This window comes from Scytonema millei VB511283 (assembly GCF_000817735.3).
GTDB lineage: Bacteria > Cyanobacteriota > Cyanobacteriia > Cyanobacteriales > Chroococcidiopsidaceae > Chroococcidiopsis > Chroococcidiopsis millei_B.
This window is the reverse complement of record NZ_JTJC03000005.1, coordinates 114,537-172,207: the sequence shown is the minus strand read 5'-3', so window position 1 is coordinate 172,207 and position 57,671 is coordinate 114,537. Positions and strand designations below refer to the sequence as shown.

The following is a 57,671-nucleotide window of genomic DNA, read 5'->3' as shown; positions in this document are numbered from 1 at the left end:
ACTCGTCATTTGCGTTACAGCCGCTTCGATCTGGGAACAGGACAATTGACCGTAGCCGCAGGGGAACCTTTACCTCGTATAGCGTGGCAAGTAGCAGAATTAGGCTGGCAAGGGCTGGAGTGGGCTGTTGGAATTCCTGGTAGTGTCGGCGGTGCTGTGGTGATGAATGCAGGAGCGCACAAAAGCTGCGTTGCCGATATTTTAGTCAGCGCCCAAGTTTTATCTCCCTCTGGGCAGCTAGAAACCCTCACCCCAGACCAACTAAGTTACAGCTATCGCACCTCAATTTTGCAAGGCAGTCAGCGTCTCGTCACTCAAGCTATCTTTCAGCTGCAACCAGGCGCAGATCCACAACAAGTGCTAGCAACCACCACCGAACACCTAGAGCAAAGGCGGCGTACCCAGCCCTATCATTTACCTAGCTGTGGTAGCGTGTTCCGTAACCCCCTACCCTACACCGCTGGTTGGTTGATCGAGCAGTCAGGCTTGAAGGGCTATCAAATTGGTGCAGCCCAGGTCGCACAGCGCCATGCTAACTTCATTCTCAACTGTGGTGGTGCAAAAGCTAACGATATCTGGCAGCTAATTCGTTACGTCCAGCATCAAGTAGAACAACGTTGGTCGCTACTGCTAGAACCAGAAGTGAAAACAATTGGAGAATTTTAATCTGTATAGAAATGGATAGTGGATCTTGGTGGTTGACAGTTGACAGTTGACAGTTAACTGTCAACTGTCAACATTAATTGCGAATTGCGAATTGTGAATGCAAATTACCTTTGCCCTTTATCGATTCTCGGCGCATCTATAATTTAATGGAACTTCGATTAAATCGACTCAACTAGCTATGACACAAGGACAAGGAAAAGGATTTGGCTTCGGTCTGGGCAAAATGAAGGAACTCGCAGATGCCTTCAAGAAAGCGCAGCAGGTGCAAGAAGGTGCGAAAAAGCTCCAAGAAGAATTGGAGATGATGGAGATCCAGGGCGAAGCTGGCGGAGGTATGGTCAAAGTGTCTCTCAGCGGTAACCAAGAACCCCGACGGGTAGAAGTGGCTCCAGAAGCATTGCAAGAAGGTGCAGATGTCCTCTCCGATCTCGTACTGGCAGCAATGAAAGATGCTTATAACAAATCTACTGCTACCATGCGGGAACGGATGGAAGAGTTAACTAGTGGCTTGGAATTGCCAGGAATGTAAAAAATAGGAGACAGGAGACAGGAGACAGGAGACAGAAGTAAATTCGGATTTGTCATTAGACCTCCCTACTCCCTACTCCCTACTCCCTACTCCCTACTCCCTACTCCCTTGTTATGGTTTACAAGTTACTTTTTGTCTGCCTGGGTAATATCTGCCGTTCTCCAGCGGCGGAAAATATTATGAACCATTCGATCGATCGCCATCAGTTGAGCGATCGCGTCGTTTGTGATTCTGCTGGTACGGGTGGCTATCATGTTGGCAGTCCGCCAGACCGTCGCATGACGTTTGCAGCAGCTAATCGGCTGGGAATTCACTTATGCGGTCGAGCGCGCCAGTTGCAAAAATCGGATTTGGCGGAATTCGATCTGATTTTGGCAATGGATCGAGAAAATTACTACGACATTCTGGCACTGGATTTCAGTGGCAAATACCGCGATAAAGTGCATTTGATCTGTGACTTTTGCACCGAGCATACCATGAAAGAAGTGCCTGACCCCTACTACGGTGGTGCAGAGGGATTTAACCAGGTGATTGACCTCCTTCTCGATGCTTGTAACGGACTGCTCGATCGCGTCAAACAGGAAATTGCAGACAGTGAGTAGAAGAAGTCGTAAGTCGTAAGTCGTAAGTCGTAAGTTAAAACACTAGGCGTTCACAAATGACAAATGACTATTCAACCAATCGATGTTTCATCGCATAACCGACGAGTTCGGCTCGGTTGTTGGTTTCTGTTTTGCGCAGGAGATTGCTGACGTATTTTTCTACCGTGCGGGGGCTAAGGTGGAGCTGGCTGCCAATTTGAGCGTTGGAAAGACCGTGAGTTAACATGACTAACACCTCCTGCTCGCGTTGGGTGAGGTGGAAGGGAAAATCAAGTTTTTCGACGATCGCCGTTGCGGTTGTCTGGGGACGCAAGCCTTCTTCCTGGGATAGGCGATACTCTGATTGGATCATTTGCGATCGCTCCAACAAATTGCGAATTGCCGCTCCTAGTTCTTGTAACTCAAACGGTTTAGGTAGGTAAAGATCTGCTCCTGACTGATAGCCTTGAATTCGTTCTTCAGTTTTGTTACGTTCTGTTAAGAAAATGACTGGCAGCAGTCGAAATGAAGGGTGTTGTCTGACACTTCGTACCAACTGATATCCATTCATGCGGGGCATCACAATATCTGTCACCATCAAATGAGGGCGATAAGTCTCGACCATATCCAAGCCTTGTTGCCCATCAGCAGCCGTAATGACTGAGTAACCAGCCATCTCAAGATAATCACTGATAGCCAGACGAGTCCCAGGATCGTCATCAACAACAAGAATAGTCAGAGGCATGAATAATATGGAGTTACTACGCTGAGTAAAGATTTTGCAGTTTCTGGCTCTACTTTGACAGTATTAACCGAGGATTTATTTATCCTACCGAAACATATCCATGCAAGTAATTCCAACTCTTGATAGAAAATTGTCATCGCGATCGCCACAGTAGGAGATAGGAGGCAGGGATTTTAGAAGTATGTCTGACGGGTTAAAGTCCCTAAAATAATCTAGCGATTTAGCATGGCAAGATAGCGAGAAACGTGATAAGTTCGCAATAGCCAGCATACCTTAACTTTTAGCAAGGTAGATGTAAATCTTTTAGCAAATAGTCGATAATCTATTTTCCCCTTACTTTAGTACTTTAGAGCAGCACGAGAATACTGCAAGAAAACTTCAATGAGCGACAACGACGGTTATAAGGTATTGAGCGACAATCGCAAAGCCCGCTTTTTGTACGATATCCTCGAAACCTATGAGGCAGGACTGCAACTCATGGGTACAGAAGTCAAGTCAATCCGTGCAGGTAAAGTCAACCTGCAAGATGGCTATGCTCTTATTCGTAACGGAGAGGCATGGCTAATTAACGTTCATATCTCACCCTATACTAGCAGCAGTCAATATTTTAATCACGACCCTCGCCGCACTCGTAAACTCCTACTGCATCGGCAGGAAATTCGCAAGCTGATTGGTAAGGTAGAACAACAGGGCTTGACATTAGTGCCGCTAAAACTGTATCTCAAACGCGGCTTAGTCAAAATTAGTATTGGACTTGCTAAAGGGAAAAAACTCCATGACAAGCGGGAAGATTTAAAGCGTCGTCAAGACCAAAGAGAGATACAAAGGGCGATGAAAAACTACTAATAAGAAGTTAATTTAACTACAAGCCAAAAGTTAAATTTGGTTAAGAGAAGTATTTTTTCTATTTCTCTAGCTAGATCTACCAACAAATGAGTTTTCTGGCTTAAGAGCGATTTAGTTTAGATTGCTACTGAATAGATTAGTAGGCAGCATAACAATTCAACCAGAAAACTTAACCATGAAAATTGCTGCTCTTTCTAAAATAATTGGTGCTGGAGTTCTCGCCTTCAGCTTGACAGCACTACCTGTATCTGCACAAACCACTACCACCCCAGACGCTGGAACAACAACGACTCAACCTACAGTTGTTGACGATGACGTAGACGATCGCAATGATGATAGTAACTGGGGTTGGCTTGGCTTACTCGGTCTAGCTGGATTACTCGGTCTAGCTGGAAGAAAGAGAAAAGAACCTACAGCATATCGCGACCCCGATCGAACTGTAGGTAGCACGACTTATAGAGAATAATCTTTCTGATTTTCCACAAATGGAGATCTAAATAATGTCTGAGGGAAGATGAATAACTAGGCAATTTATGTGAATGCCATCTAAGCAAGTTGCCTAGTTTTTTCAGTATCTAAGTGTAGGCATTTCGGGAGATGTCAGAAGTGGCGATCGCTTTTTAGCTTAGATGAGTAATGCATTTAATCTCATCTACCTATGATTTATATTCCCGATCCACAAATTCCCGATCCGACACCGAGTCCCCTACCGACTCCAGAACCAACGCCCTCACCAGCACCAGAACCAGTACCGAGTCCAGCACCGCAGCCAATTCCATCGCCAGTACCGGAACCAGTACCCGCACCAATCCCCCAACCCGTACCCGCACCAATTCCGCAACCAATTCCCGAACCGGTGTAGGCAGCAAATGCTATTCTGCGATCGAGAAATCTACAGTTTCGCAAAGATTAACTTGGCGCTTGTCTATTTCACCATCATTAGTCATAGCTCGGATGTCGTAAAGGCATGAGGCGGAGTCGTCTTCAAAAACTATGTCAGCCGCTTCATCTGGAAGCAGGACATCTTTATCTAGAAGATTTGCCCCCCACTTATCAGCACCAGAGTTAGATATATGTAGTTCCTGAATATTGACACTGGTTTCATTGTGTAGCGTAAAATCGCGGATATCGGCTCTGGCGACTGTAGCGATCGCACCAATAACTGAGAAGTATAAGCTAGCAGCAATAAATAAAGTAGAAGTCCGATTCTGAAACACAAACATTGACCTACATTAACCTAGATAGTTTTTTCAGGATAGGATTCAGCTGTAGTAAAAACCTCCGTGAATTTTGTGAAATTCGGTTTCATATATTCCTCTGAGATTTTGTTATCCTGACAAAGGAATTAGCGATCGTTACACAGCCATGCTCAGAGCCGGAATTGTCGGACTGCCTAATGTCGGCAAATCTACATTGTTTAATGCTTTAGTTGCCAATGCCAAAGCGGAGGCGGCTAATTTTCCTTTTTGTACGATTGAACCAAATGTGGGCGTGGTTGCCGTACCAGATGAACGACTAAAGGTGCTTGCCGAAATTTCTAACTCCGCGCAAATCGTGCCTACGCGGGTTGAGTTTGTCGATATTGCGGGTTTGGTCAAAGGTGCAAGTCAGGGAGAAGGACTAGGCAATCAATTTCTTTCCCACATCCGCGAAGTTGATGCGATCGTTCATGTCGTGCGTTGTTTTGAGAATGACGATATCATTCACGTCGCTGGTTCTGTCGATCCGGTACGAGATATTGAGGTGATTAATTTAGAACTGGGTTTAGCAGATTTAGCCCAAATCGAACGCAGAAGCGATCGCGCCCGCAAGCTAGCTCGAACCAGCAAAGAAGCTCAGCTTGAATTGACTGTGTTAGATAAATTGACAGAAGCTATCAATCTAGGTAGACCAGCCCGTCAAGTCAGTCTAACTGATGAAGAAGCTGTCTTAATTAAAGGGTTGGGATTGCTCACAGCTAAACCAGTTATTTATGCCGCAAACGTATCGGAGGACGATCTGTCAACTGGAAACCAATGGGTGGAACAAGTCAGGCAGTTTGCAGCCTCTGATAAAGCACAGGTGGTTATAGTTTCAGCACAAGTAGAATCGGAATTAGTCGAAATCCCAGAAGAAGAACGAGCCGAATTTCTTGCCACATTAGGGGTAGAAGAAGGCGGGTTAAAATCTTTAATTCGCGCTACCTACGAATTACTCGGTTTGCGTACCTACTTTACTACGGGTCCAAAAGAAACTCGCGCTTGGACAATTACCGCCGGAATGGTAGCACCGCAAGCTGCTGGAGTCATTCACTCTGATTTTGAGCGAGGTTTTATTCGCGCTGAAACGGTGGCTTACGACGACTTAGTAGCCAATGGCTCGATGAATGGCGCTAAAGAGAAAGGCTTAGTCCGTAGTGAAGGAAAAGAATACATCGTCAAGGAAGGGGACGTGATGCTGTTTCGGTTTAACGTGTAGTGTTTTTAGAAGGAGACAGGAGTATAGAATGACTCCTAACTCCTCTGACAAAATCCTTTTAGGAGTTATGAGTTGTTGACGATGCTGGCATCCTTAACGGTAAATTCTTGAGCGCGGGAGCTATGCACCAAAGTCCAACCTGCTTTTAATAACTTTTGGTAGGTTGCCCAACCTTTAGAACCACCTGGAATCGGATAGTCTGGTACGGCGAATTGGCGAAAAGCAGTATATGGCTTCCAAGGCTCGTCGGGCGAGAGTTGTAAGTGTAAGATTTTTTCTCCCTGTTGGGCTTGAGATAACCAGCACATACGTCTAGACATAAAAACTCCTCATGGATTAAGTAAACGGCAAAAACATTCAGAATTTTAGCGATCTAAACTGTGGTTAACTGTCGTCAAAGTTGCGATCGCACTTAGGTAAATCGATACATCACACTTACTTATAAATTTCGGAACTTGAGTGAATTTTGCGAATATAAGTAAATTAGCTGTGAGCGATCGAGAAATATGCAATTGGCAAATATGTAACCGATAAATATGCCATCCACTAGAGAAACGCTATCTGGCATTGACTTTCCTCTGTTAGGTCGTAATTCAGTTAGTTTTTGGATTCACATTGACAGAATTCTGTCTAGGATTGAGTTGTAGAACGATCTACTGCTGAATAATTAGCGAATAAGCATAGCAGCATATTTCTGGAATTTATTTTTATTCTTAAGATATTCTTAATGTTTTGGCGGGTCTGGAGCGATCGCAATTTTTAACGAAGGTTATTTATTGTTTGACTGCGACAAGAGAGATCCCCCCTAACCCAATACTTTTTGGTTAAGCGTAAGATCCCCCCTAACCCCCCTTCAAAAGGGGGAAATAAATGCCCCAATTTGGCGGGGGTTGGGATTGGCGGCGCAAGTCTTACGCCCGACCTAGATTGACCGGATTGCCTTCCACAGTAGGCGCTGGTTGCACGCCCAAAATTCGCAGGATCGTAGGGGCAATATCGATATTACGCACTCGCTGAATTGTCCCAGCACCAATATCCGATCCAGCAGCATAAAAAATTGCGCTCATCTCTGGTAATTCTGGATCGTAGCCATGAACGCCGTAGAAGTTGGGGACTGATAGCAATGGAGTCTCTGAAGTCGGATCGCCCAAACGTTGTACTGCTGGGGTTTGAGTGCCGTCAAAATTGTACCCCAGCTGCATAATTGCAAAAACATCTCCACTGTCTTGACCGATAAACTCACTTGTATCTAAGCCAAAGTTGCGATCGCTCGGATCGCTAGGTATGGGACGAGCGTAAATCTTATCGAAGATCGCTACAGATCCGTTCCCCGCAGTATAGTTTGGATTAGTATCGGTAAATTTGGATAGCGCATCAACCAACTGTTGTTGCAGCGTGACATATTCTGCTTGACTCACAGTGCCATCCGGTTCTCGTCCCTGCAAATTGATGTAAATGTTGACCGCTGGACCCGAGGTAATTGCTCGTACTTTTGTATTATCAAAGCCCAAGCTGCTGAGGTAGTTGTTGAGGCTAACTGCGGTGTGGAACGGGGCAAAACCGTGGTCGGAAACTACGATAACATTACTATTCGGTCTACCGCGCTTATTTGTTCCAACAGCCTCAATAATTCGCTGCACGGCTGTATTTGCTTCTTGATAAGCCGATCGCAGATACTTTTGATATCGCTCAATTTTTTCTCGGTCTTGATTATTCCCAATCGAGTTTGGATTGCGAAAATCAGTAGCTTGGCGAGGATCGGTAATCAGAAATTGGTGTCCCGAACCATCAGGTTGTTCGATATATGTCAAGACAAGATCCGCATCGGGATTTTGGGCGATCGCCCGCAAAGCAATCCGCGTCTGGTAATCTACAAAAGTATGAACTTGATCTTGATAAATGGCTTCTAGTTCTAAATCGGGAAAATCATCAAAGCCTGGACTGATTCGTTCGGGGATGCGGAAGTCAGGCTGAGGAACCCAGAACCCAACACGATCGTTTGCATCGTCCACATCCGCCAAAACTGCTGGATTGCGAGGAATATAGTTAGCAGAATAACGCGCTAACCGCACCTGGGAAAGGTCGGGGGTGAGTTGAGTTACATAGAAACTCGTACCAACTTTATTTGTACTGCCTTCAAAGTAAAATAAACTGGAGGTGCGATCGCTAGCCTTGAGGTACGCGGAACCAGTAGCAGGGGGTTGAGATGCTCTAGGTTGGATACCGCGATCGGCATCAAAAATAATTAAAGTATCGTAGTTAACCGCTTTATCGTTGCTCGTATCGATCGCCGCTACTTGCAGGTTGTAGGGACCGCCGCCACCAGTCAAGCTACCCGAACCGCTTGCAGGAATGGTTTCGAGAGTCGTGACTTTCACGGGACTAAAAGATGTTTTACCTGCGGTTGTGAGTTGCTGAATAATTTCGCTAGCAGCGTCGCTAAAATCTGCTGCTGTGAAGCTAAAGCCCCTAGCTCCTACGCCGCCAAACGCACCATACGGTACAGTGTAATCTACCGTGCGATCGCTAGCTGATTGGACAATTGGGCTGTCTGTTAAACCAGGAATTTTGATATCGAGTCCATCTGCACCGGGAAAGGTAGCCGCAACGACTTTCTTACCGTTGTTCCGCAGCGCAATCCAGAGAGATTCAGCAGTTTGGGTATGGTCATCTAAGGGTCCATCAATTCCTACCGAGTAGCCGCCAATTGGAGCCGCAAAACCGCTGATATTTTGTTTGAAAGGACTGGCGACGAGGTGAAAGCTATTAGCATTAATATTGTTACGAGCAGCTGTAGAACCAGTCCCGATCGCAATATGGGCTGGCGCAGTTAGAGACGGGGTGATAGTTTGATTTTGTTTGGCAACAAGTCCTTGACTTTGCAACAGTCCCAATCCCTTATGTTTATCTAATACACCAGTTGCAAAGTAGCGATCGAGCAACGGTGGTGTCGCGCCATCTAGGGAAATCAGGACGATTTTGGGATGAGGTTTGTTAACAGCTGGAGTTGCAGCAAAGAAGTGAAATATAAAAGTTAATCCGAAAGTAACAATAACAATTGGGATAAAACGTTTGAGTGAAGCCAGACTGAAACTGAACGGAAATTTTAACCCCATATTTTTTATCCTCTAGAGCTGTAATCCTACGCTGCAAGATAGGAATAATCGGAGCATACCGTCATGACTTTAAGAACAGAATATGGGAGAGTTATCGGTAAGTCGTAAGTTGTAAGTCGTAAGTCGTAAGTCAGAATTAACTGGTCACTGATAACTGTTAACTGTCAACTGTTAACTGAGTACGGACGACTCCGGCGCGATCGTGACGAGCAGTTAATTTGAATACTGTGCCATCGTCAGGCGCGTATACTACCCATTCAACCAAAGCGCGATCGCTTGTAGAATCGGCTTGTCTTCTCAGGGGTGCAGAAGGTTGGTAGGCGCGTCCTTCGAGTTGTCCTACATCTTCTCGCAATTTACCTGTTACCAATTTTGCCCCTTCTGGTAGCTCGATTTCACATAGACAACCCCGTACCAGTTTTTTATCCATTGCTCTTTCCGTAACGTAGGTAGGTAGCCAACCTGTATTTTGAACGGCAAAGCGGATGCGGTAGTTAGAACCGCCTAAGTGACTGATACTCGCCTCATAGATTTCCAACTGAGGTGAGATTAACAAGTGCCATACCAACCACTCGGGAAAACGCGCCAGCTCTTTTTCCAAAAACTGGGGGGGAGGATTTGACCAGGCATACATTGCATCCCAGCCTCCTAGTTCGACTTCACCGAGTTGGGGATGGTTGAAGGGATACCAATCGACATAACCTTTACCACCCAGAACTTCATCGCTCCAACGCAGCATGGTTAAGTCATCTTCAAAAGGGTGTTCTCTATACCAGTCGATAAGTTTATACTCTTTAATTCCGGCTTGACGCTGCGGACTCCAAATTTCTACCGTCCAGGCAAATACTCCTTGGTGTTCGTAAGCCCAATCGTCAAATGCACCTGTAATAAAGTCTTTGGGATCGTAGCGAAATTCGTGAAAGACCGAGACAGCAGGGTATTGAGTTAGTTCGGTGGCTTGATTGCCGATGCGTTGGTAAACGCGCAAATCTTTGGTGGGTAACTCGTCATCGCTCTGATGGCTGTACGGGCGCAGGATAACACCACTAAAAGTATGAAAGGCGATCGCCCCTGTAATATTAGGATGACTGGTAATAAAATCAACTAGCGATCGCACTTCTGCTTCTGAGGCAGGATAGGGTCCAGCTCCCATTTGCTCTTGTTCTTGTCGCCATCCACTCGGAAAATTGCGGTTTAAGTCGAGTCCTTCTTTCGGTGGTGGAATGTCAATCTGGATGCCGTTGTAGTTTTCAATTTCTCCCTCTGGGAGGATGCGGTAATATTGTCCGCCTGTTTCTATTGGTTCCCGTGGAATTAATAAACGCGGTTCAGTTGGGCAAACTTTCCAAGCACCATTCGGATCTGGTATTCTCATTTGTAGAATTCGACCATCTCCGTCCATATCTGTCATGACTAATCCTTCGTCTCGTTCTCCCTGGTGAGGATAAGGACGAGTGCTAGAACGGATAAACTTTGGTCGATCTGCTAACGCCAACTCAGCGCCATCAGGATTGACGCGGGGACAGATATAAAATACGCGAGTGTCCAAGCAACGGGTAATATCAGGTTGAGTGCCGTAGCCAGTCACCAACGCTTGCAGTAAATACAGGCAGGCACTTGAAGGCGCAAGTTCGGTGGCATGGATATTACCATCTACCCACAAAGCAGGCTTATCTGGATCGTCACCCGTCGCGAAATTGGTAACTGTCAACAGCCAAATGTCTCTGCCTTCGTAGCTTTTACCAATGCTTTGCAGGCGTACCAGGTGCGGAAATTCTCGGGCGTATGCGCCTACAATCTCGGTCAAGTCTGCATAGCGATAGTACTTATCGAATCGGACTTCTGGCATTTTTCAGTTATCAGTTGTCAGTTATCAGTTATCAGTGACTAGTGACTGGTGGCTGGTGACTAGAATTGTTCCCTTATCCCCCTTGTCCCCCTTTTCCTTTCACTAACCCCTAACTCCTATTTTTTCGTCGGATTTACTTGCCCAGCCAGTTTGCGGTAATATTCCATCTGCGGATCGGGACGACGACTATTAGGCGTGAAGCTGGGTTCGATTTTTTCTGATTTGACTTCAGTTATTTGCCGATCTTCTGCCGATTCTATATTATTTTGGCGATCGGATTCAACAAAATAACTAGAGTTTGAGAATCCTAGCACTTGTAGCAAAATAAGTAAGCGTTGATAAAAGAAACCCCAGATTTTGCGAAAAAATCCAAATATTTGATACAGTAATCCTTCTAGGCGAATGAATGAGTTCCGAAGCAGTTGCTGCAATCTATCCATACTATTAACCTCTCAAAGCAGCATTCAGTTAACTTTGGGTATGACCACTTTGGCTATGACCGTAATACTAACAGTCTATATTTTTCAGATTACTACTATAAGTCAACATTTGTTGACCTCCAAATGGAGGATTTGGCGATCGCCCCACAATTCCTATCGTGCGATCGCAATTCTTGTCAATATAATGTATAGGCGTTAAGTGTAACGTTTGTACTACTATGTCTGAATCTTATCAACCTCTACCTCCCCTCGATCCTAATTTGGATGTCAGCAAAAATCATTATTGGAATTATCACAACATTGAGGCGCTAATTAGCTGTAAAAAAACTCTAACTGCTTCAAAAGATGAAGATTTGTTTATTTCCATACATCAAATCTGCGAACTTGCTTTCCATCAGATGATTATTGACATGGAACGGGTTTTAGATGCTTTATCAAAGGCATTAGATACAGATGTAGAAGTCGGAACTGGTGGCACGTCTTTTAAAGATTATTTAGCGAAATATCACAGGGAAGAAGTGCCATTATTTCCAGGGTTAAGCTGGTAGGGTGTGTTATTTAACGTACCCTACAAAATTAAGCGTTAAAAAACGTACCGCGCAAATTTAAATGTAAAAATAAGCACCTTCGATAGTGGCACAATAACCGTACATTTTCTCGAAACTGACTTTCATGATGGAGTTAAATGCTCCTATGGTTTCGAGTATGAAAATTTACAAAGAAGATTTGTCTTGGGCAGCTTCCCAAGGCTTAATTACTGAGGCGCAAGCAGACGCGCTATGGCAAGCATTATCTCACCGGAGCGGCGATCGCCCCCAATTTAATTTTGCCAACGTAGCTTTCTATTTTGGGGCTTTGGTTGTCATCTCTGCCATGAGTTGGTTTATGAATTTAGCATGGGAATCATTTGGTGGCGGTGGAATGTTTCTATTAGCTAGTATTTATACATTTTGCTTCGTTATGGCGGGCAAAACTTTGTACTTTCACCAAAATATGAAAATTCCTGGGGGATTGCTATTTGCGATCGCAGTTTGCATGACTCCTCTAGCAATTTATGGACTGCAAAGATGGATGGGATTTTGGATTCAAGGCGATCCAGGTGTATATCGAAATTACTATGTTTGGATTAAAGGCAGTTGGTTTTTGATGGAATTGGGAACTGTTATTGCAGGTTTAATTGCACTCAAGTTTGTTAGATTTCCATTTTTGACTGCGCCTATTGCTTTTTCACTATATTTCATGTCAATGGATTTAACGCCATTGCTATTTGGTAAAAATGATTTTACTTGGGAACAAAGACTTTTGGTTTCTCTATGGTTTGGAATTGCATGTATTGTTGTCGCCTATTTAATCGATCTTCGCACGCGCAGACGAGATGGAGATTTTGCCTTTTGGCTGTATCTATTTGGCTTACTTGCCTTCTGGTTTGGTATGACTTTGATGGGCAATAGCAATGAGTGGCAAAAATTTATTTATTGTTTAATTAATCTGGGATTAATTTTACTATCGGTGTTATTGAAACGCAAAGTTTTTATGGTTTTTGGCGCTATGGGTGTTTTTGGGTATTTAGGTCATCTCGCTTATACAGTGTTTAAAGATGCCTTACTATTTCCTTTTGCACTCACTGTTTTGGGAATATCGATTATATACTTGGGTGTTTTATACCAACGCCATAGCAGAGCGATCGAGCATTTCTGCGATCGCTTTCTACCACAAGAATTGCGGCAATTGTTGCCGCGAGATTAAAACATAACAATTTGGCTCAACTAATCACACGAACAGTTGAGCCACACCTGTAATATTGTCGCTGCTATAACCATTGGCGATCGCTGTTTGATATATCTTACGTTCCGCTCAAAGTGTGAGTATTCTACGACAAGTCAAAAGTTAAAAGTCAAAAAATGTGTCATGACTAGGCTACCTTATTCTTACCAACTACCAACTACCAATCACCAACTACCCATTACAATTGATTCCTCGCCTTGAGCTGCAAATATCGCTCTACCAACTGTTCGGAAATTAAATCGGCTGGTGCATCCAATACCAAAACGCCTTTTTGTTTCAACCCAGCAAAGGCAACTTGACGCTGAGATAATAAATCCAAAGCCACAGCACGGGCATAAGTCGGATTAACTTCATCTGTAGAAGTATTAGCTAACCGATCCACTTGGCGATCGCGCAATGTAACGCAAAAAGGTAAATAACGGGGTGTGAGTCTGCCCAATGCTGCCAATAATTCGGCAGAAGCGGTAATATCAACAATATCTGTAATTAATACTACTAAAGCTCTGCGAGCTTGTTGCTTGACAATACTCGTTACAGCACTGATGTAGTCAGATTCGAGTAATACGGGTTGAATTGGTGTCAGGCGATCGATCAGTTTATTTAATTGATTTTGCCCTCGTTCTGGTGGTATCCAAGTCTGCATTTGTTTATCAAATACTCCCACACCCACGCGATCGCCGCGATGAATTCCCGCTAGTGCTAAAGCCAAAGTTGCGTTTAAACCCCAATCAAACCGCTTTAACCCTGATACTTGAGCCGTCATCAAGCGTCCTCTATCCAATAGAATAATCAGGGTTTGTTCGTGTTCTGGCTCCAAAACTCGCACCAAAGGACGGTTGCGACGAGCCGTAGCTTTCCAGTCAATCAACCGCAAATCATCACCCGTACTATAATCTTTCAACTCGGCAAATTCCGTGCCGATTCCCCGTTGGCGCAGCTTGCGGATCGAACCAGCCGATTGTAGTGTCAAACGAATCGAGAGCGATCGCAACCCTACTAAATCAGGATAAACTTTCACTTTCTGACTTTGAGGAATCTTCCAATTATCCCAACCTAATCCCCAAGCACCCAATTGTCTCACTTGCAGATCTCCCCAGCCAAATTCTCCCCGTTGGTTGGGGTGAATTGTATAAGTTAAGTCCGTCGTGCTGTTAGATGCAAGAGCAGCAGTCAGCGTATTGGCAGAAACAGCAAACTGCATCGGGTAATAATCGTAAATTTGAATTTGAGCTGATTTTTTAAGCGATCGCACTGTCACAACCACCAGATTATCCCGTCCGATGGAAAGTCTAGCGGGTAGCGATCGCTCGACTTGGATGCGATGACGGCGTACTAATAAGCTGTCGGCGATCGTCAGTCCTAAAATCACAGTATCAAAAAGCAGCATTACCAAGATACTGCGCGGTACGTTCCAAATTGTGGCTAATAGAGGTGCGACTGCTATTCCCAATAACAGCAACAAATAAACTCTTCTGGCAGGAATCATAGGGAGATAGATAAAGCATCCTACCAATTTACTCTCAGTTATCAGTTATCAGTTATCAGTGACTAGTAATTTCTCCTCTGCTCCTAGTCTCCTCTGCTCTCTGTTGTCTCCTGTCTGCTCAGTTTTGACTTTTGATTACTGGTGTTAGCATGTGCGAGAATGATTATCATTTTAAAGTACTGCTTAATCTAGCACGATTGTTATGTCCGTAGAAGCCTCTAATACCGATATTGCCATCATTGGCGCTGGTCCCCACGCCCTCACGTTTGTCGCCTACTTGCTACAAAAGCGGAACAAGCTGCGACAGAGGTTTGCTGTTTTCGATCCGAGTGGCATGTGGTTGCAGCAGTGGCAGCAACAATTTGCGGCTTTCGAGATTCCTCATTTACGTTCTCCTGCCGTCCATCATCCCGATCCCAACCCTTACGCCTTGCGGAAGTTTGCCGAATCTCGTCCCCAAGAATTATTTGCCCCGTACGATCTACCAGGAACGCAGCTATTTCAAGATTTTTGTGCCGATTTAATTCGCCGTTTGGAGTTACCACCAGTTTGTCACGCTAAGGTTTTGCGGATCGAGCCTTTACAGCATCGGTTGCGTCCTCGGTTTCGCTTGTGGTTAGCAAACGATCGCGCGGTTGTTGCCCGTAGAGTAGTATTTGCAAAGGGTAGCAGTCAAATTCACATACCTGAGTGGGTGAGTCAAATTCAGTCTCCTTATCCGCCAGAACGGTTATGTCACTCACAGCAGGTGGACTTGCGAAAATTACACTTAGCTGGAGAACGGATATTAATTGTTGGTGGCGGATTAACTAGCGGACATTTGGCTGTAGGCGCGATCGCCCGTGGTGCTAGAGTCGTGTTGATGGCAAGGCGCAACTTACAAGAGAAATTATTTGATGCCGAACCAGGGTGGCTGGGACCGAAATATCTCAAAGATTTTTGGGCAGAACCAGACTGGGAAAAGCGTTGGTATTTAATTCAGCAAGCTAGAAATGGGGGTTCCCTCACACCAGCAATGATGCTACAGTTGCGGCGGCTCATGCGGTGCGATCGCTTGCAAATTCAAGAACAATGCCAAGTCGTCAAAGCAGTATGGCAAGGGAATAGTTGGTTAGTGCATTGCCACAATGGGGAAGAGAATGAATGCGATCGCATTTGGGTTGCAACAGGGACGAAACTTGACGTGACTGCGGAACCTTTGCTAACAGATATTCTCGATGTCTTTCCTCTACCTGTAGCTAGAGGCTTACCCGTTCTCGATCCCTGCTTGCGCTGGTCGGGATGCGAATTATACATGATGGGCGGTTTAGCGGCATTACAAGTAGGACCAACTGCTAGAAACTTATCAGGTGCGAGAATGGCGAGTGAAAGGATCGTGTCTGCTTTGTAGCTTCTTGTTTGGTGCAGGTGGCAGTTACCAGACTGGAATTGTTTACTCTTGATAAAACCCTGCACGCGACTACAAAAATATGGCGATAGCTATAGCTAACACCGCAACTGAAACCCATATTTTGTGGATTTTATAATACAGTCGTAGCGTTCAAAATATTGTTATCTTTGCTACTCCAAATCATTTTTTACACAAGTTATTTGTTGATAACATTTAAACACTTATAAAAAGACAGAATCACTTCGCCGCTCAACGAACCCAAAAGATATTCTCGACTGATTTTTGAACATCTATCTTAGGAATGAGTTCAAAAGTTTGAGCCAAAAGAGTTGTAGAATTCGACGAAATCAGCAACTGCCATCTTCAACTAAAACAGTTTTTTGAGTTTGGGAAAATATCGTAATCCATGTAACTTTTTTTCTTTGCCATTCTCGGTAAATATTAGAAAAGGTGTGAGGTATATACTAATGAAACAACTTCTTAGAGATTCATTTTTCGTTTCTCTAGCAATTATTGCTGCCAATTCTTTATATTTAAACTCAGCGATCGCGGGAGATATAAGTTCAGTGACTCCCGTGACTTCAACAACCAGCGTTGAGACACTAACAACAGGAGAGCGATCGCCACAGCTAGCTCAAGTGACTTCAGTTTCCCAATTATCAGACGTGCAGCCTACAGATTGGGCATTTCAGGCATTGCAATCTTTGGTAGAACGGTATGGTTGCATTGCTGGATACCCCGATGGAACTTATCGCGGTAATCGCGCTTTAACTCGTTATGAATTTGCCGCAGGGTTAAACGCTTGTTTAGATCGAGTCAACGAACTGATTGCGACCGCTTCTGCTGATATGGTCAACAAAGAAGACCTGGCAACTTTACAACGGTTGCAAGAGGAGTTTGGTACGGAACTTGCAACTTTGCGCGGTCGAGTCGATGCCTTAGAAGCAACCACCGCCGAACTGGAAGCGAATCAATTTTCTACCACAACCAACTTGAGCGCTCAAGTCATTATGGCGGCTAGCGATACTTTTGGCGATGACGTGGAGGACAACACAGTCTTACAAACGAGAATGCGGTTCAATTTCCTGTCTAGTTTTACTGGTACAGATCAACTGCAAGTTCGCTTGCAAGCAGGTAACTTTAGTGCCTTTGATTATGTAGGCAACATTACGAATGAAGGACAGATAGCATATGCTACAGATACTGGAAACGATGTTGTCATAGATAACCTCAACTACAGTTTTCAAGTTGGCGATAATCTAAGAGTGTGGCTGCTAGCTAACTCTGGAGAATACGACGACGTTTTTGATATTGTCGATAACCTGATTACCGACACGAATGTAGGTGCAATTGGTAATCTCAGCTTCAATCCCATCTATAATGCAGGGGGACAGAATGCAGGGATAATTACAGAGTTCTCGATAACTGAAGCTTTAAAACTGGGACTTGGCTATCAAGCTGGTAATGCTGAAGATCCTTCCCCTGGTAACGGTTTATTTAACGGTAGCAACAGCTTTCTCGGGCGATTAGAGTACGGAACTGACAGATTTAAGGTTGCTTTTGCCTATCTTCATACGTATGATGAAGCCTTAAACACGACAGAACAAGGTAGTATCAGATCGCTGGTAGAAGTCACAGATGCTGATGGCAGCACGCGATCGGTAGTAGGCAATCATTACGGTGTAGAAGCACAATTTGACATCACCCCTGGAATTAGAATTGGTGGATGGGCAGGATTGAGTAAGGCGATCGTCCTTGGATTGGGTGATGCTGACGTGTGGAACTATGCTCTGTCCCTCAGTTTTCCCGATTTGGGCAAGGAAGGAAACCTACTCAATATTATTGTGGCGGTGGAACCTAAGCTAACGGGTACGAGTGGTTTTACTGTTGCTGACGGCGACGGTGTAGAAAGAAGAAGAGATCCCGACACTGGGTTGCACGTTGAAGCTTCCTATCGATATCAACTGACTGATAATATCTCGGTTGCACCGGGCGTAATTTGGCTAACTGCTCCAGGTCACGATAGCGACAATAGCGATATTGTTGTCGGTACGTTGAGGACAACGTTTGAATTTTAGTTGTTGGTGTTGGTTGTTAGTTGGTGGTTGTAAATTCCCCTCATTTCTCGATTGCGATTTGAGGGGAATTATCTATCTACTCAACCGAAAGCAGACTTTATCTAATTACTGCTGGCGGTTTCAGCATACAAACTACCCACGCGGTAGGGAGGCCAAAAACGCACTGCTGCCTTACCAATAATGCGATCGCGACTGATAAAACCCCAAGCATGGCTGTCATAGCTGCGATTGCGATTATCTCCTAGTACCAGGTAAGAATTGGGTGGCACGATCGCTGCTGCTAAAATGTATTCCGGTGGCTCGGCAATGTAATGTTCTATTAATGGTTGGTCGTTGATATATACGATCCCGTTGTTCACCTCTACTTTCTCTCCTGGTAATCCAATAACTCGCTTCACATAGGCATCGCGAGAATGTTCTTCCTGAATCACTGCTTCTGGAGGTGTAAACACGATGATATCTCCTCGCTGAGGATTGCCGATGTGGTAGCTAATTTTGTCTACGAAGAGGCGATCGTCAATCTGTAAAGTCGGCTTCATGGAAGTAGAAGGGATTAAGTAACACTGCTCCGCAGTTATCCGAATGCCAAATCCAATTAGCAATGTTATTCCGAGTAACCTAGAACCCTCAGCCCAAGGATTTTGCGATTTACTGACTCGAAAGCTTTGTACGGGCATAAATTTAGTAATTATTTTAACAAATATATTACGTATTTCTACCATAAACACTAAGCGATCGCTACTATAATTAGATAGATATCAATGAATTTTTCAGTAATTTTACGTACATCAGTTATTAGGGAGCAGGGAGTAGGGAGCAGGGAGTAGGGAGCTGAGGGAGCGATCGGGAGCTGAGGGAGCAAAACAATTCACGCATTCACGCATTCAAAATTCTCTACACCCTACACCCCTTCTTCACGCATCACTCACTTCCTTTCAGTAACCAAAGTAAGGCTAGTCCATTCACCCTTGTCGTTGTAACGTCTTATCAGTCTTTGTCGGAGATTTGGCTGTACTAGCCAACCCACTTCGAGAAAAAAGGCTTGTCTTAACTGCACTTGTTGAGGACAGGTGGCAGAAGCGCCATCTGGTAGTAGCATAACTTGATTAATCTGGGGACTCATTTGAGGATTGGCTGGAAAATTTCCCTCGAAGTAGAGTAACGATCCGGCAATTTTGCCCGTGGAACTAATTTGATAAGGGTTTTCTGGCGTAGAGTAAATAGTCAACTGTTGTGTGAGGCGATCGCTACCCAGGCGCTCGATTTGCAATTGCGTAGGATAGGTATCGGGCGATCGCCAGTCAGGATAAATTGTGACTGCTTCTCCTTGCCATTCACCTACTAAGTCATCAACTTGTAAAGGTGGACGTTCTGGAGTCGTCGTACCAGCAAGATATTCGCGAATCAGCGTGATTTTATCCAACTGTCCATTCGGTGTAAAAAGTTGCACTAAGCGCAAGCGGCGATCGCCATGAATTAAACCAAGTTCTGCGCCAAATTCTGCAACCGGACTGAGTTGAATCGAACCTTGAGAAAATGCCCCATTTTCAAAAAACAGAACTCCCTTACCCAGAGAACTGTATTCAAATACTTTCTCTTCTACGGGACGATTGGGTGGTAGGAAACGGACAACTTGACGAATGGTTTTGTTATCGTTTAATCCAGCTAATGATACGACAGTAGGCGTATCTTCTATAAACTCAGCTTGGGGTGAGAATCGAGTAAACGAACCCTGCCATTCACCTAAGTTTTGTAGCAAACATTCCCATTGCGATCGCATAAACAGTTATCAGTTATCAGTTATCAGTGAAGAAAGGGTGTGGGGTGTAGGGGTGGTAAATTTTGAATGCGTGAATTTTGAATTGTCCCGCTTCCTCAGCGCTCGCGATCTCTGTAGTTCTTAATTTTCTAATTAAAAGATAATTTTATGACAAAATAGGTCGGTCGCATAGGACTTGCGAAAGCAATTTCTCTACGCTGGCTCGCGATCGATTTGATAACTAAATTACCGTGCATCTTATTTGCCTGGTGTCTTAGAAATCTTCACACCTTGCATTGCTTGGCGCACTGGTATACGAACCGATAGTTGCTCTCACTGTATAGCAGTTTTGTTTACCAGAGCTAGGGCGAAGGCTGGCAGTGAGACTATTGCTATTTAAGCTAGAAACAGAGCCGCTATAAACTTCTGTAGCTGCCCCATCCACGGTGCGATAGACTTTGTAAGTCGGATTACCCGTACCACTCCAAGTCCAAGTCAAATTCATCTCGGTTGTTCCTGACTTGCTACCGGATAGCACGGGTGCGAGTTCCGTACTGTAGCTGCTGAGGCGAGAAAATGCCCTACCCGTGACATCTTGATTTTCTGTACCACTAACTGCACCACGCAAGAACAAATCCACTAAGCTACCGTCAACGCAAGCATAAAAACCGCCAGCACCAAACTTGACGGCGCAAGTTGGGTTGATGTTTGTATCGGAAATAGAGTCAACTAAAATATCGCTAGCAATAGGGTTTTTGCAAGGATCGATTGAACCATCTACATTTGGTATGCGTCCGTAACGTGCGATGACTCTCGGACTTAACCAACTTCCAGTTGTAGGGCGAATATCGTAAACTACTTTGTCATACCCTGTTTGATAATCAGCGGGAACTGTGTAAGAAGCAGTTGAGGGAGGACAAGAAGGAGGAATATTAGTAGTAGGAATTTCTAGATATAAAGCAATTGTGCCATAACTACCTAATTTTGTTTTAATCCCAGCGTCTTCTACAATTTTTTCCAAAGTTGTAGTAGAGTTATCGGCGACTTCAGTTTCAAGCCGATTAATTCTACTTGCCATTCTAATTTCATGACTCATGAAATCGAACGCACGATTGAGATCGATTTGCCTTTCGGTTCTGGCTTCTGCTTTATTATCAAAAGATGCAATTGTGACGAGAGCAAATCCAGCAATGATAATTACCATCGTACTAATTAAGACTGCAATTAGTAACTCTACGAGCGTAAATCCTCTAGAATGCTGAGAAATATGAAACCGATGATAAATTCGAGCAAAATATTTTTTCATATAACTCATAATTAGGATGCAGTACACATACCATTGTCAGTAATTTGATTTGCCGTGGTAGAATTACCAGTGTATTCACCAGATCTTGTCAATCCTAAAGTATTAGATATAGCCAGACATTTTTTATCGCGAATGGAGCTGTGGGCAACAGAAAAGATCAATTTTCCACTAGAATCAACTGGAGGAGGAGGGTTAGTAGAAGTGATAACTGTAAATTCTGCTGTTCCTAAAATTCCGAAAGTAATTTTGATGGGATTACCCGTTATTTGACTAATATTTGTGATTAGTTGAACTCGCTGTGATAAATTGCGATCGCCCGTAACACCACAATTCGCAGTAATTTGTATTGGTGTAGTCGATAACGTCAACATGACATCGCAAGGTTGACTTTTACGAATAGCTTGTCTTTGGGCTTCTTGCAAAATTCCTCTGACTTCAACTACCGCTTGATTCAATTTGACGCGATCCAAAGAACCAGCAAAGCTAGGAACTGCGATCGCGGCTAGAATGCCAATAATGACAACTATTATTAATATTTCTATTAAAGAGAAACCTTTGTTTTGATTATTTTTACGGACACTTAAGCGACGCATCAGGAATTACCTCAGTTGAAAGCGTTGCAATAGGGGAACTATTGTCTGCTGGCGTGACATTATAAGTTAGTTGAAGTAATTTATAAGCACAAGTAGGAGTATCATAAATAGCAGTTCGAGTCAGCGTGAAACTTTTTCCTGCTAAAGTTTTAGAAACAGATGTTGTGGTAGATGGTGCTGATGGAGGTGGTGACATTGGTGTGCCAAGTATACTATGCAGTAATCCCGCAGCAAAGCCGTCAGCAGAAGTAGTTGCATTACATCTATTGGAATAAGGAAAAGTATTAATTTCGTATTCTTTAGCTTGATTTTTTACGAATTCTAAATCCTTCTGAATCCAAGTGACTGCTTCGTTACGCTGTTCGGCGCGCACTTTAAAAATAATCGCAAATAAAAGCGCTTGCATTGCCACAGAAAGAAAGATACTAACTATAAGTATGGATACCAATACCTCAAAAAGAGTAAATCCTTTATCTTGTAGTGGCAATTTCTGTAGATGCATCGACCGCGCCATGTTGAAAGTTTTATAATTGAATCGCTGCTAATTTATTTGATAGTATGATGCGATTAGTAATGAGCTATTGCACTAACTGTATGTAAAAAACAATTCTCCTCATAAAAATTCTGTGTTGGTAGAATAAAAATGATGTTTTGTCTATTAGAAAACCTAAAAATTAAATCTAGTTTGCCCTGTTTTATACTGACTTATTGCCGTAGAATTACGGTAATCTTAATAAATATTGTTGCTGGTTTTTCAGTGAATTTACGGTGAAGTGAATGAGTGAAATTGAGGCGATCTCAATGGCTCAAAAACAAAGTTTTAAAAAGGTAAAGCTTTACAACTCTACAACTTATATCGCTGCCACTTTTGGATCGAGCCAATTTTATTAATAGTATATAAGTTAAAACTATTAGCTAAGTCTGATAAACTGAGAAGGTTATCCGGTACATTAATCCCAGCAAGACTTACATCAGTATTTTGAATATCTTCAGCCCACACCACTCCATCAAAATTACTATTCCCAGGACTCTCACAACCGTCCCCTGAAGTTTCTAATTTAAAATCTGCATCTCGATTGTAAAGAAAAGCATTCTGAATACAAGCAGTATTGTAAAGATAGGCAGACTGCGGCGTTCCCAAACCACTGTAGACAATAATAATTCGTAAATCTCCAACTCTGGGTAGTTGTCCATCAGTGCGAATATTACGAATTTTAGAATTTCCTCGCAAATGAAATCCTTCTTTACCTGAATACGAACCTTTCACATAAAGATAAACTGGACCAGCAGTTGTATCAACATCAATTATTTTATCAGTGATATCAATTTTATTAGTTTGATAATGCGTAATTTGTCCGCTAGCACCAGTTAGAAGGAGTGTAGGTATTGCAGGTGGTGTAACAGTTGGAAAGCTTGCCTCTGTAATTTGTCCTAAATCCGTACCTTGTGCAGTGAATGGAAAGTTAAGTTGCAGTTTACAAGCGAAAATCGTGCCATCAATACTAGTATCTGTGGTATCTAATGCCGAACCGATAGCAGCGAGATATTGAGATCTATTTGCACCACCTTTTATGGCATATCCACTGAGATTAGAATTATCGAAAGCGGTCACAGGATCGAAGTAAATATTAGCATTCTTACCTACAATTTTGCGTGCTTGTATTTCAATGCGATCCGGATCGATAGTAGTATGAGTGCTAATAGCGCCAGGAAAATTTTGAATTGTTGCACTAATTGCTACTGTAACTGCAAGATAAGCGATAGAATTATCGTTTTGACCCGATATGAGGAAAGTTCCTGTTTGCTTTAAACTATCGTAACGATATGCCAGCAACTGAAATTGACCGTTACCAATACTGTTAGAACTGGTTAGTGCAGTTACATTAGGAGATACTGACGGTAGACAAGGAAAAGTAATCGGAGTTATCCATTCATTAATAGCAGTTGTGGTATCGTCGCTCGTTTTAGGAATGCCATCGGCTCCCAGATAATTTTTTCCCGTTTTTGGGTCGATTGGATCGTAATTTCGAGTTAGTAAAACTGCGTTTTCTGGTTTAGTCATGAGAGCTATAATTCTAGCAATACCTCCTTCAGCAACAGCTAAACTATCGCCAGTCTGAGTGCGGGTAGAAGCGATCGCTTCGTTACGAGAAGCACGAAAAATTAGGGTAGTCGCAATTGCCATTAAGATTAAACCCATACTAAGAGCAAGTACTATAGTAAATCCTCGCTCTTGAGATTGTTTTCGTGCCAGAAGTTTGATTAGAAAGGTTTGTGTTGACAAAGTTTTTCCTAGTTTTCGTTAAACTTAAGATCTAGTTTGCCCTGAAATCAATTAATTTCTTGCCGCACGATCGCGGTAATTATGCTGAAGATTTCACAAACAAATTTATGTGGTTTTACTGAGAAAATTCTGAAAGTTTTAGCGAAATTATAAAGCGCGTATAATTCTAGAGAGAGGTAACGCTGTACGTCTGTGTTCTAGCCTTTTTCAATTGGCTGAGATAAAGATCTGTAGGGGCGCACAGCTATGCGCTCCTACGAATGTATACCATAATAAGAATCGCTATATGTAACAAAAAAATAGCCAGTTGTTGCTGGCTAAGAAAGTTTATATGACTGACAGAACTTTTAAAGTAAAAATACTCTGATTTTATACATCTACTTATGACTCAGAAATCAAACTTTGAAATCTTTTGTCTTGAGAAATGGTATGAAAGACCGAGCTATTCTTGGCAAGAGTACGATACTTATCTGGACTGATTTGAATTGCCTGTTGTAAGCTAGTAATTGCTTGTTCGGCTTGCGATTGCAAAGCATAACAGCAGGCAATATTGTACCAAAATATAGGTGTATGAGGCTGGACTTCTAAAGCTTTGGTGTAAATAGCGATCGCTTCTTGGTAACGGCACAATTCATACAATGCCAAACCACAATCGTACCAAACTGCCATGTCTTGAGGTTGAATGCTCAGAGCATGTTTGTAGCTGGCGATCGCTGCTTCTTTTTCACCAATTTGTGCTAGAGATAGCCCCCTGTTATACCATGCCCAAAAATCATTAGGCTCCAACTCAATAGTGCGATCGAAACAGATGATTGCTGCTGGGAAATCTCCTAATTTTCGCAGCGCTACCCCCTTGTTGTACCAAGCCTTGCTATATTCTGGATCGATTGCCAAAGCGCGATCGAAGCTAGCGACTGCTTTGGTATATTCACCCCAGTCGCTTAGAGTGATGCCGCGATTGTTCCAAGTCAAGAGATCGTCAGGTTGGAACTCTAGGGCGCGATCGAAGCTATCAACTGCTGCTGCAAATTGCTTGAGATGTCCCAGTGCCGTACCTCGGTTGTACCATGCCCAGTAAGCATCTGGTCGTAGCTGGATTGTTTTTTCAAAGTTGATAACAGCTTTTTCGTAGCAACCAAGATCGATCAGAGTAATCCCTCGGTTGTGCCAAATTGTCGCCGCATCGGGATTAAATTCTAAGGCGCGATCGAAACTATTGAGAGCTTCAATATAACGACCCAGCTTACCCAGGGCAATCCCGCGATTGTGCCAAACCCAGCTAGCATCTGGACGCAGGGTAACAGCGCGATCGAAACTAGCGATCGCCTCTTCATGGCGGTTTAAACTACCCAGGGCTATACCTCGCTGCGACCAAGCATCAGCGAAATCTGGCTTGTATTCCACAGCTATATCCAAGCTCAGTAGAGCTTCTGCGTATTGTTCGGCTTTATTGCGACGCAATCCCTGTTGATAAAAAAATTCTGCCTCCAAACTGAGATTCCACTTCATAGCTCTTGGCATCTAACCTAAGGATGATTTTATTTTGCAGATGCTCAACAAGATATCACGACTCAATCGCAAAATGGTGAAGTTTGTATAGAAGAAGACTAGAAATTTGTGTATGGATTGGTAGTTGGTAATTGACAGTGGCTAGTGGCTCGTGACTGGTGACAAGAATTGAGTCAAGCCACTAGCCACCCAATACATCTCAGTTAAGATTCGCTCCCCCCTAGCCCCCCTTGTTAAGGGGGGAACTTAAAGCCCCCTTTTTAAGGGGATTGGGGGATCTTCAAGAGCTATGCAGCCTAACCAAGGGGACTTAAAGCCCCCTTGTTAAGGGGGTTGGGGGATCTTCAAGAGCTATGCAGCCTAACCAAGAAGTATTGACTAGCCACTAGCCACTAGTCACTGACAACTGATAACTGACAACTGAATTTTGGGTAATACAATACTAGCCTTGACAGAATGCTGGATTTGGGAGAGTTAAGGCAAAAGCTACTTGAAAACCAAGCAAGAGAGGTAATTCCTAGCGATGAACGACCACAATATGCTACAAATCACGTTTTTCTACACTAACGGTCAAATAGAAGCCTTCAATGTGGTTTTGCACGAAGATAATGCTCTGACTCCTCAAGAAATCCAGCAGCGGATTTTGAAACATCTGGACAAACCTTGGTGCTTGCTACACTTGCCAGAACAAACTATTTGCGTCAACACATCTCGGTTGCTAAAAGTTGAAGTGAAACCGACAATGTACGAACTACATGGGGAAGGAGTATTTTCTGATGTGCGGCGCGTAACTGCTCTTTCGCGGAGCGCCCAGCGGTAATTCAGGGGGAGTGGAGATCGGGAAGATAAGGAAGACAAGGGGGACAAGGAGAACTTGGGAGACAAGACGAGAGTGTTCTCATCTTGGCGCGAGCTAATACTAGCTTCAAACCTCCGAGAGTGTCACAATATTCCTTTACAGGACACAAGAGAGAAATCATGACCATGCATCCTCTACTCCACCAAGCCTTTGCCCAAGGACGAGCGCTGAAAATTATTAGCGGTTTGAATAACCTCGATCGCCAAAGCGTAGCCGCAACAGTCAATGCAGCCGATCGCGGTGGTGCTACTTTTGTTGATATTGCTGCTGATGTCGAGCTAGTGCAAATGGTAAAAGAATTGACAAATTTGCCAATTTGTGTATCGGCAGTCGATCCAGAAAAATTTGTCACCTGTGTAGCAGCTGGTGCAGATCTGATTGAAATTGGTAACTTCGATAGCTTCTACGCTCAAGGACGTAGATTTGAAGCAGAGGAAGTACTTGCTTTAACAGAAATTACGCGATCGCTCTTGCCTGAAATTACCCTTTCCGTTACAGTTCCCCACATTTTAGAACTCGATCGCCAAGTGCAGCTAGCTGAGGAGCTTGTAAAAGCTGGAGCTGATATTATCCAAACTGAAGGTGGTACGAGCAGCAGTCCCGTTCATTCTGGTACGTTGGGTTTGGTTGAGAAAGCTGCACCTACCCTCGCCGCTGCCTACGAAATCTCCCGCGCCGTATCCGTACCAGTTTTGTGTGCTTCCGGTATTTCTAACGTAACCGCGCCAATGGCGATCGCATCTGGTGCGGCTGGTGTGGGTGTAGGTTCGGCAATTAACCAACTCAATAGCGAAGTGGCTATGATTGCAGCCGTTCGTAGTTTGGTTGAATCTCTTGCCACTGTTAACCGTCCCGTTTTAAGAACTCAAGGATAGATCTCCCTAAATCCCCCTTACAAAGGGGGACTGGGCAGAACCCCCTAAATCCTACGTTTCCTTTAAAAAGGGGAACCTGTGGATTAAAATTTCCCGACTCCCGACTCCCGACTCCCGACTCCCGACTCACTTAAACAATCCTTGAGACAATAAACGACTTGTGCTTGTGCTTCAGGAGAAAGTTCGGGGAAGATAGGCAGGGATAAGACTTCATCAGAAGCCTGCTCCGAGATCGGAAATTGCCCTTGCTGGTAGCCTAAATTTTGATACACGGGTTGCAAGTGTAAAGGCAAAGGATAGTAAACCATCGAACCTACACCTTTTGCTTGTAGGCGTTGACGTACCTCATCTCTATATAGATTTCCCTCGCTCCGAACTTCGTCCCGCTTCGCTAACGCTCCTCGCTCCTCACCCCGCTGAAGGCGAATTGTGTATTGGTTCCAAACACCTTCGCCACCTGGTAATTCTTGGGGAAGGACAACACCTGGAACTTGAGCGAGATATTCTTGATAGCGAGAAGCGATCGCCCGTCGTTGTTCGTTCCAAGTATCTAAATAACGTAACTTGACTCGCAAAATCGCTGCTTGTATAGCGTCCAGACGGCTGTTCAAGCCAATATCTTCGTGATAGTAACGATTTTTCTCGCCATGATTGCGTAGCATTCGCATCTTTGCCGCAATTTCTGGATCGTTCGTCGTCACCGCACCGCCATCGCCACAAGCACCTAAATTCTTTGTAGGGTAGAAACTAAAACAACCGACATGACCGATGCTACCGACTTTTTGTCCCGCCCACAATGCTCCTGTTGCTTGGGCGCAGTCTTCAATGACAGCAAGATTATGGGTTTGGGCGATCGCCATTAGCGCAGTCATATCAACTGGCTGTCCGTACAAATGAACCGGAATAATAGCTTTAGTTTTAGCTGTAATTGCTGACTCTACTTGAGTCACGTCAAGATTAAATGTTGGTGCGTCAATATCTACAAAAATTGGCTTAGCACCGACAGCACTAATCGTCTCAGTGGTAGCAAAAAAAGAAAAGGGCGTGGTAATCACCTCATCCCCAGCCCCTACACCTAACGCCCGCAATGCTAGCAGCAGTGCATCTGTACCGGAATTACAGGCGACGCATTCAGATACATTTGTATATGTGGCAAATTCTTGCTCAAAGTTAGCAACATTTGCCCCACCTACATAACCGCCAGAGGCAAGTACTTTGAAAACAACATCATTAATTTCAGTTGCAAGATCCGTATATTGCTGCGCCAGATTTAAGATAGGAACGCGAGTAGATTGAGTCACGCTTTGAACCATAAGTTTTTCTATTAGTTAATCAAATCAGAAGTTGTATCGCAAGAAAATGGCAAATTGGTTGTTAGTTGTTAGTTGACGGCTGACAGTTGACAGTTGATTTTTCTCCCTCAGCTCTCTTCTCCCTCACTCCTCACTCCCCACTCCTCACTATGGACACTTTAATTAGACTCGATTTAGTGGATTTTGTTCTGGCTGTGGCGCTGATGGCGATCGCAATAGGGTTATCGGCTGGGCAGCGTTTGGGCTTAGAGTGGAGTTTGGCGATCGCGACGGTAAGAACGATCTTGCAGCTGTTCGTTGTGGGAGCGATTTTAGATATTATTTTTCGGATAGATAACCCTTGGGCAGTGCTAGCGGTGGTGCTGGTGATGCTGACAATTGCGGCTGTGGTGTCTCGCAACCGGATTGGCAAAAAGATTCCCCAATTGCTACCGCTAGTTTGGGTTTCAATATTTGTCAGCACGGCTTTTACTTTGAGCTATGTCAACCTGCTGATCGTTCAACCGCAGAAGTGGTACGAACCGCAATATATCATTCCTTTAGCGGGAATTATTTTAGGAAACGCGATTAATGGGGCAGCGATCGCGGGGGAGCGTCTTGTCAGTACAATTAATGCCAGCCAGCTAGAGATTGAGACTCATTTAAGTTTAGGTGCGACACCCCAACAAGCTGTAGCTCAGTACCGGAAAGATGCGATTCGGGCTGGGTTAATTCCAATCCTAAATCAGATGATGGTGATTGGCATTGTCACCCTTCCAGGCATCATTACAGGACAAATTCTCAGCGGCGTGAATCCTCTCGATGCCGCATCCTACCAAATTTTAGTCATGTTCATGCTTGCCTTCACTAACTTAGCCACAGCAATTCTCGTTACCCAAGGGCTATGTCGTCAGTTTTTTAATTCCGCCGCGCAGCTGGTTCGGTGAATCGGGAAGAATTAGGGAGTCGGTAGGGGCGGGTTTCCAAACCCGCCCGTACAAGAGCCGGGAGTCGGGAGCAGTAACCAGTAACCAGTGACCAGTGACCAGTGACCAGTTAACAATTCACTACACCCCACACCCTATTTACTAGCCACTAGCCACCAGCCACTCACTACACCCTACACCGTTTCTTCACTGATAACTGATAACTGATAACTGATAACTGACAACTGATTACTCCTTCGGCTTATAAAAATGCATTTGCCCGCCATCAGAGGCATAAATTTGTAAGGGTAGGCGGGTCGTGTTGCTAATGCTTTCGAGAACTTGCTTGAGGGTGCGATATTGAGTAGCGATATCAGATTGGGCTTTTGAATCACCCCTGAGTCTGGCGTTGATAAATGTTTTCTCGACAGCTTGTTCGTAGCTGGAAGTTAACTGGACGAAGATTTGTTTGTTATCTAATTTGTATCTACATACTCGAATTCTACCGGAGCAAGCGCGATCGAGGTCGGCGCGAACTTTTTGGGTGAGATTAGCGCCTTGCAGGCTGCTGTTAGCTTGTTCGAGCTTCGCGGTATAAGTATTAATTAGCGATCGCGCTCTGTCGTAGTACTGAGTTCCACTGGGAATCTGTTGAGCGGAGATTAAAGCCTGTCTCCAGTTGGTTTGAGCTGTAGCAAACTGATTTTGTTGTTCTTGCCGTTCGGCAAGTTCGGCTGAGTTGACTGCTTGGGAAAATGCTTTGGTGGATATTGTTTCTTTGGCAACGCGATCGCTAGCTGCTTGCAGTTGAGGGCGATATTGTGCGAGTAGTTGCTGTGCTTGTTGATAAGTCGTACTCGACTGCGGAATCGCGCTAAGATTGTCTACCGCGTTTTGCCAATTGGTACGAACGACTTGCCAAGCCTGTAAAGATCGCGCCGTCAGTTGCTGTTGCTGTGCTGCTTGCGCTGAACTTTGCGCTTGAGGGAATTTTTGAAATGCTTGTTGCTCCGCTTGCATTTTCTGCTCTACAGCTTGCAAGCTGCCTCGGTACTCAGTTGTTTTCTTCTGTGCTAAGGGATATAAATCGCTATCTTTAGGAACCGCAGATAAAGAGGCGATCGCTCTTTGCCACAAAGCTTGGATGGCACGCCAGTCTTCCAAGGAGCGGATGGGTTGTTTCAGCTTGTTTGCTGCTGTATCGCCTTCTTCCAACGCCGCCAGCACTCGATCTACATTAGTGGCTCGATTGGCGATCGTGCTGGAAAAATTTTGTGCTTCCTGGTGGCGGCTCGACCAGGGTGGAATTTGTTTGAGCAGGTTGTTTGCATCTTGCAGTTGTTTTTCAGCATCAATTAATTCCGATCGCTGCTTGGCTCCTTGGACGATTCGATTTGACTCTTGATATAACTGCTTTGCTGTTGCGAGCTGCTGACACCTACCAATCGTACAGGGGCTAGATAAGACATAGGCACTGCTAAAGAATGCTACAATTGCGACTCCACCTCCAGCAATTAGCGCCGCCCGAGGGATTTTTGTCTTAGCTGCTTTGGGCAATCGCTGTAAAGGTAATACAGGGTAGGGAAGTGTAGCTGTATTGGTGTTTGTATTGGAGTCTGTTGTTGATTCTGCTTGAGTTGCTGGTTCAGGCTTAGCAACTGTTTCTAACCGTTGCTCGAAAGGTAGCGATCGCCAGGTTTCAGTTGGTGCTTCTGGTGAAGAAGTTTCTAAGTTTAAACTTGACGCTTCGATGGGTACATCTTGCCGATTGGCAACAGGCGTATCTTCTACTCGCTCCTCTTTGATTTGAGGCTCCTCGACTTGAGGCTTTGATAGTGGTGGGGAGGATATGGGATCGATCTTCACGTCAGTTGTTAGATCGCGAGCAGTAATTTCAGCCTCATCTTCTGTTGGCGGTTCTGCTGCTTCGGTAGGAGGGGGTAATTCTGGTGCTGCTGGTGCTGCCGGAGTGCGATCGCTAGTCAATAAATCGATGTTACTGGTTGCTAGCGGCTGTTCTGTCGCAGTTGCAGGTGGTGTTTCAAGGACAACAGGGCTAGTTGGTGGTTCTGGCTCTTCTAAGTCAGGAATAGAAGGTGCAGGCGGTGTTTCAAGGACAACAGGGCTAGTTGGTGGTTCTGGCTCTTCTACTGTGGGAATTGGGGATGCTGGCGTTTCATCTACAATGCTGCGATCGCCTGAGAATGGCTGCACCACAGGCGGAGATGATTCTGTCTCGGGTGGAGATACTGGTGTTTCTGAAATAATGGGGGGAGCCTCATTTAACATCACCTGAGAGTCAGGAGCCACCTCCACTGGTTCTAAAGTGATATCGTGTTGAGCGTAAATTTGTTTTTGCCCCGCCTCTCTCAAATAAACCCTGACCGACTGAACTGCTTGAGGACGTAAAGACTGTAAAGCCTGCCCAATTGCAGTAAAAGTTTTATCAGTATCGAGATTGACTTGTGGTGGGTGTTGGCTCAAAATCACTAAAGCACCGTCATCGCCGATCGCGCACCCGACTTTCAGCCGATCGACTTGCGAAAACTCAGCTTGCAAGCGTTGGTGTAGAATGCGCTCTAAAACTTGTAAATCTTCTGGCTTTGCTAGTTTCATATAACTTATAGATTTTTATAGCTTGTTTGTTGTGATACTTAGTATTTGTATGATGTTAGCGATCGCCACCTAAGTGTAGTCGTAGCAGCATTTACGCTCCTGTCATCGATTGCGATCGCCCGATAAGATTATTCTTCGAGCAACGACCGCAGGGCTGAGATTGCGATGATTTTACATTAAAAATCTATCAAAAGCCGCGTGAAGCGTCTTTCTTTAAAAAATTAATATCAAGTTTTATCAATTTTTATTTGCAGTAGAGATGCACTAATGGAAATCGAGCGGATAATTCAGCAACTAGTAGGGGCGCACAGCTGTGCGCCCCTACTACAGGAATTGCTAGAAAAAACCTCAAGTATCCAACAGCTGCAAAATCCGCCCCAAGGTAATCTCTACCCAGTCGAGACGGGAATTGAGATCGTAGCCCAAGCCGTGGATTGCTTTTTCTAAGAGGTAAGCATCCAGCAGAACTTGTAACTCAGTCTTGGTTTTGGGTAAGAAAGAGTCTTGAGAAGCGATCGCGAGATATGAATTGAGGAAAGCCGCACCGACGCAGGTAGACCAAAACTGCGCCCACTGCTGCATGATGGGTAAGTTCTCTGTACGAAGCATCCCGCTTTCGATTTCGTTGTGCAGCCCGACGTTAGCAGCGTAATGGAAAGACTGCAACATATTGGCAACATCGCGCAAAGGAGAGCGTTTAATGCGGCGATCGCTTAAACTGCGTCCCGATTCTCCTTCAAAATCGGAGATGATGAAGTCTTTACCTGTATAAAGTACTTGTCCCAAATGATAATCGCCATGACAGCGAGTCCGCATAGCAGTAATTTTTTGGTTGAGGATCAACCCAAAGCGCTCCATGATTTGCTCTTGGCGATTCAGGACATCTTGAGCTAATTCTTGGGCGTGCGGTGTCAGCGTTTTTAAACGTTGTCTGAGCGCGATTAAAACTTGTCCGGCGAGATTGCGAGCTTGTTGGTAAATGGAACGTTGGTAAAATGTCGAGAATGGTTCTGGAGTAAATCCAGAATTGTCGCCATTAGCAGCAAGGGCGATGTGTAGTTCTGCTGTCGATTGTCCCAAAATTTGAGCGCTGTCTAGATAAGAACCGATGGTTCGATTCGCCAAAGAAAATGGCTCGAACTCTTCTTCCTGAGTTCCGTACGGGCGGGTTTCTAAACCCGCCTCTACTGACTCCTGTACGGGCAGGTTTAACTGCTGAATTTTTTGTTCTATTGCAAGTAGGCTCGATAAACCTGCCCCTACAACTCCCGACTCCCGACTCCCCATATCGAGAAGATTTCCCCCAGGTATGGGGATCTCAGTCATTTCTGCATGTTGTGTTGTGACTAACTCAAAGTAGTCCCGCAGGCTATCGAGGGTATATTCCCAACCACTGCGGGTATCGCGGATGTATTCTTGCAATATCCCTACCGTGACTGGTGTTGTTGACGGGCGGTGATATTCGATCGCTCCTACTAATGGGGCAAAGTGTTGCAAGCGTTTTTTCTCGCCCAAAAAGCGCCGAATTTCGAGATCTGGGTTAATCCCTTCTTCTTGCTGGCGGAAGAGTTTGAGAACGAGATGGTTGTTGGGGTTAGCACCGTTAGCACCCAATCCCTCGTAGACAATAAAAGTCTTGCCCTGTTCTTGCTTCAATACAGTCGGTTCTAGGGGTTTTTTACCGTTGTTGCTCGTTTGAGGATAGAGATCGGTAGCAGTTGCCATCAGTTCCCCTGCCATACCTTTATACTGCCGCTGACAGGCGATCGCCTCAATCAGCGAGGCAAGAAAACTTTTATCTGCGGTGGCTTCAAATAATACACCGAATTTATCTTTCCCTTGCACCAACAAATTAGCAACGATCGCACTGCGGTTATCTGTTAAAGTCTGTGTTGCTTGTTCTCCCTCGGCATAAGCCAGCAGCATCAAGTAAGTTTCTGGATCGCCCTGCACGTAATCTACCTGCAACCAAACGGCTCTGGCTTCGGTATTTTTGTAGGGGATGGCAACAACTTCGGCGATTTGTACGGCTTGAATTATCCGCGTTTTCGGATTGAACCAAGAACACGTAGACAGATATTCTGGCAGTATAGCTTCTAGTCTGACTCTTAAATCCCGCTGAACAAAGATATTTTGCCATTTGCTATTGACAACTAATGTCGGTAACTCTGCTTGGGGTCTAGCAGGCTGGATTTCGCTCGGCTTGGCAACTAGACTCAACCAATAAAAGGCATAAGGGCTAATGCTAAAGAAGTAAGGAGTATCGCCAATCGCTGGAAACTCCGTGCGACCAAAAATTTCTACTGGAGTCGTGCCTTTAAAAGCTGATAAATCCAGTTCCACTGTTTGCACGAAGCGAGACAGATTTGCCACCACTAGAATATGTTCGCCTTGATAAGTGCGCGTAAAGGTAAGCACTTTGCGGTTATCTGGGTGCAATAATTCAAAACTACCGCGTCCGAAGGCTTGGAAACGCTTGCGGGTGGCAATTAAGCGTTTCATCCAATACCAGAGAGAATTGGTATTAGCCCGTTGTGCTTCAACGTTGATGGCGGCGTAGTGATATTCCGAGTCAACAATCACGGGCGAGTATAACTTTTGCGGATTAGCGCGGCTGAAACCAGCATTGCGATCGGAACTCCACTGCATCGGTGTCCGCACGCCATTGCGATCGCCTATATATACGTTATCTCCCATGCCGATCTCATCGCCGTAGTAAAGTACGGGAGTGCCTGGAAGAGAGAGTAACAGGCTGTTGAGTAATTCAATTTGACGGCGATCGTTTCCAAGTAGGGGTGCGAGACGGCGACGAATTCCCAAATTCAACCGCATTGCTGGATCGCGGGCGTAGACTCGATACATATAATCGCGATCTTCATCTGTCACCATTTCTAGTGTCAGTTCGTCGTGATTTCGCAGAAATAGCGCCCACTGACAGTTATCGGGAATTGTTGGCGTTTGTTGCAAAATATCAAAAATCGGGAAGCTATCTTCCATCCGCAGCGACATGAACAAGCGCGGCATTAGCGGAAAATGGAAGTTCATGTGACACTCATCTCCATTCCCGTAATATTCTGCTGCATCTTCAGGCCATTGATTTGCCTCGGCTAGCAGCATTCGGTTGGGAAATTTGGCATCTACCTGCTGGCGGAGTTGTTTCAAGAAAACATGAGTTTCATCTAAATTTTCGCAGTTCGTTCCCTGCCGTTCGTAGAGATAAGGTACGGCATCCATCCGCAGCCCATCAACACCCATACCCAACCAAAAATCAAGCACGTCAAACACGGCTTCTCGCACGGCTGGATTATCGTAGTTAATATCGGGCTGGTGAGAGTAGAAACGATGCCAGTAGTAAGCTTTAGCCACTGGGTCCCAAGCCCAATTAGAAGTTTCAAAATCTTGGAAGATAATCCGTGCTTCTTGGTATTTCTCTGGCGTGTCACTCCAAACGTAAAAATCTCGTTCTGGACTGTCTTTAGGCGCACGTCTCGCTCTTTGAAACCAAGGGTGTTGGTCGGAAGTATGGTTGACGATCAATTCTATAATGACGCGAATGCCACGTTGGTGGGCGGCTTTCAAAAATTCGCGAAAATCGTCTAAATTACCGTAAATTGAATTAACATTCTTATAATCGGCTATATCGTAGCCATCATCTCTGAGTGGTGAGGGAAAGAATGGTAGTATCCAAACTGCGGTAACGCCTAAGTCTTGGAGGTAATCGAGTTTTTCCGTTAGCCCCCGAAAATCACCAATTCCATCAGCATTACTATCGGCAAAGGCGCGTACTGGCACTTCGTAGATAATGGCATCTTTGAACCAAAGGGGGTCATCTTTTAATACGTACTGCATGTTCTCGCTAGTTGTATTCCCAAAAACCACTGTTTCAAGTTATTGAGTCTAGCGCGATTTCCACAAGTACCCAGAGAGGGAAGTTTAGGCATAGGGATGAGTTTCTTGTAGGGGCGGGTTTTGCCTGTAAATTCGTTCCCACAACCAAAAATCAATTTGTCAAACCCGCCCAACCACCAAGGAAATTTCTGTAGGGGCGGGTTTTTAACGAGAATTCACGACCATAACCAAAAATCAATTTGTCAAACCCGCCCAACCACCAATGAAATTCCTGTAGGGGCGGGTTTTGCCTGTAAATTCGTTCCCACAACCAAAAATCAATTTGTCAAACCTGCCCTTGCGATCGTGCCAAATGCGAACCCTACCTGGGATGGCGCGGTGGGGCGGGTTTTGGATGAAAATTTTCGGTTGAGGTTGTTGGCATATTTGCTAAACCCGCCCCTACAGGTGGTTGGGATTGCCTGGGTGCAATCGATCCGTAAACCATGACCTGGGATTGTTGTCAATATATTGGCGAATTCGCTCTAATGATTCTTCGTTGCGGATAATATGTTCGTAATAATTGCGTTGCCAAACTGGGATTTTTGATACTCGTCGGATTTTATTGATTTGATGGGCAGAAAATGTTTTGAATCCGCGAATAATTTCCGGCAAAGCGTGATATTTGGCGTGATTTCGATTATTTTCCCAGGTAGATTCTACACCCGGTATTTCTGTAGGGGCGGGTTTAGCAGATAAAATTTCGGTTGTAATAGCAGATGTTCGATCGAAACCCGCCCTGTCAAAGCGATCGCCAGATAGAATTTCGGTTGTAGTAGCAGATGTTCGATCGAAACCCGCCCTGTCAAAGCGATCGCCAGATAGAATTTCGGTTGTAATAGCAGATGTTTGGGTCAAAACCCGCCTTGTCAACGTGAAGAATTAAAATTCCATGCAGATGATTTGGCATAACCACAAAGGCATCTAGATACAGATTTAAATGATATTTCGGTAAATTCATCCAGTGCGATCGCGCAATTTTACCCAATCGATTCAGTTGGATAACTCCCTCAGAACTTTCTCCAAATAGGCATTCTCGTTGATGGGTACATATAGTGATAAAGTAAGCGCCAGCAGTGGAATAATTATAATTCTGCAACCGAATTGATTGGCGATTGTGTTTGGTTGGATCGTATTTCACAAGGGGAAAAACCTAATATCTACATCTATTAGAATTCCCCAATTGTGTAGGCTACTGGCGATCGCACTACCAACTGTACCTGGAATGGTGCGATTGGGAGGGTTTTGGATGAAGATTTTTAGTGATGGTGGTTGACATATCTGCTAAACCCGCCCCTACTTCATTTTCTACCCCTAGCAGCATGAAAAACCGACAATAACGCGCTATCTTCTATCCTGGTTCACCTCAAATATCCTTATGACATTCCAACGTGCTAGCGGCGTTTTATTGCATCCTACCTGTCTTCCCAGCCCACATGGAATTGGCGATTTAGGAAAATCAGCTTACGAATTTATCGATTTTCTCGCCAGTAGCGGACAAAAATTGTGGCAAGTTTTGCCTTTGGGACCCACGGGATACGAGCATTCTCCGTATATCATGAATTTCAGCACTTTTGCTGGCAATCCGTTATTAATTAGTCTCGATACGCTAGCAGAAGAAGGGTTGTTGAAGAAAGAAGAACTAAGTCCATTAGAAAATGTGGATTTCAATCGAGTCAACTTCGATCGCGTCATTCCGCATAAAACTAAATTTCTTAAAATCGCTTTTGAAAACTTTCAACAAGCTAATACTCATCAAAACCCCGAATACGCACAATTTTGTCAATCTCAATCTTACTGGCTCGATGACTACGTACTTTTTATGTCATTATTAGAAGCCAACGAAGGGAAAAGCTGGAATAATTGGGAACGAGCGATCGCCCGCCGAGAACCAGCAGCACTAGAAGCAGCAAGAAACTCTCTAAAGGAGAGTATTAACTATCATAAATTCGTTCAATTTAAATTTTTCGAGCAGTGGAAACAACTACGAAAATACGCCAACGACAAAAACATTCAAATTGTGGGTGATATTTCAATTTATGTTTGTCACAACAGTTCTGATGTCTGGTCGAGTCCAGAAATATTTAAATTAGATCCCCAAACTTTTGAACCTACATATATCGCTGGCGTTCCCCCAGATTATTTCAGTGCTACGGGACAATTATGGGGAAATCCTGTCTATAACTGGGATAAATTGCAACAAACAAACTTTGCTTGGTGGATTCAACGCTTTCAAGCCACTTTAGAATATGTCGATATCGTCCGCGTCGATCATTTTCGCGGTTTTGAAGCATACTGGCAAGTCCCAGCAGGCGAAGAGACTGCAATTAATGGCGAGTGGATTAAAGCCCCAGGAGTAGAATTTTTTGAAACTTTGGGTAATGCTTTGGGAAGTTTGCCAATTATGGCAGAAGACTTAGGCATTATTACCCCAGAAGTCGAAGAATTGCGCGATCGCTTTCAATTTCCGGGCATGAGAATTCTGCAATTTGCCTTTGGAGACGACTCAAGTAATGCCTATTTACCTCACAACTACGTTCGTAATAGCGTCGTTTATCCCGGCACTCACGACAACGATACCGCGATTGGGTGGTGGAACAAAGCTAGCGACAAAGAAAAGCAATTTGTTGCGAAATATTTAGGTTATAAATCTGTTGCAGAGATAACAGAAATTAATTGGAAATTCATTCAATTAGCATTAGCCTCAGTTGCAGACTTAGCTATTCTACCCTTACAAGACATTCTAGGCTTAGACGATCGCGCCCGGATGAACGATCCCAGCGTAAATGCAGGCAACTGGCGCTGGCGATACGAAAGTTCCCAAATGCTGACAGCTCAAATATGCGATCGCCTGTTGGAAATGACGCAAATTTATAGCCGCTAACTGGGGAGTCGGGGAGAAGAGAGCTGAGGGGGCTGAGGGAGCTGAGGGAGCTGTAGGGCGAAGCCCTTCTCGAAGAATGGGAGCTGAGGAGGCTGAGGGATCTGAGGAAGCGCAAGGTTGCTGAGGGAGAGCCGCGGAGAAAGAAATGTAAAATCTTTACACCCCACACCCTTTCTTCACTAGCCACCAGCCACTAGTCACCGATAACTGATAACTGGTCACTGATAACTGATTCCTGCTTAGGATAGATAGCCAAGCAAATTTGGAATCGGTACTGTGTTGAGATAGACTCTTCCAAAAGTAGGAAAAGCTTTTTAGTCAGATTTCCTACGATCGCCATTCACCACTTAATACTTGACACACAGCCAAACCTATGTATGTTGCACTTTGGCCAGGTAATGTCTATCCTTTGGGTTCCTGTTGGGACGGCAAAGGCACGAACTTCACCTTGTTTTCGGAAAATGCCACAGGTGTAGAATTATGCTTGTTCGATCGCGATGATGAAGAAACTCGCATACAGCTAACAGAAGTCAGTAATTTCGTCTGGCACGGCTACATACCAGGTATAGGTCCAGGTCAACGATATGGATATAGAGTGCATGGACCCTACGCACCCCAAGAAGGACATCGCTTTAACCCCAATAAGCTACTGATCGATCCATACACAAAAGCGATCGCGGGAGAAGTTGGCAATGGTCCAGAATTATACGGCTACTCTTGGGAGTCTGAAGAAGCCGATTTATCGTTTTCCGATTTAGATAGCGCCGCGTTGATGCCAAAATCAGTCGTTGTCGATCAAAGCTTCGACTGGGAAGACGATAAACTCCTACGTACCCCTTGGAACGAAACGATTATTTACGAAACTCACGTCAAGGGTTTTACCAAACTCCACCCGGATATTCCTGAAGAACTGCGCGGGACTTATGCAGGAATGGCACACCCAGCCGCGATCGAGCATTTGCAGCGTTTAGGAATTTCCGCAGTTGAATTAATGCCCGTACATCACTTCCTCTCTGTCCCAGGACATCTGGCTGATAAAGGATTGCGGAATTACTGGGGCTACGATTCGATCAATTATTTCGCACCTCACTCCGAGTATAGTTCTAGTGGCACTCTAGGGCAGCAGGTGACAGAGTTTAAGGAAATGGTCAAAGCCCTGCACCGTGCTGGAATTGAAGTCATTCTGGACGTAGTGTACAACCACACGGGGGAAGGCAACCATATGGGTCCTACCCTCTCGATGCGGGGAATTGACAACGCCAATTATTACCGATTGGTAGACGGCGATCCGCGATACTACATGGACTTTACCGGTTGCGGTAACTCCCTCAACGTACGCCACGCCCAAGTTTTGAAGCTGATCATGGATAGCTTGCGCTATTGGGTGACAGAAATGCACGTCGATGGCTTCCGCTTTGACCTTGCTTCAGCCTTGGCAAGAGAACTGTACGAAGTGGATCGACTCTCAGCATTTTTCGACATTATCCACCAAGATCCGACGATCGCGGATGTAAAACTCATTGCTGAACCTTGGGACATCGGTACGGGTGGTTATCAAGTTGGTAACTTCCCCGTTCTCTGGTCGGAGTGGAACGGAAAGTATCGCGACACGACACGAGATTTCTGGCGTGGCGTAGACAGCACTTTAGGAGAATTTGCTTATCGGCTGACGGGTAGCCCCGACTTGTACTATCAAGAGAATGGGCGGCGACCGAATGCTAGCATTAACTTCATCACCGCCCACGATGGTTTTACGCTCAACGATCTCGTCAGCTATAACGAGAAACACAACGAAGCCAACGGCGAAGAAAGTCGCGACGGTGAAAGCCACAATCGGTCTTGGAACTGCGGCGCAGAAGGCGAGACAGACGACCCAGAAGTATTGCAGTTACGGGAACGCCAGCGGCGGAACTTCTTCGTTACCCTGATGCTGTCCCAAGGTATCCCCATGATGCTTGGGGGTGACGAAATGGGTCGGACGCAGCATGGAAACAACAATGGTTACTGCCAAGACAGCGAAATTTCTTGGTTTAATTGGGATTTAGTCCAGGGCAATACAGATTTATTAGATTTTACCCGCGAGTTAATTTATTTCCGCCGCCAACACCCTGTATTTCGTCGCCGTAAATGGTTCCAAGGTCAAGCGATTCACGGTTCTGGTGTCAGCGATATCATGTGGTTCAATCCTGACGGTAGCGAGATGGATCAGGAACAGTGGGAAATAGGATACGCAAAATCAATGGGCGTGTTCTTGAATGGAAACATGATTCCCAGTCCAGGAAAGCAAGGTCAACGCATCAGCGACGATAGCTTCCTCATCTTCTTCAACGCCCACTATGAAACTCTTGAGTTCAACTTGCCACAAGGAATGCAAGATAATCAGTGGGCATTAGTTATTGATACCAAAGAACCGCGTTTTATCCAAGAAGAACGCATCTATACAGGCGATCGCACCGTTCCAGTCACAGCGCGATCGCTCGTTTTGTTGCGTCAAATGGTTTAAGCAGAGGCTAGTGGTTCGTGGCTGGTGACTAGAATTGAGTCTAGTCACTAGTCACTAGCCACCAGTCACTCACAAATGACAAATGACAAATGACAAATTATGAAAATTGGTGCTAACTACTTGGGCGGCGATCGCTGTGAATTTATTGTCTGGGGACCGAATATCGAGTCGCTTGGCGTGCAAATTGTGTCCCCTGAAAATCGCTTTTTGCAGATGGAACGGGAGGGGGAATACTGGAAAGTTGTTGCCGATAATATTCCCCCTGGTACGCAATATCTTTTGGAAATAAATGGCGGCGAAACTCGCCCCGATCCTGCTTCCTATTTTCAACCGCATGGCGTACATAAGCCTTCTCAAGTCATTAGCCATGAATTTACTTGGGACGATCGCGATTGGGCTGGCGTACCGCTAGAGTCGATGATTATTTATGAATTACATGTCGGTACGTTTACTCCAGAGGGAACTTTTACCACGATAATTCCCCGTTTATCAGACTTAAAAGAGTTGGGAGTCAACGCGATCGAAATTATGCCGATCGCTCAATTTCCTGGCAATATTCCCCCAGATGGTAGCTGTGCTTATCGTAACTGGGGCTACGATGGGGTTTACCCGTTTGCCGTCCAAAATTCTTACGGGACTCCTGAAGAGTTAAAACAACTCGTTGCAGCTTGTCACGAACAAGGCATTTCGGTAATTCTCGATGTAGTTTACAACCACTTTGGACCCGAAGGTAATTACACTAGCAATTTCGCGCCTTATTTTACTCAAACTTACCGTACTCCTTGGGGTAGCGCGATTAATTTTGACGATGCCCACAGTCACAATGTGCGCCACTTTTTTCTCGAAAATGCCCTTTATTGGCTGCGAGAATTTCACATCGACGGATTGCGATTAGATGCAGTTCATGCAATTTACGATCTGGGGGCAAAACACTTTTTAGCAGAATTAGCCGAAAAAGTTCGAGAATTTTCCGAACAACAAGGGAGAAAGTATTACTTAATTGCGGAAAGCGATTTAAATGATGCAAAAATTATTCGTCCGCAAGAAGTAGGTGGATACGAACTTGACGCGCAGTGGAGCGATGATTTTCACCATGCTTTACACGCATTATTAACAGGCGATAGTGACGGCTATTATCAAGACTTTGGTAAATGCGAAGACTTAGCAAAAGCTTATCGCGATACCTTTGTTTACGACTGGAAATATGCCCCCCACCGTCAGAGATTTCATGGTAATTCAGCAAGCGATCGCACTGATTTATCTCAATTTGTCGTCTGCATTCAAAATCACGACCAAATTGGCAACCAACTTTTAGGAGAAAGACTATCAAAATTAATTCCTTTTGATGCTCTCAAGCTTGCTGCTGGTGCAGTAATTCTTTCGCCTTATATTCCCCTCCTATTTATGGGCGAAGAATACGCCGAAGAAGCACCTTTTACCTACTTTGTCAGTCACTCCGATCCAGACTTAATTAAAGCAGTACGAGAGGGCAGAAAACAAGAATTTGCTGCCTTTCATGCTGTGGGAGACCCACCCGATCCAGAATCTTCTAAAACTTTCTTGGCATGTAAAATGAACTGGGAAAAACGCCAAGAAGGTAAACACAAAGTCATCTGGTCTTGGTATCAACATCTCATTCAACTTCGTAACACTATTCCTGCTTTAACTAAAAAAGAAAGAAACAATATCGAAGCAGGCGCAGACGAACAACAAAAGATCGTTTGGTGGCGGCGATGGAGTGACGACAGCCAAATACTGTGTCTGATGAACTTCAACCAAAATGATGTTAGTTTCAAACCAGAATTTGCTCAATCTAATTGGCGAAAAATCCTCGATTCTGCCGATGAAAAGTGGCAAGGTTCCGGTACAATTGCAGCAGAAAAGCTAACATCAGGCGAAGAAATTAAACTGCGATCGTACAACTTTGTACTTTACGAAAATAGCTAAATTTGGTTATTTGTTATTTGTTATTTGTGATGAGTCAGAAACTAATTTTTGACTTCTGACTTCTAACTTTTAACTTACCCTCACCCCTGTACGGGCGGGTTTACCTAAAATCTCTGTTGGTTACGCAGTATGCTGGTGAACCCGCCCCTACAACTTCTGACTTTTGACTCATCCCTCACCCCTCACTCCTTCCATGCGCATTCCCACAGCTACTTACCGGATTCAATTTAACTCGGAATTTAAATTTGCAGATGCGAAAAAAATTACCGCATATCTAGCAGCTTTGGGAGTTTCCGATCTCTACGCTTCACCGATATTTAAAGCTAGAACGGGTAGTACTCATGGTTACGATGTTGTCGATCCAACTCAACTCAATCCCGAACTAGGAACTGAAGCAGATTTTGATGCTTTGATTGCCGAAATTCAACAGCATCAATTAGGTTGGTTGCAAGATATCGTCCCTAACCATATGGCTTATGACAGTCAAAATGTATGGTTGATGGATGTCTTAGAAAATGGACCTGATTCAGCCTATGTAGAATATTTTGACATTGCTTGGAATGCTCCTTTCACCGATAACAAAGAACCAATCTTAGCACCGATGCTAGGAAATTTTTATGGAGAATCGTTAGAGAATGGAGAAATTCAACTTAAGTACGAACAAAGCGGCTTGACTGTCAACTATTACAGTCTAAGCTTGCCATTAAAACTAGAATCCTATGCGACTTTCTTGACCTATAATTTAGGTAAATTAGCTAGAACTCTAGGTAGAAGGCATCCAGATTTTGTTAAACTTCTGGCAATTCTCTACATTCTTAAGAATATCTCTGCTGATGTTGTCGGTAAACAAAGAAGACAAGATCAGACAGAATTTGTTAGAGGCTTGCTTTGGGAACTGTATGAAGGCAATCCTGAAGTAAAAGCTTTTATCGATGATAATATTAAGGTTTTTAACGGCGAACCAGGAAATACTGAAAGTTTTAATCTTTTAGACAAGTTACTTTCAGAACAGTTCTTTCGACTTTCCTACTGGAAAGTCGGTGCGGAAGAAATTAATTATCGCAGATTTTTTACAGTTAACGAATTAATCTCAGTCAAAGTAGAAGAACTCAAAGTCTTCAATAATACTCACGAACTCATTGCAAAATTAGTTAACGAAGGCAAGTTTACAGGTTTAAGAATCGATCATATCGATGGTCTTTACGATCCAACCCAATACTTAGAAAGACTGCGGGAAAAAGTAGGTGATACTTATATCACCGTCGAAAAGATTTTGCAAATTGGGGAAGACATACCTAATTACTGGCAAATCGAGGGGACTTCTGGCTACGATTATCTAAACTATGTGAATGGACTTTTTTGTAAAAAAGCAAATCGAGATAAGTTTGACGAAATTTATCGAAATTTAACCGGATTTATTACGAGTTTTCCTGATGTTGTAACTGAGAAAAAGCATTTAATTATCGATAAAAATCTAGCAGGTGATATTGATAACTTGAGTGTCTTGCTAAAGAAAATTGCGGGTAGATATCGTTATGGTAATGATTTTACTCTCAATGGCTTAAAACGTGCGATCGCAGAAGTTTTAACTCGTTTTCCAATTTATTGTACTTACATCAATGCTGCCGGAATTTCTGAGCAGGATCGACAGTATATTCAAGCAGTCATTCAAGCGGCAAAAGATGGCACACCTCTATTACAAAATGAGTTGAATTTTATCGAGAAATTACTATTATTAGAATACGAACCTACTCTGACGCAAGCTGAGAAAGACCAGTGGTTATATTTTGTCATGCGGATGCAACAATATACGGGACCGCTGATGGCAAAAGGGGTAGAAGATACAGCTTTATATGTCTATTACCGCTTGCTTTCTTTAAATGAAGTAGGTGGCGAACCAGATCATTTTGGGATGGATTTAGCTGAGTTTCATAGTTTTAACCAACATCGAAATCAGACATGGACTCATGCTATGAGTGCAACTTCAACCCACGATACCAAACGGGGTGAAGATGTGAGGGCGAGAATTAACGTTCTGTCAGAAATTCCTGACGAATGGCAGCAACAAGTTAGTAGTTGGATGGAATTAAATCGTTCTTATAAAACGCAACATAAAAACTCAATTTTTCCCGATCGCAACGATGAATATGCATTTTATCAAACTTTAGTAGGGGCATATCCATTCTTAGAGAGTGAAATAAATGGCTTTAGCGATCGCGTCAAAGAATATATGCTGAAAGCAATTCGCGAAGCTAAAGTCTACACTGCTTGGCTGCGGCAAAATCAGACTTATGAAGATGCTTGCACTAGTTTTGTCGAAGCAGTATTGAATAATTCAGGCAATAATCAATTTCTCAAAGAGTTTCTCCCATTTCAAAAGAAGATTTCTTACTACGGTATCTTTAATTCCCTGTCTCAAACTCTGTTAAAATCAGTTTCTCCTGGGGTTCCCGACTTTTACCAAGGAACGGAACTATGGGATTTAAGCTTAGTCGATCCCGATAACCGTCGTCCAGTTGATTTCGAGCAGAGAAACTCTTACTTGTCGGAAATCAAAGAAAAAATTAGTACTGATATTTCTGCTCTAGTTTCCGATCTTCTAGCTACAAAAGAAGATGGCAGAATTAAGCTATTTCTAACTCATCAAATCTTGAAAGCGAGAACGAAATATCTAGATGTTTTTCAAAAAGGAGAATATCAACCTCTAGAAATTAGCGGCAAGTACAAAGAAAATATCGTGGCTTTCTCACGCAGTTTTGCAAATACAACAGCTATTGCGATCGCCCCTCGTTTCTTAACGAGTTTAATTCAACCAGGTGAGTATCCATTTGGCGAAGTTTGGCAAGATACCTATATCCAACTACCTGCCGAAACAGCTTCAAAGTGGGAGGATACAATGACTCATCAAAATATTCAAACTGATGGAAAGTTGCTAGTTGCTGACACGTTGAAAGAGTTTCCCGTAGCGCTGTTAATTGGACAGAAATAACTGTCATTCTCTAGGGGAGAACCTTAAGACTAGATCCCCCCTAGCCCCCCTTAAAAAGGGGGGAAATGAACCCCCAACAGAAAGCCCCCTTGTGAAGGGGGTTGGGGATCTCCAACAGAAAGCCCCCTTGTGAAGGGGGTTGGGGGATCTCCAACAGAAAGCCCCCTTGTGAAGGGGGTTGGGGGATCTCCAATCGAATTAGACAATCACTTGAGCCAAACTTGGTGTAGAGATTGTCGAACAGCCAGGAGCATAGATGCGCGTCACGTAATCGGCGATCATCCGATCCGTATTAAACAGAGGTGCGTTCGTCTTAATCGATGCCTTCATCATTTGAATCCAGCGGTGCGGAATGCCGTTGTTGTCGCGATCGTAGTATAGAGGTGCGATCTCCTCTTCCAATAACTTGTAGAGGGATTCAGAATCGATTCGATCCTGCAACTCTTGATTGCTCGTATGAGCATCTTCACCGATCGCCCAACCGTTGATTCCCTTGCCATCCATCCCAACTTGATAGCCCTCGCACCACCAACCATCGAGGACGCTACAGTTGATCCCGCCATTAAAACAGACTTTTTGTCCGCTCGTACCGGAAGCCTCTAGGGGACGACGGGGATTATTCAACCAAACATCCACGCCTTGCACTAACTTCTGTGCTACGTAAATGTCGTAGTCTTCAATAAACGCCACTCGATGCTGAATTGCTGAGTGCTGACACCACTCCATCAATTTTTGGATGATCCGCTTGCCTTCCTCATCGGCGGGGTGAGCTTTACCAGCAAAGACAATTTGCACTGGACGTTGAGCATTACCAAAGATTTTCAACGCTCTTTCTGCATCCCGTAGCAACAAATTACCCCGTTTGTATTGGGAGAAGCGACGGGCAAAACCAATCGTGAGAGCATTGGGATCGAGCAACAGATCGGCAGCATGAATCCGATCGCCAACTTCACCCCGATCCGTTCTCGCTTTTTTGATTCTGTAACGGGTAAAGGCAATCAAGCGCTCTTTCAAAACTTGATGTCGCTGCCATAATTCCGCATCGGGAATGCGATCGACATCTGCCCACATTGCCGGATCGATCGCCCGCGTCTGCCAGTCTGCACCCAAATACTGAGTGTAAAGGTCAGCCATCAACGGAGCCGTCCACGTTGGGGCGTGAACGCCGTTGGTGATGTGACCGATGGGTACGCGGTCTTCGGGGCGATCGGGATACAAAGCAGTCCACATCTGCCGCGAAACTCTGCCATGCAATTCGCTCACCCCATTAGCAGCGCGACACATCCGCAGGGCTAAGACAGTCATGCCAAAAGGCTCCCAAGGATCGCCCAGTCTTTTCGCACCCAAGGCTAAAAACTGCTCTCGCGACAGCCGCAACTGCGTCCAATATTGCGCAAAATGCGAGTCCATCAAATCGGGCGAGAAGACATCGTGTCCGGCGGGTACGGGGGTATGAGTGGTAAAGACGCAGCGATTGCGTACGCTCGCTTCCACATCGTAAAAAGGTTTGCCCGTCCGCTCCATTTCTTGCCAAGCAATCTCTAGGGTGCAAAACGCAGCGTGTCCCTCGTTCAAGTGGTGAATTGAGGGCTGAATTCCCAAGGCTGTAAGCGCCTTGACTCCGCCAATACCTAAAACCACCTCTTGGGCGATCCGCGTGTCTTGGTTGCCCCCGTAGAGGTGTCCTGTGAGCCAGCGATCGATCGGGTCGTTGTCTTCACGGTCTGTATCCAGTAAGTAGAGACTCACCCTACCCACTTGCGCCCGCCAAACTTGGATTTTGACCATCCGCTGTCTAACTTGCAGTTCGATCGTCAGGGCTTCTCCCCGCTCGTTCAGCATCAATTCCAGCGGCATTTGCTGGAAAACATTGTCGATGTAGTAATCTTCCTGCCAACCGCTGCGGTTAAGTCGCTGCCGGAAATAGCCTTGACGATACAACAATCCTACGCCAATTAGGGGTACGCCCAGATCGGAAGCAGATTTGAGGTGATCTCCAGCCAGGATACCCAAACCGCCAGAATATACGGGGAGAGATTCGTGAATGCCAAATTCAGCACAAAAATAGGCGATCGGATTTTGCCATGAAATTTGCGGTGCAACTCGACTCACCCAAGTATCTTGCTGGTTTATATAAGCATCAAACTCAGCTACCACCTGGGATAAATGTTTGATGTAGAAAGGGTCTTCTGCTAACTGGGTCAGGCGTTCGTAAGAAGCTGATTCCAACACGGCTACAGGGTTATGCCCGTAACGCTCCCAAGCTTCCGGCGAAATATTTTGAAATAGGAAAACTCGTTCGCTCGTCCAACTCCACCAATAGTTATAAGCCAGATCTGCCAATCTTTTGAGTGGCAGGGGTAATTTTTCGCTCAGCTTTTGTGCTGGGGCGATCGCAGATTTATTCGTCATATTATTCCAGTACTCTCTTGTGAACTCTCTGCTCTAAAACCGATGGCAATATAAACCAATTAAAACTCGACTCGGTAATAGAAACCTGGGTAATTTATCCTTGCCAACATCATCCCAGTTAGGATTTTTAGCATACACGGGGTATGTCTACTTTAAGATTTTTATTTACACTTTTTCTAGATTTCAGTGTCAAATTAAATAAAGGATGTTTTAACAAAATTTTGCTAGATGTTAAGTTTAGTAATTGGTAACGGATGGTAGTTGGTAGGTGGTTGACGGTTGTTTTTTCTTCCCCAGCTCCCCCAGCTCTCTTCCCCTCTGCTCCCTTGTCTCCCCCTCTCCCTTGTCTCCCTCACTCCTCACTCCGGACTTCGTCCCGCTTTGCTAACACTCCTCGCCCCTCACCACCACATTTGGTTAAATTAAGAAAGTCTCCTACACATCTGCTTATGAATCCTGCCCTAACGAAAATTGGCGCTCAAATGTCCCACCTGACGGGGGTGCGGGCAATTATGAAAGATATTATTGAAACGCTGCAAGCAGGTGCAGGTAAGGAGTTTATCAATTTAAGTGCGGGAAATCCGCTGATTTTGCCAGAGGTAGAGCAGTTATGGCGAGACTGTACGGCGCAGTTGTTAGCCAGTTCTGACTATGGTGAAGTCGTCTGTCGTTACGGTTCGAGCCAAGGTTACGCACCACTCATTAGCGCGATCGCAGCTGATTTCAATCGCCGCTACGGGTTAAACTTGAGCGAGCGCAATATCCTCATTACTCCTGGTAGCCAAACTCTCTATTTCTACGCTGCAAATGCTTTTGGTGGCTACTGTCTTGATGGTGAGTTAAGGCAGATCGTTCTACCCCTCAGTCCAGATTACACGGGTTATGGTGGCGTGAGTCTTGCCCCAGAAGCTTTGATTGCCTATAAGCCTGCACTAGATATCGATTCAGCCGCCCATAGATTCAAATATCGCCCCGATTTTAGTCAACTCAAAATTAACGAAGAGACGGGATGCGTCGTATTTTCTCGCCCCTGCAATCCTACGGGTAACGTTTTAACGGATGAGGAGGTGAAGAAAATTGCGGCTTTGGCTGCACCTTTTAATGTTCCAGTTATTATTGATTCTGCTTATGCTCCTCCCTTTCCAGCTTTGAATTTTACCGAAATGTCGCCTGTATTTGGAGACAATATTCTCCATTGCATGAGTTTATCAAAAGCCGGATTGCCAGGTGAAAGAATTGGAGTGGCGATTGGAGATGAAAAATTAATTCAAATTCTGGAATCGTTCCAGACAAATATGTGCATCCATCCCTCGCGCTACGGACAGGCGATCGCGGCTTTAGCGATTAATTCTGGTGCTTTGGCAGAGATTTCTAGCAATGTCATTCGACCTTTTTATCGGCAAAAGTTTGAGGTATTAGAATCTACTTTAGAACAGGCGATGCCTGATATACCTTGGTTTTTGCATCGTGGCGAAGGAGCAATTTTTGCTTGGTTATGGTTAAAAGATTTACCTTTAACCGATTGGGAATTTTATCAACAACTAAAACAAGAAAATGTCATTGTCGTTCCTGGTAGTTCCTTCTTCCCTGGTTTACGCGAAAATTGGATTCACAAACAGCAGTGTTTGCGAATTAGTTTGACCGCAAGCAATGAAGAAATTGCCGTGGGAATGCAGCGTCTCGCCAAGGTAGCCGAAAGAGTTTATGCAAAGGCTAAAATTGCCGGGTGATGAAATAGTACTTCTTTACCAAACTACTGCCTACACAGCACAAGCCAAATAATTACAACACATCGTTTCTAAAGCTAGCGTCTATTCTATTCTTTGAGAAAGGCTTCGCCATACAAGAATCCGCTTTGCGCCTTTGCGTCTTTGCGCGACATTAAATCTTTATGAAACCTCAGAAAACACCCGAAAAACCTAAAACTCAAAACTCAAAACCACAAATTCCCGATGGCTGGTTAGCAATTGGCACAATTGTTGCACCTCAAGGGTTAGATGGAGAAGTTAGAGTTTACCCCGATTCAGACTTTCCCGAACGATTTGTCGAACCAGGACAGCGCTGGTTACTGCGTCCAGGGAAAACAGAACCAGAACCTATAGAATTGGTCGAAGGTCGAGATATTCCAGGTAAAGGACTTTACGTAATAGCGTTAGAGGGAATTGAAGATCGCAGCCAAGCTGAAGCACTGCGAGATTGCGTCTTGCTCGTACCAGAAAGCGATCGCCCCCAATTAGGAGAAGATGAATATCATGTCGTCGATCTGATCGGTTTAGAAGTCTTTTTACAAGAAACTGGCGAGAGCATCGGTATGGTGTCAGACGTAATTCCTGCTGGGAACGACTTGTTAGAAGTGCAGTTGTTTCAAGAAGTCAAAAGTCAAAAGTCAGAAGTCAAAATTAGCGATCCTCCACTCCCGACTCCCGCTTCCCAACTCCCGACTCCCCCAAAAAAAGTTCTGATTCCATTTGTGAAAGCGATCGCACCTGTTGTAGATTTAGAGGCAAGAAGAATTGAAATTGCGCCGCCACCTGGCTTGCTTGAACTTTAGCGTTTAGCAAAAAGCTTCTGTCTTGCCCGATCTCTGGTACGATCTTCTCATCAGCATTAGTTATTCGACATTTAATTTGCTTGGTGTAGTTAGCTTGCAGTCTTTTGACTTTTAACTTTTAACTTTTGACTTTTAACCAATGAAGTTATTGCGAAAACTAATATCACCTCTAGTAGATAAAAACACGAATCCAGATTTTTTAGTTTTTGTTGATAAAGTAGAAGATTTTTTTGCCAAACTCTTAACGCTAGCAATGTTAGGAGTTATTTTATTTGCCATTATAGATTTGGGCGTAACTTTAGCTAAAGAACTGCTACTTGTCTCTGAACTAGGGAATTTTTCTGCTGGCTTACTCAAAATCTTTGGTTTATTTTTAAATATTCTTATTGCTCTAGAAATTACGCAGAATATTACTTCTTATCTGAGCAGTCATATCATTCAAATCGAGATGGTGATTGTAACATCTCTAATTGCAGTTGCTCGCAAAATTATCATTCTCGATCTTGGCAAAATTACTGATTCTCAATTATTAGCACTTGCAACTGCGATTATTGCCCTTTCTATTTGTTACTGGTTAGTCAGACGCACCAATGCCAAATATCCACCACATAAAGGGCATTAATTATTAATCAACAGCATAATTTCTAATTCTGACTTTTGACTTTTAACTTTTGACTTACTTAGCAGCTGCGATAGGATCTGGATGAGCGATCGCGCAGCGTATGTGAAGTATGAAAATATACGATTGGATTGTGGTAGGTGGAGGTATTACTGGCGCAGCTTTGAGCTACGAATTAGTTCGGCAAGGCTTTTCCGTCCTGCTGCTAGAACAAGATCCAACAGGGCAAAATGCAACTCGCTACAGCTATGGTGGTTTAGCTTTTTGGTCTGGGACTACCGACATAATGCGCCAATTATGCGCTGAAGGAATCGCCCGTCATCGCATTCTCTCAGAAGAATTAGCCGCCGACACTCAATTTCGGGAACTAGACTTAGTGCTGACAATTGCCGCTGATGATGACCCCGCAGCCGCCGCCGCTACCTATGCCAATTTTGCCATTCCGCCGCAACTCCTCAGCATTTCAGAAGCCTGCGAATTAGAACCATTATTAAACCCTGACGCGATCGCCGGAGCATTGACGGTAAAACACGGTCATATCAACGCTGAAAAAACCGCTCAAGCTTACATCCAAGCCTTTTTACGGGCAGGGGGCGATCTTCAGTTTGCTCAAGTACTCAAACTCTGGCAACAAGGCGACAAGGTAGAAGGGGTAAAAACTGCTAGCGAGACGTATTGCAGTGCCAACACGGCGATCTGCGCGGGTGGATTGAGCCGCGCTTTACTCAAAGCAGCAGGTATTTCGGTCAAACTGTACTTTACTCATGCTGAGTTAATTGACATTCCACCCACAGACATAAAATTGCGATCGCTCGTGATGCCAGCTCGACTTCAACGCTTTCAACTAGAAGCCACATCGACGACAAACGATCGCTTGTGGGACGAACAAGGATTAGAACTCGCACCCCCAATTTTAGATACTGGAGCGATTCAATTTCTTGATGGTAGCCTGCGTTTAGGGCAGTTGAGCCGCGCTTTGACCGATATCCAAGCCACCATTAATCCCGAAGCCAGCGAAGCCACAATCCGAGCGGGTATAGGGCAAATTTTACCAGCACTCCAAGACCTACCAGGAACTTGGCATCACTGTTTAGTTAGTTTCAGCCGCGTTAGCGCAGCCGAACAAAGTTCTCGCCTGCCTCTAGTTGGTAGCATCCCTGGCAAAACAGGCATCCACACCTTCTCTGGATTCAGCAATCCCCTCGTCATCATCCCACCCCTAGCGCAGCGCTTTGCTCGTTCAGTTATCAGTTGATAGGGAGCAGGGAGCAGGGAGCAGGGGAGCATCAACCGTCAACCTTCACGCAGTGCAGCACCAGCATCAACCAACAACCAAACAATAAACGTAGTTCCCCCGCTACTTTCTGGGGTGGGATGCCACAAAGCAGGACTAAAAACTTCAATCGTGCCTTGCATTTGTTCGATCAGTGCCTTAGCAATTGCTAGTCCCAAACCCGTACCAGGAATATCTGAATCTGCTTGTCTACCTCGGTAGTGGCGATCGAAAATTCGCTCCTTATCTTGCGGGGGGATACCTACCCCGGTGTCGCTAATGGCGATGCCCTGGAAGTTATCTCGCTCTAACCCTGCTTGGACGTAAATTTTGCCTCCAGGCGGAGTATATTTAATCGCATTGTCAAGCAAATTGCTTAATACCTCACGCAATTCTCTTAGATGAGCGCGCACTGTTGGTAAATTTGGTGGCAGATCTGCTTGCAGATCTAAGTTGCGTTCTTGAGCGATCGCCCAAGCAGAAGCTAGCAAGGGTTTTAGCACGTCCTCAATCGTGCAGATCTCGCTCTGAGTGCCTTCGCGATTGGGCAGCAGTGGTAAAGGGGCATTGAGTATAGGTATTGCCGATCGCACCTCTGTGGCTGGAGGAAGGGATTTGGTTGGTTCTAAATCTTCCTCTGTCATGTCGATGACTCGATCGAATTGTTGCAGCAATTCTTGCAAGCGATCGCTTTCTCGCACGATATTGTCTGCCACAGCTCGGTTTGCATCTCCAGGTAGCAGGCGCTTGAGCAGCAATTTGCCGAACGTCCGCAACGCCGTCAGTGGGTTGCGAAACTGGTGAAGTAAGTTATCTAATAACTCTCGCTGCTGGGCTTGTAGTTGCTTTTGCTGACTGAGCTGCTGCTCCGATCGCTCTCGTCGCCGATCTAAAAGTCTTGCCAGCGTTAGCGTTTGCGCCACCCGTTCGATTTCATGCCGTTCTCGCTCGTTCCATGCTCTATCCTCCCGACTAGTCACGAGTAGTCCAATTAATGCTCCTTCATTAAGCAGTGGTAAAACAATCTGTTGGCTCGGTACTAGGGCTTTATCTGCCGTTTCTGGCGGTTCAGCTACATTTGCCTCGGTCGGTAGTTCCGGTAAAGATACAGTATCTATATTTTTTGCAGTGGCTTTTGCTTGCAATCGCGGTGGCTGAGGGCGACTTGTTGTAGCAGGAAATGCTGCACTATTTAACTCTAGTCCCTTCCACCTCGCTGCGGTCTCTGGATAGGCTACGACAGGGATCAGCTTCTCCTGTGCTGTTCCTTCCTCCACTAATCTTTCCGTCAGATATACCACGCTCAAAGCCGCCCCCATTCCTTGGGTTAGCAAGGCAACTTGAGAGCGACACAATGAAATAAACTCAGCACTGGCAGGCATTATGAAGGGCTACGGCAAGAATTTGGGAGTCGGGGGAAGAAAGCTGAGGGAGCTGAGGGAGCTGAGGGAGCTGGGGGAGCTGGGGGAGCTAAGGGAGCTGAGGGAGAGTCGCGCAGAAAGAAATTTAAAATCTCTACACCCTACACCCTACACCCTACACCCTACATCGATCGCACCACGCACCCCATTCTTCACTGATAACTGATAACTGACAACTGATTTTAGTGGATTAAGAATCTTAAATTGACTGCGATCGCTTGTGTCGTTTTATTAATCATATTTTCAACATTAGCGGGTTTTTTGTTGCAAACGCTTAACATAAGTTGATTTTTCTAACTCAAATCGATATACTGACGACGGATTTTGTAAATATAAATACAATTTTCTGGTTAAAAAAAGGAGGGAGACAGGTTGGCAAGAAGACGCAAGCGCAAAAGTCGTCGTCGCCAGGAAGGACGTCGCATCCTCGAGCATGTGCCTCAATATAGCATTGAAAGTGGCGAAGATAAACCCGTGACTGCTGCTCGGAAGTTTATTCAAGCGGAGGGAATTGCTCCGCCTGCATTGCTGCTGGTTAAGCGAAACGAGCACACTACAGATCGCTACTTCTGGGCAGAAAAAGGTTTGTTTGGGGCGCAGTATGTAGAAGAGAATCATTTCTTGTTCCCTAGTCTACGGGTACTAGAAAATCCTCCTGAAAAGGAACTCGTTGCCGCACACAGGTAGCCTAAGGCGTTACCGAAGCTCAATGACAGCCAAAAGCTAGGTATTGGAGATTTTGAAATCATCGGCGTTATAGTCAAACGCGAGTGAGTCACGTTTGGGCAAAGCGAAGATGAAATTTAGGGGAAGTACATACTTCCCCTAAAATATTGCTACACGCAAGGCTACGCGGATTCCAGATTTCGCTCTCTTTATTCTGCTGGCTTCAAATTCAGCGATCGCTGCAATTGAATTAACTCATCCCGATGAGCGGTGACTGTGAGCAGGCTTTGTGGCGAGATGCGATCGCCCGTATTTGCCTCTAATTTAAGAGATACCCGTTCTTTCCTGCCTGCTTTTTTCCAATAGAAAATACCTGCTGTTGGAGCTAGCAAAATCAGGATCGAGAAAGCCGCCGTCCAGTTTGGAAATAGTAACGACCAAACCAAGATCAGGCAAAGAATTCCCACCGTGGCAAGCATTGAGAGAAACACAGCTAGAAACAAGCTCGGTCGGATAAATCCCTCAAACGTAACAGAATTTTTCTCAGCATCCACCTCAGACACAGTATAGGAACGCGAGCGCAAATACTGTTGTAGTTGCGCCATCAACGAAGCCTCTGGCTGTGCGGATACCAGGTGAATCGTTTGCGTTCGGTCTTTAGTAGAGGCTCGAATGAAGAAAAATAGACCCACTGACAGCAATAAAGTCAGCAGTAGGGTCGATGAGAGAATCGGAGTCATAGCTATCTTGCGTTTGAACAGTGCCAGTTCGATTGTTTCACAATCGATTTTTGCACGATCGATAAGCCATTAGCGTACCACCTTATTAATATATTCTTGCCACAGTCGAGATAACTCCTGTGCCTGTACTTGCCATTCTGGGCTTATCTGATACATCCGTCGCGGTCGCCCTCTGCCCTCAACCTTCTTCCAGTAACCGAGAATTGCCTTTTCATCTTCCAGGAACTTAAGTGCGCTGTAAAGGACTGTATCGGAAAGGCGATAATTAGGGTATTCGCTCTCCAGCTTTTGAATCAGTTCCGTGCCGTAGGATTCTCCTTTTAACAAAACTGACAGCACGTAACATACTGCAAGTTCTTGGCTCAAATAGGTCGGAGGAGGATTTTGGAAAAACTGATAAATATCCTCAATTCTCATAGCTTTAGTTTACTTCTCATCCATAAATCACAAAAAACAGCACTTTTGACAATCATCTCTGACGAAATCCTTGTTTCTTGCACTCAGCCGCGATCGCTCTGCAAAACTTCGCCGATCGCACCGGAATGCGATTGAGGCAATTTTAAACGCAGAACCATAAGTTGTCTGCTAAACTTCATTCAAAATTCATTACATTTTTGCTTGTTGTCTTAGCCAACGCGACAAGATCTCTTACAGGAAGGGCTGTGGAGTAGGGTTTGAGGATTTTAGATGTAAGAATTATTACAAGTTACGAATTATGAATTCTATTTTAAGAGCGATAAGTATCTGTTTAATAAATCCAAACTGGAGATAAATATGTTTGATAAGTCGGGTACGAAGCCTCCTCCGGCATCGCTTGAATCCATTGCTAACCAGTTTCGGCTGACTGGTTGGATTGGCTTTTGGTCGCAGATCGTTTTGGGTGTTGTTTCTGCCGTAGTTTTGTTGCTATTTGCCGTATTCAGTCAGCGAACTGGCAGTCCTAGTAACAATCCTGGGACTGGATTTGGCATTTTTCTCGCTGTCTGTGGATTGATTGCCCTTGGCATGAGCGTCTACTGTGCTTTTCGATACACCAGACTAGGCAGACAACTCCGGTCATCGAATCCTGCTAACCGTCCGCGCAAAGTTTATACGATTCAAGTTATCAAATTTGCTTTAGTCGTTAACTTGGTAGGAATGCTCTTGAGCCTGTTTGGAGCTTATGCGATTATTGGGACTCTATTTGCTAGAGCAATAACGCCGCAAGCGCTAGCAGCAGGAATATTCGACCCCAACAGAGTCATCGGCGGATTGGACATATTAGCAGTGCAAGCAAATACAAATACCATTTTTGCTCACTTTCTGGGATTATCCAGCGCTTTATGGCTACTCAATCGGATTAATCGGAGTTGAGGGAGTCGGGGAGAAGAGAGCTGCTCTTGAGCTGAGGGAGCGATCGGGAGCTGAGGGAGCAACTACCAATGACCAATGACCGCTCGTGATAGTGTTGTAACCAGAACTAGAAGAAGCTAAACAGATCCGTGCTGGATATCAAGCAAATTAGAGAAAATCCCCAAGCCGTGCAAGAACGGTTGCAGCGTCGTGGCGACTATGACTTGCAACCATTGTTGGAGTTAGACCGTCAACAACGGGACTTAGAACAAGCGCGATCGCAACTCCAAGCCCGTAGTAACGAAATTGGTAAACTCGTCGGACAAAAAATTAAATCTGGTAGCAGTCCTGACTCTCCAGAAGTGCAAGATTTGCGAGAAGAAGGCAACACGATCAAAACTCGGTTGAGCGAACTCGAACCGCAAGAAAGAGAGCTAAAAGAACAAATCGAAACTTTCT

52 protein-coding genes (2 of these 52 cut by a window edge) are annotated in these 57,671 nt (G+C 44.7%); 26 read left to right on the top strand and 26 right to left on the bottom strand.

Annotation, left to right across the window (positions count from 1 at the left end; translation table 11 throughout):
• The 3 genes from murB to QH73_RS18325 form a co-directional block, all read left to right on the top strand.
• A protein-coding gene (gene murB / locus QH73_RS18335) for a UDP-N-acetylmuramate dehydrogenase (RefSeq protein WP_052290095.1) crosses the window boundary here: on the top strand, positions 1-666 show its 3' portion. Its footprint begins 291 nt before the window's first position; only the last 666 of its 957 coding nucleotides appear in the window; the start codon falls outside the window, past its left edge; it ends in the stop codon at positions 664-666.
• 178 nt (positions 667-844) lie between these two features.
• On the top strand, positions 845-1,195 hold the full coding sequence (locus QH73_RS18330; RefSeq protein ID WP_015153618.1) for a YbaB/EbfC family nucleoid-associated protein: 351 nt from the start codon (positions 845-847) through the stop codon (positions 1,193-1,195).
• 113 nt (positions 1,196-1,308) lie between these two features.
• Complete coding sequence (locus QH73_RS18325; RefSeq protein ID WP_132867363.1) at positions 1,309-1,797, top strand: low molecular weight protein-tyrosine-phosphatase; 489 nt, start codon at positions 1,309-1,311, stop codon at positions 1,795-1,797.
• 67 nt (positions 1,798-1,864) lie between these two features.
• On the opposite strand, the gene QH73_RS18320 is transcribed toward QH73_RS18325, so the two are convergent.
• A complete protein-coding gene (locus QH73_RS18320) occupies positions 1,865-2,521 on the bottom strand; it encodes a response regulator transcription factor (RefSeq protein WP_015153616.1) in 657 nt (218 codons plus the stop codon).
• Between the two features lie 381 nt (positions 2,522-2,902).
• Between QH73_RS18320 and smpB the strand changes: the two genes are divergently transcribed.
• Together smpB and QH73_RS18310 are read left to right on the top strand one after the other, a co-directional pair.
• The gene (smpB, locus tag QH73_RS18315) at positions 2,903-3,367 is read left to right on the top strand and encodes an SsrA-binding protein SmpB (protein WP_039715995.1); all 465 of its coding nucleotides are present in this window, start codon (positions 2,903-2,905) and stop codon (positions 3,365-3,367) included.
• 175 nt (positions 3,368-3,542) lie between these two features.
• Positions 3,543-3,833 (top strand): WGxxGxxG family protein, encoded by a 291-nt coding sequence (locus QH73_RS18310; protein ID WP_039715996.1) that lies wholly within the window; start codon positions 3,543-3,545, stop codon positions 3,831-3,833.
• Positions 3,834-4,030: 197 nt separating this feature from the next.
• Here QH73_RS18310 and QH73_RS29210 read toward each other — a convergent pair whose 3' ends face one another.
• The gene (locus QH73_RS29210) at positions 4,031-4,273 is read right to left on the bottom strand and encodes a hypothetical protein (protein ID WP_201278215.1); all 243 of its coding nucleotides are present in this window, start codon (positions 4,271-4,273) and stop codon (positions 4,031-4,033) included.
• Entirely contained in the window at positions 4,240-4,590 is a 351-nt protein-coding gene (locus tag QH73_RS18300) for a hypothetical protein (protein WP_039715998.1), read from the bottom strand. The genes QH73_RS29210 and QH73_RS18300 overlap by 34 nt, the downstream gene beginning before the upstream one ends.
• Positions 4,591-4,732: 142 nt before the next feature.
• Between QH73_RS18300 and ychF the strand changes: the two genes are divergently transcribed.
• Entirely contained in the window at positions 4,733-5,824 is a 1,092-nt protein-coding gene (gene ychF / locus QH73_RS18295) for a redox-regulated ATPase YchF (protein ID WP_039715999.1), read from the top strand.
• A gap of 65 nt (positions 5,825-5,889) precedes the next feature.
• Here the strand turns inward: ychF and QH73_RS18290 are convergent, their stop codons facing one another.
• The 5 genes from QH73_RS18290 to QH73_RS18275 all read right to left on the bottom strand — a co-directional run bounded on the left by QH73_RS18290 (position 5,890) and on the right by QH73_RS18275 (position 11,229).
• A complete protein-coding gene (locus tag QH73_RS18290; protein ID WP_039716000.1) occupies positions 5,890-6,144 on the bottom strand; it encodes a hypothetical protein in 255 nt (84 codons plus the stop codon).
• 119 nt (positions 6,145-6,263) lie between these two features.
• Positions 6,264-6,392: a hypothetical protein gene (locus tag QH73_RS28885; RefSeq protein WP_286194130.1), complete on the bottom strand. Its 129-nt coding sequence runs from the start codon at positions 6,390-6,392 to the stop codon at positions 6,264-6,266.
• Between the two features lie 343 nt (positions 6,393-6,735).
• Entirely contained in the window at positions 6,736-8,940 is a 2,205-nt protein-coding gene (locus QH73_RS18285; RefSeq protein WP_039716001.1) for an alkaline phosphatase family protein, read from the bottom strand.
• Positions 8,941-9,097: 157 nt separating this feature from the next.
• Positions 9,098-10,789 carry a M14 family metallopeptidase gene (locus QH73_RS18280; RefSeq protein WP_039716002.1) on the bottom strand — a complete coding sequence of 564 codons (1,692 nt, stop codon included), beginning with the start codon at positions 10,787-10,789 and terminating at the stop codon, positions 9,098-9,100.
• Between the two features lie 116 nt (positions 10,790-10,905).
• Positions 10,906-11,229, bottom strand: coding sequence for a hypothetical protein (locus QH73_RS18275; protein WP_039716003.1), 324 nt, complete (start codon positions 11,227-11,229; stop codon positions 10,906-10,908).
• A 218-nt stretch (positions 11,230-11,447) separates the two neighbouring features.
• Between QH73_RS18275 and QH73_RS18270 the strand changes: the two genes are divergently transcribed.
• Both QH73_RS18270 and QH73_RS18265 read left to right on the top strand, forming a co-directional pair.
• A complete protein-coding gene (locus QH73_RS18270; protein ID WP_039716004.1) occupies positions 11,448-11,777 on the top strand; it encodes a tryptophan 2,3-dioxygenase in 330 nt (109 codons plus the stop codon).
• 157 nt (positions 11,778-11,934) lie between these two features.
• Positions 11,935-12,975, top strand: a complete 1,041-nt coding sequence (locus QH73_RS18265) for a DUF2157 domain-containing protein (protein WP_039716005.1) — start codon at positions 11,935-11,937, stop codon at positions 12,973-12,975.
• A gap of 217 nt (positions 12,976-13,192) precedes the next feature.
• Here QH73_RS18265 and QH73_RS18260 read toward each other — a convergent pair whose 3' ends face one another.
• Positions 13,193-14,500 carry a DUF58 domain-containing protein gene (locus QH73_RS18260; protein WP_039716006.1) on the bottom strand — a complete coding sequence of 436 codons (1,308 nt, stop codon included), beginning with the start codon at positions 14,498-14,500 and terminating at the stop codon, positions 13,193-13,195.
• A 202-nt stretch (positions 14,501-14,702) separates the two neighbouring features.
• On the opposite strand from QH73_RS18260, the gene QH73_RS18255 reads away from it, so the two are divergent.
• Positions 14,703-15,890, top strand: coding sequence for an FAD/NAD(P)-binding protein (locus QH73_RS18255; RefSeq protein WP_039716007.1), 1,188 nt, complete (start codon positions 14,703-14,705; stop codon positions 15,888-15,890).
• 467 nt (positions 15,891-16,357) lie between these two features.
• Positions 16,358-17,968, top strand: a complete 1,611-nt coding sequence (locus tag QH73_RS18250) for an iron uptake porin (protein ID WP_039716008.1) — start codon at positions 16,358-16,360, stop codon at positions 17,966-17,968.
• A 101-nt stretch (positions 17,969-18,069) separates the two neighbouring features.
• On the opposite strand, the gene lepB is transcribed toward QH73_RS18250, so the two are convergent.
• The 7 genes from lepB to QH73_RS18215 all read right to left on the bottom strand — a co-directional run bounded on the left by lepB (position 18,070) and on the right by QH73_RS18215 (position 25,431).
• The gene (gene lepB / locus QH73_RS18245) at positions 18,070-18,690 is read right to left on the bottom strand and encodes a signal peptidase I (protein WP_132867361.1); all 621 of its coding nucleotides are present in this window, start codon (positions 18,688-18,690) and stop codon (positions 18,070-18,072) included.
• A 203-nt stretch (positions 18,691-18,893) separates the two neighbouring features.
• Positions 18,894-19,748, bottom strand: coding sequence for a DUF3598 family protein (locus QH73_RS18240; RefSeq protein ID WP_039716010.1), 855 nt, complete (start codon positions 19,746-19,748; stop codon positions 18,894-18,896).
• Between the two features lie 253 nt (positions 19,749-20,001).
• The gene (locus QH73_RS18235) at positions 20,002-21,033 is read right to left on the bottom strand and encodes a prepilin-type N-terminal cleavage/methylation domain-containing protein (protein ID WP_039717551.1); all 1,032 of its coding nucleotides are present in this window, start codon (positions 21,031-21,033) and stop codon (positions 20,002-20,004) included.
• 11 nt (positions 21,034-21,044) lie between these two features.
• Complete coding sequence (locus QH73_RS18230; RefSeq protein ID WP_052290097.1) at positions 21,045-21,626, bottom strand: pilus assembly FimT family protein; 582 nt, start codon at positions 21,624-21,626, stop codon at positions 21,045-21,047.
• Positions 21,604-22,128 (bottom strand): type IV pilus modification PilV family protein, encoded by a 525-nt coding sequence (locus QH73_RS18225; RefSeq protein ID WP_132867390.1) that lies wholly within the window; start codon positions 22,126-22,128, stop codon positions 21,604-21,606. Before QH73_RS18225 ends, QH73_RS18230 begins: the two co-directional genes overlap by 23 nt.
• A 342-nt stretch (positions 22,129-22,470) precedes the next feature.
• Positions 22,471-23,910 (bottom strand): hypothetical protein, encoded by a 1,440-nt coding sequence (locus QH73_RS18220; protein WP_132867359.1) that lies wholly within the window; start codon positions 23,908-23,910, stop codon positions 22,471-22,473.
• Between the two features lie 381 nt (positions 23,911-24,291).
• Positions 24,292-25,431 carry a tetratricopeptide repeat protein gene (locus QH73_RS18215; RefSeq protein ID WP_236147074.1) on the bottom strand — a complete coding sequence of 380 codons (1,140 nt, stop codon included), beginning with the start codon at positions 25,429-25,431 and terminating at the stop codon, positions 24,292-24,294.
• 511 nt (positions 25,432-25,942) lie between these two features.
• On the opposite strand from QH73_RS18215, the gene QH73_RS18210 reads away from it, so the two are divergent.
• Positions 25,943-26,239, top strand: coding sequence for a hypothetical protein (locus QH73_RS18210; RefSeq protein ID WP_039716012.1), 297 nt, complete (start codon positions 25,943-25,945; stop codon positions 26,237-26,239).
• A 158-nt stretch (positions 26,240-26,397) separates the two neighbouring features.
• Positions 26,398-27,153 carry a DUF561 domain-containing protein gene (locus QH73_RS18205; protein WP_039716013.1) on the top strand — a complete coding sequence of 252 codons (756 nt, stop codon included), beginning with the start codon at positions 26,398-26,400 and terminating at the stop codon, positions 27,151-27,153.
• A gap of 83 nt (positions 27,154-27,236) precedes the next feature.
• On the opposite strand, the gene QH73_RS18200 is transcribed toward QH73_RS18205, so the two are convergent.
• Positions 27,237-28,466 carry a DegT/DnrJ/EryC1/StrS family aminotransferase gene (locus tag QH73_RS18200; RefSeq protein ID WP_052290100.1) on the bottom strand — a complete coding sequence of 410 codons (1,230 nt, stop codon included), beginning with the start codon at positions 28,464-28,466 and terminating at the stop codon, positions 27,237-27,239.
• Positions 28,467-28,615: 149 nt separating this feature from the next.
• On the opposite strand from QH73_RS18200, the gene QH73_RS18195 reads away from it, so the two are divergent.
• Complete coding sequence (locus tag QH73_RS18195) at positions 28,616-29,392, top strand: ABC transporter permease (RefSeq protein ID WP_039716014.1); 777 nt, start codon at positions 28,616-28,618, stop codon at positions 29,390-29,392.
• A 228-nt stretch (positions 29,393-29,620) separates the two neighbouring features.
• Here QH73_RS18195 and QH73_RS18190 read toward each other — a convergent pair whose 3' ends face one another.
• Both QH73_RS18190 and treS read right to left on the bottom strand, forming a co-directional pair.
• Positions 29,621-31,987, bottom strand: coding sequence for a hypothetical protein (locus tag QH73_RS18190; protein WP_132867358.1), 2,367 nt, complete (start codon positions 31,985-31,987; stop codon positions 29,621-29,623).
• A gap of 348 nt (positions 31,988-32,335) precedes the next feature.
• Positions 32,336-35,836, bottom strand: a complete 3,501-nt coding sequence (gene treS / locus QH73_RS18185; protein ID WP_039716016.1) for a maltose alpha-D-glucosyltransferase — start codon at positions 35,834-35,836, stop codon at positions 32,336-32,338.
• 120 nt (positions 35,837-35,956) lie between these two features.
• Between treS and QH73_RS18180 the strand changes: the two genes are divergently transcribed.
• The gene (locus tag QH73_RS18180) at positions 35,957-36,325 is read left to right on the top strand and encodes a hypothetical protein (RefSeq protein ID WP_165587729.1); all 369 of its coding nucleotides are present in this window, start codon (positions 35,957-35,959) and stop codon (positions 36,323-36,325) included.
• On the opposite strand, the gene QH73_RS27870 is transcribed toward QH73_RS18180, so the two are convergent.
• A complete protein-coding gene (locus QH73_RS27870) occupies positions 36,278-36,733 on the bottom strand; it encodes a transposase (RefSeq protein WP_201278214.1) in 456 nt (151 codons plus the stop codon). The genes QH73_RS18180 and QH73_RS27870 overlap by 48 nt on opposite strands.
• Positions 36,681-37,016: a hypothetical protein gene (locus tag QH73_RS18170; protein WP_132867354.1), complete on the bottom strand. Its 336-nt coding sequence runs from the start codon at positions 37,014-37,016 to the stop codon at positions 36,681-36,683. The genes QH73_RS27870 and QH73_RS18170 overlap by 53 nt, the downstream gene beginning before the upstream one ends.
• A 231-nt stretch (positions 37,017-37,247) precedes the next feature.
• Here QH73_RS18170 and malQ point away from each other — a divergent pair, with 231 nt between their 5' ends.
• From malQ to treY, 4 genes are all read left to right on the top strand, one after another.
• On the top strand, positions 37,248-38,759 hold the full coding sequence (malQ, locus tag QH73_RS18165; protein WP_309476512.1) for a 4-alpha-glucanotransferase: 1,512 nt from the start codon (positions 37,248-37,250) through the stop codon (positions 38,757-38,759).
• A 373-nt stretch (positions 38,760-39,132) separates the two neighbouring features.
• Positions 39,133-41,262 (top strand): glycogen debranching protein GlgX, encoded by a 2,130-nt coding sequence (glgX, locus tag QH73_RS18160; protein ID WP_039716018.1) that lies wholly within the window; start codon positions 39,133-39,135, stop codon positions 41,260-41,262.
• Between the two features lie 99 nt (positions 41,263-41,361).
• A complete protein-coding gene (gene treZ, locus QH73_RS18155) occupies positions 41,362-43,209 on the top strand; it encodes a malto-oligosyltrehalose trehalohydrolase (RefSeq protein WP_039716019.1) in 1,848 nt (615 codons plus the stop codon).
• Between the two features lie 193 nt (positions 43,210-43,402).
• Positions 43,403-46,198: a malto-oligosyltrehalose synthase gene (gene treY, locus QH73_RS18150; protein WP_039716020.1), complete on the top strand. Its 2,796-nt coding sequence runs from the start codon at positions 43,403-43,405 to the stop codon at positions 46,196-46,198.
• Positions 46,199-46,396: 198 nt separating this feature from the next.
• On the opposite strand, the gene glgP is transcribed toward treY, so the two are convergent.
• Positions 46,397-48,610: an alpha-glucan family phosphorylase gene (glgP, locus tag QH73_RS18145; RefSeq protein WP_132867352.1), complete on the bottom strand. Its 2,214-nt coding sequence runs from the start codon at positions 48,608-48,610 to the stop codon at positions 46,397-46,399.
• A 237-nt stretch (positions 48,611-48,847) separates the two neighbouring features.
• A complete protein-coding gene (locus QH73_RS28880) occupies positions 48,848-48,973 on the bottom strand; it encodes a hypothetical protein (RefSeq protein ID WP_286194129.1) in 126 nt (41 codons plus the stop codon).
• An 86-nt stretch (positions 48,974-49,059) separates the two neighbouring features.
• Here QH73_RS28880 and QH73_RS18140 point away from each other — a divergent pair, with 86 nt between their 5' ends.
• From QH73_RS18140 to QH73_RS18125, 4 genes are all read left to right on the top strand, one after another.
• Positions 49,060-50,340 carry a valine--pyruvate transaminase gene (locus QH73_RS18140; RefSeq protein ID WP_039716022.1) on the top strand — a complete coding sequence of 427 codons (1,281 nt, stop codon included), beginning with the start codon at positions 49,060-49,062 and terminating at the stop codon, positions 50,338-50,340.
• A gap of 161 nt (positions 50,341-50,501) precedes the next feature.
• Positions 50,502-51,161: a ribosome maturation factor RimM gene (gene rimM / locus QH73_RS18135; RefSeq protein ID WP_052290101.1), complete on the top strand. Its 660-nt coding sequence runs from the start codon at positions 50,502-50,504 to the stop codon at positions 51,159-51,161.
• A 139-nt stretch (positions 51,162-51,300) separates the two neighbouring features.
• On the top strand, positions 51,301-51,783 hold the full coding sequence (locus QH73_RS18130) for a phosphate-starvation-inducible PsiE family protein (protein ID WP_039716024.1): 483 nt from the start codon (positions 51,301-51,303) through the stop codon (positions 51,781-51,783).
• Positions 51,784-51,892: 109 nt separating this feature from the next.
• On the top strand, positions 51,893-53,035 hold the full coding sequence (locus tag QH73_RS18125; RefSeq protein WP_039716025.1) for an NAD(P)/FAD-dependent oxidoreductase: 1,143 nt from the start codon (positions 51,893-51,895) through the stop codon (positions 53,033-53,035).
• A 38-nt stretch (positions 53,036-53,073) separates the two neighbouring features.
• Here QH73_RS18125 and QH73_RS18120 read toward each other — a convergent pair whose 3' ends face one another.
• A complete protein-coding gene (locus QH73_RS18120; protein ID WP_039716026.1) occupies positions 53,074-54,435 on the bottom strand; it encodes a sensor histidine kinase in 1,362 nt (453 codons plus the stop codon).
• Between the two features lies 1 nt (position 54,436).
• Between QH73_RS18120 and QH73_RS18115 the strand changes: the two genes are divergently transcribed.
• Together QH73_RS18115 and QH73_RS18110 are read left to right on the top strand one after the other, a co-directional pair.
• Positions 54,437-54,640, top strand: a complete 204-nt coding sequence (locus tag QH73_RS18115; RefSeq protein WP_039716027.1) for a hypothetical protein — start codon at positions 54,437-54,439, stop codon at positions 54,638-54,640.
• A 206-nt stretch (positions 54,641-54,846) separates the two neighbouring features.
• Entirely contained in the window at positions 54,847-55,161 is a 315-nt protein-coding gene (locus QH73_RS18110) for a DUF3155 domain-containing protein (RefSeq protein WP_015153575.1), read from the top strand.
• A gap of 188 nt (positions 55,162-55,349) precedes the next feature.
• Here QH73_RS18110 and QH73_RS18105 read toward each other — a convergent pair whose 3' ends face one another.
• Both QH73_RS18105 and QH73_RS18100 read right to left on the bottom strand, forming a co-directional pair.
• A complete protein-coding gene (locus QH73_RS18105; RefSeq protein ID WP_039716028.1) occupies positions 55,350-55,880 on the bottom strand; it encodes a cofactor assembly of complex C subunit B in 531 nt (176 codons plus the stop codon).
• Between the two features lie 69 nt (positions 55,881-55,949).
• The gene (locus QH73_RS18100) at positions 55,950-56,297 is read right to left on the bottom strand and encodes a PadR family transcriptional regulator (RefSeq protein ID WP_039716029.1); all 348 of its coding nucleotides are present in this window, start codon (positions 56,295-56,297) and stop codon (positions 55,950-55,952) included.
• A gap of 357 nt (positions 56,298-56,654) precedes the next feature.
• Here QH73_RS18100 and QH73_RS18095 point away from each other — a divergent pair, with 357 nt between their 5' ends.
• Complete coding sequence (locus QH73_RS18095) at positions 56,655-57,233, top strand: DUF3611 family protein (protein WP_039716030.1); 579 nt, start codon at positions 56,655-56,657, stop codon at positions 57,231-57,233.
• A 128-nt stretch (positions 57,234-57,361) separates the two neighbouring features.
• Positions 57,362-57,671 carry the 5' portion of a serine--tRNA ligase gene (gene serS, locus QH73_RS18090; RefSeq protein WP_039716031.1) on the top strand. It continues 977 nt past the right edge of the window, so the window shows 310 of its 1,287 coding nt (coding positions 1-310); it begins with the start codon at positions 57,362-57,364; its stop codon lies beyond the right edge, outside the window.

What these genes read in the sequence shown, in the direction of transcription:
- QH73_RS18330 (WP_015153618.1), top strand. Translation starts at nt 845, where the DNA reads ATGACACAAGGACAAGGAAAAGGATTTGGCTTCGGTCTGGGCAAAATG.
- QH73_RS18325 (WP_132867363.1), top strand. Translation starts at nt 1,309, where the DNA reads ATGGTTTACAAGTTACTTTTTGTCTGCCTGGGTAATATCTGCCGTTCT.
- QH73_RS18320 (WP_015153616.1), bottom strand. Translation starts at nt 2,521, where the DNA reads ATGCCTCTGACTATTCTTGTTGTTGATGACGATCCTGGGACTCGTCTG.
- smpB (WP_039715995.1), top strand. Translation starts at nt 2,903, where the DNA reads ATGAGCGACAACGACGGTTATAAGGTATTGAGCGACAATCGCAAAGCC.
- QH73_RS18310 (WP_039715996.1), top strand. Translation starts at nt 3,543, where the DNA reads ATGAAAATTGCTGCTCTTTCTAAAATAATTGGTGCTGGAGTTCTCGCC.
- QH73_RS18300 (WP_039715998.1), bottom strand. Translation starts at nt 4,590, where the DNA reads ATGTTTGTGTTTCAGAATCGGACTTCTACTTTATTTATTGCTGCTAGC.
- ychF (WP_039715999.1), top strand. Translation starts at nt 4,733, where the DNA reads ATGCTCAGAGCCGGAATTGTCGGACTGCCTAATGTCGGCAAATCTACA.
- QH73_RS18290 (WP_039716000.1), bottom strand. Translation starts at nt 6,144, where the DNA reads ATGTCTAGACGTATGTGCTGGTTATCTCAAGCCCAACAGGGAGAAAAA.
- QH73_RS28885 (WP_286194130.1), bottom strand. Translation starts at nt 6,392, where the DNA reads ATGCCAGATAGCGTTTCTCTAGTGGATGGCATATTTATCGGTTACATA.
- QH73_RS18285 (WP_039716001.1), bottom strand. Translation starts at nt 8,940, where the DNA reads ATGGGGTTAAAATTTCCGTTCAGTTTCAGTCTGGCTTCACTCAAACGT.
- QH73_RS18280 (WP_039716002.1), bottom strand. Translation starts at nt 10,789, where the DNA reads ATGCCAGAAGTCCGATTCGATAAGTACTATCGCTATGCAGACTTGACC.
- QH73_RS18275 (WP_039716003.1), bottom strand. Translation starts at nt 11,229, where the DNA reads ATGGATAGATTGCAGCAACTGCTTCGGAACTCATTCATTCGCCTAGAA.
- QH73_RS18270 (WP_039716004.1), top strand. Translation starts at nt 11,448, where the DNA reads ATGTCTGAATCTTATCAACCTCTACCTCCCCTCGATCCTAATTTGGAT.
- QH73_RS18265 (WP_039716005.1), top strand. Translation starts at nt 11,935, where the DNA reads ATGAAAATTTACAAAGAAGATTTGTCTTGGGCAGCTTCCCAAGGCTTA.
- QH73_RS18260 (WP_039716006.1), bottom strand. Translation starts at nt 14,500, where the DNA reads ATGATTCCTGCCAGAAGAGTTTATTTGTTGCTGTTATTGGGAATAGCA.
- QH73_RS18255 (WP_039716007.1), top strand. Translation starts at nt 14,703, where the DNA reads ATGTCCGTAGAAGCCTCTAATACCGATATTGCCATCATTGGCGCTGGT.
- QH73_RS18250 (WP_039716008.1), top strand. Translation starts at nt 16,358, where the DNA reads ATGAAACAACTTCTTAGAGATTCATTTTTCGTTTCTCTAGCAATTATT.
- lepB (WP_132867361.1), bottom strand. Translation starts at nt 18,690, where the DNA reads ATGGTAGAAATACGTAATATATTTGTTAAAATAATTACTAAATTTATG.
- QH73_RS18240 (WP_039716010.1), bottom strand. Translation starts at nt 19,748, where the DNA reads ATGCGATCGCAATGGGAATGTTTGCTACAAAACTTAGGTGAATGGCAG.
- QH73_RS18235 (WP_039717551.1), bottom strand. Translation starts at nt 21,033, where the DNA reads ATGAAAAAATATTTTGCTCGAATTTATCATCGGTTTCATATTTCTCAG.
- QH73_RS18230 (WP_052290097.1), bottom strand. Translation starts at nt 21,626, where the DNA reads ATGCGTCGCTTAAGTGTCCGTAAAAATAATCAAAACAAAGGTTTCTCT.
- QH73_RS18225 (WP_132867390.1), bottom strand. Translation starts at nt 22,128, where the DNA reads ATGCATCTACAGAAATTGCCACTACAAGATAAAGGATTTACTCTTTTT.
- QH73_RS18215 (WP_236147074.1), bottom strand. Translation starts at nt 25,431, where the DNA reads ATGCCAAGAGCTATGAAGTGGAATCTCAGTTTGGAGGCAGAATTTTTT.
- QH73_RS18210 (WP_039716012.1), top strand. Translation starts at nt 25,943, where the DNA reads ATGAACGACCACAATATGCTACAAATCACGTTTTTCTACACTAACGGT.
- QH73_RS18205 (WP_039716013.1), top strand. Translation starts at nt 26,398, where the DNA reads ATGACCATGCATCCTCTACTCCACCAAGCCTTTGCCCAAGGACGAGCG.
- QH73_RS18200 (WP_052290100.1), bottom strand. Translation starts at nt 28,466, where the DNA reads ATGGTTCAAAGCGTGACTCAATCTACTCGCGTTCCTATCTTAAATCTG.
- QH73_RS18195 (WP_039716014.1), top strand. Translation starts at nt 28,616, where the DNA reads ATGGACACTTTAATTAGACTCGATTTAGTGGATTTTGTTCTGGCTGTG.
- QH73_RS18190 (WP_132867358.1), bottom strand. Translation starts at nt 31,987, where the DNA reads ATGAAACTAGCAAAGCCAGAAGATTTACAAGTTTTAGAGCGCATTCTA.
- treS (WP_039716016.1), bottom strand. Translation starts at nt 35,836, where the DNA reads ATGCAGTACGTATTAAAAGATGACCCCCTTTGGTTCAAAGATGCCATT.
- glgX (WP_039716018.1), top strand. Translation starts at nt 39,133, where the DNA reads ATGTATGTTGCACTTTGGCCAGGTAATGTCTATCCTTTGGGTTCCTGT.
- treZ (WP_039716019.1), top strand. Translation starts at nt 41,362, where the DNA reads ATGAAAATTGGTGCTAACTACTTGGGCGGCGATCGCTGTGAATTTATT.
- treY (WP_039716020.1), top strand. Translation starts at nt 43,403, where the DNA reads ATGCGCATTCCCACAGCTACTTACCGGATTCAATTTAACTCGGAATTT.
- glgP (WP_132867352.1), bottom strand. Translation starts at nt 48,610, where the DNA reads ATGACGAATAAATCTGCGATCGCCCCAGCACAAAAGCTGAGCGAAAAA.
- QH73_RS18140 (WP_039716022.1), top strand. Translation starts at nt 49,060, where the DNA reads ATGAATCCTGCCCTAACGAAAATTGGCGCTCAAATGTCCCACCTGACG.
- rimM (WP_052290101.1), top strand. Translation starts at nt 50,502, where the DNA reads ATGAAACCTCAGAAAACACCCGAAAAACCTAAAACTCAAAACTCAAAA.
- QH73_RS18130 (WP_039716024.1), top strand. Translation starts at nt 51,301, where the DNA reads ATGAAGTTATTGCGAAAACTAATATCACCTCTAGTAGATAAAAACACG.
- QH73_RS18125 (WP_039716025.1), top strand. Translation starts at nt 51,893, where the DNA reads ATGAAAATATACGATTGGATTGTGGTAGGTGGAGGTATTACTGGCGCA.
- QH73_RS18120 (WP_039716026.1), bottom strand. Translation starts at nt 54,435, where the DNA reads ATGCCTGCCAGTGCTGAGTTTATTTCATTGTGTCGCTCTCAAGTTGCC.
- QH73_RS18115 (WP_039716027.1), top strand. Translation starts at nt 54,437, where the DNA reads ATGAAGGGCTACGGCAAGAATTTGGGAGTCGGGGGAAGAAAGCTGAGG.
- QH73_RS18105 (WP_039716028.1), bottom strand. Translation starts at nt 55,880, where the DNA reads ATGACTCCGATTCTCTCATCGACCCTACTGCTGACTTTATTGCTGTCA.
- QH73_RS18100 (WP_039716029.1), bottom strand. Translation starts at nt 56,297, where the DNA reads ATGAGAATTGAGGATATTTATCAGTTTTTCCAAAATCCTCCTCCGACC.
- QH73_RS18095 (WP_039716030.1), top strand. Translation starts at nt 56,655, where the DNA reads ATGTTTGATAAGTCGGGTACGAAGCCTCCTCCGGCATCGCTTGAATCC.